This window comes from Mongoliitalea lutea (genome assembly GCF_014652135.1).
Classification (GTDB): Bacteria; Bacteroidota; Bacteroidia; order Cytophagales; family Cyclobacteriaceae; genus Mongoliitalea; species Mongoliitalea lutea.
In genome coordinates this window covers 115,343-173,013 of record NZ_BMYF01000001.1, presented here as the reverse complement: position 1 = coordinate 173,013, position 57,671 = coordinate 115,343, and the positions used below count along the sequence as shown (strand labels likewise).

Below are 57,671 nucleotides of genomic sequence, written 5' to 3'. Positions count from 1 at the left end.
CAACAGCATGAATTGGATTGTATAATTTAAACTTCATAAGTTTTTACTGGTTTTCTTAGTATCATTATCAAAGGCTCTCGATTTCTTTTTCTGCTAATGTTTTTTGCATTTTGGGAAATTGCGCTTAATATGCTGTTTCATTTCAAAATGACTTTATGGGACAATTAATCATTGACTTTAGTAATTGGATTTGGGATACACCGATGTTGCTACTTCTGATGGGAGGGGGCTTGATTTTGTTTGTGTACTCCGGTTTTTTACCCTTTCGCTACTTTGGCCATGCTTTGAAAGTAGTGAGCGGTAAGTACGATGATAAAAATGCTCCTGGTCAGATTTCTTCTCGTCAGGCATTGTCTGCGGCTATTGCTGCTACCGTTGGTTTGGGGAATATTTCAGGGGTAGCTATAGCCATCAATATGGGTGGCCCAGGTGCTATTTTTTGGATGTGGATGTCTGCATTTGTAGGGATGGCGACCAAATACTTTACCTGTTCCTTGGCTATCATGTACCGAGGAGTAGATACCGCAGGGGAAGTACAAGGTGGTCCCATGTATGTGATAGAAGAGGGCATGGGGAAAAAATGGAAACCATTGGCCATCTTATTTTCTGTGGCTGGAGCATTAGGGTTATTGGCAATATTCCAAGCAAATCAATTGACAGCTGTATTCCGCTCAGTAATGTTAGAACCATACAACTTGGATTACGGTCAATCTACCAAATGGATCATTGGAATATCCATGATGATTATTGTTGGTATTGTGATCTTGGGAGGGATAAAGCGAATAGCTTTGGTAGCTTCCCGATTGGTTCCTTTTATGGTGATCTTGTATTTCATTACGGTAATTTTTATTGTATTTAAAAACTTGGGGGCTGTGCCTGCCATGTTATGGTTGATTTTAGAGGATGCCTTCACAGGGAATGCCGTGATGGGTGGAGCTGTTGGAGCAGTCATCATTTTAGGGGCACGTAGAGCGGCCTTCTCCAATGAAGCGGGTATTGGTACGGCACCAATGGTTCATGGAGCATCCAAAAACAACGAACCCGTCCGTGAAGGGTTAATTGCGATGTTGGGACCCTTTATAGATACGGTTGTGGTTTGTACCTTGACAGCTTTGGTGATTTTGCTTACGGGAGTTTGGGAAAGCACAGAAAACGATGGGGTCAGACTAACATTGGCTGCATTTGAAGCGGGTATTCCTGTGGTTGGAAAGTATTTACTGATGGTGGCAGTTTTGGTTTTTGCGCTATCTACCATGTTTACCTATTCCTATTATGGGCATAAGTGCATCAATTACTTATTTGGAGCTGATAAGGCCAACTATTACAATTATTTCTACCTAGTGACCATCGTTGCAGGGGCAGTTGTTTCTTTGGAAGTAGTGGTGAGTTTTATCGATGGCATGTATGCGGTAATGGCAATTCCGACCATGATTTCGACTATTTATTTGGCTCCGAAAGTTAAAGCTGCTACCAAAGACTATTTTAATCGGATGAAATAATTAGATTATGGATACGGCCGCTTCAAAAACTATTCTGATTGCTCCCAATGCATTTAAAGGAACGATTGAAGCAGAGGTGGCGGCGGAAATTCTTGCAAATGCCTGGTCTCAAAAGTATCCTCAAGACACAGTGTTCACCTGTCCTATAGCCGATGGGGGAGATGGCACCTGTTGGCTGTTAGGAAAGGCTTTAGGATTACAGCAAATTCAATGTTGGACAGTTGACCCTATTGGAAGGCCGATTCAGGGCTTTTATTTTTGGGATGAGGCTAATCAAGCGGCCTATTTGGATGTTTCAACGGTTTCCGGGATCAAGCATCTTTCTCAAGAGCAATTAAATCCTTGGATTGCCAGTAGCTATGGGACAGGAGAATTAATTCTACATGCTGCTAAAAAAGGAGCAACAAGCATTTATCTTGGTTTAGGAGGAAGCGCTAGTGTGGACTTAGGCTTAGGAATTTTGGGAGGACTAGGCTTTCAGTTTTTGGATGAAAAGGGTAGGGTCTTGGCTTTTTTTACCGATAGTTTTTTTGAGAAAATTGCCTTTATCCAATCGCCGATTCCATTTCCAACTATTCGATTTGAGTTAATCTGTGATGTGGACAATACCTTTTTCGGTACTAAAGGAGCGCTACCAGTCTTCGGACCTCAGAAGGGGCTTTTAGAAGCTGATAGCCAGCGCTTTGAAACCTGTAGTAAGCGAACCATTGCTTTACTTGAACAAAAGTCAAAAAAGGCATTGGTCGACCGACCAAGTTTTGGGGCAGCGGGAGGAATAGGGTATGGCTTGTCTTTCTTTTTCGATGTTCGGATACACAAAGGAGCGCAGTATTTCTTTCAATTGATCAACTTGGAGGCAAAAGTTGCCAAAGCAGACCTGATCATCACCGGAGAAGGGCGCTATGATTCCCAATCGGCGGGAGGAAAAGGAAGTTACGAACTCCTACAGCTTGCAAAAAAATATCAAAAACCTTGTTGGTTGATCACTTCAGGAGATGAAGGAGAACAAGATGGCTTTGACCGCATCAGTAGACTCCCAAATTTAGATTTCTCAGATAGTGCTTACAAAAAGCTGGCTGAAAAAAATCTTGAGGAGGTCGTTCGAAAGCTTACAGTTTATTGACAAAACTCGGTTTTATATTTTTTTTTATACCTCGTTGACTTACATTTAAATATATTACCACCCTAAAATAACTAAAAAAAAAGGAATCAGTGAGGTTTTTCAAAACGGTGCTCTTGATGTGTTTGTTTTTTTCCAGCGAAGCCGTTTTTGGTCAATGGACTGGTGTAAGGGGTATTGAAAGCAGAATTGATTCTTTAAATAATCTAGCAAGAGACAATTTTAGAATTGATTTTAATGCAAGTACTTTAGCTGCACAAGAGGCTTTGGAATTATCTTTTGAGTATAATTATTCCAAGGGATTAGCCTATGCTTATCGAAACTTAGCAATACTCAGTTATTTCAGTGATAATCTATCCTATTCATTGGACTATATTTTCAAATCTTTGGAGATTTTTGAAAAATTGAATGATCAAAGGGGCATAGCGGATTGCCATATTAGTTTGGGTACTTTTTTCTATCGCCTTGGTGAAAGTGAATCTGCGCTTAAATATCATACCCTTGCTTATGAGTATTTCAAAGGATCGGGTCCCGCAGATAGGTTAGCGATAGCAGCATACAATCTCGCTGAAAGTTACTTCCTAAATGAAAATTTCGGAGAAGCAGAGAAATACATGTACGAAAGTATTTCTGTGAATGATATAGTTAAAAATATCCCTTTACTAGCTTCTGCTTACATGTATCTGGGAAAAATCAGGAACAGACAAGAAGCCTATTCTGAATCCATTAACTACTTAACAATGGCTTTGGAAATCAATGGAAAACTTCAGGAATCAAAGTCTAATAAAGAGGTAATTATAGAATCACACTATTTGTTAGGTTTAAATTACATGGGTTTGAATCAACCTCAAGTTGCCAAGGCTCAGTTTGAGAAATCTTTGGAGTTTTCAGAAAAGTATAATCTTAATGGTACGATTGGTGAAGCACTGTTGGCATTGAGTGAGTTAGCACTAAGTTCAAGGGATATTGATGAGTCAATCAGCATTCTCAATAGATTCCGATCATTTTATATCACAACCAATCAAACCAAAAATCAGAATGCCCGAAATTTGATACAAGATCTACTAGAGTTGAGGAATATTGAAAGGGAGGCTCTTCTGTTGAAAGCAGAAAATCAAGCGAAAGAAGATAGGATTCTTTGGTTGACCATTAGTTCTGCTTTGTTGATCTTAATTGGATTATTACTTTTTGCACTGCTGTTTTTTTACTTCCGACTTTTTAAAAAATCAAAGGAACTACAACAGCTTAAGTCTCGATTTATTGCTATGGCTGTACATGAGTTTAAAAATCCTATCGGTGTCATCTCAACAGCTTCGGACTTATTGAAAATTTATCAAGAACAGCTAGAAAACCCTACGATCAAGCAAAAAATTGAAAATCAGATCAAAAAGATAGACCGTCAAGAAAAACGATTGAATGGTTTGGTGGATGACTTGATGATTTTTGAATCCTTGTTTATGAATACCTATATTGTTTATAATCAGGAGTTTGATATTGTTCCTTTTATCAAAGAAATTATAGAGGATTGTAGGGATTTTGATCCTGATCAACGGTTAGCTGAAATAGATGCATTGCCGACCTCCATTTTAGTAAACAAGGATCAGATTCTTATCAGTCATCTTTTTACAAATATTTTAGGCAATGCATATAAGTATTCTGTAGGCAGGCAAGCTCCTATATGTTCCATCCAGCAAACACCTTCGTTCATTACTGTGACTGTTCAGGATTTTGGAATAGGAATTCCTGAGGCTGAACAAAAATCCATTTTCAAAGAATTTTTTAGGGCAAGTAATGTTGGTGATAAGAAAGGCAGTGGAATTGGACTAGCCATAGTAAATGCAATAGTTCAAAAGCTTAATGGAAGTATTAAGCTAACTTCTGAGTTAAATAAAGGTACCAAAATCGCTGTAAGCTTGCCAACTGATTATTCCGCGTAATTAAATGTTGTAGGGGTTTATATTAAAACCATTCTGTCTGCATAGCGATCGTTGTTATCTTTTCGGATAACAATCGCTTCTCCAGAGCCCCCATCTTGACTAATTCATACTCAAAGAAGTATTCCATGGCCATAAGTTTACCATGATAAAATTCTGAATCTTGTGTGCTTATCTCCAGTTGTGAGGATGCATCCATTCCTTGTTCCAACCACCTCCAAGCAATTACCAAAATGCCCAAAAACTCTAAATACAAGGTTGCATCTGATAGATAAACTTCTGGGTTTTTACCTGCTTTCTGTAACAGATGACCTGTGACTTGCTGGGCTTTTTGCATGTATTTTTCCAAGGTGGAAGCAAAGGAATCAGTTTGTTTGACTGTTTTAGCCCGCGCTATTGATTGAATCATTTCAGCCATCAACAATTGAACTGCTTTACCTTCCTGAATGACGATCTTTCTACCTAGCAAATCCATGCCATGTATGCCGGTTGTCCCTTCATGAATTGGGTGGATTCTTGCTTCTCGATAATATTGCTCCACCGGGAAATCAGTCGTGTAGCCTGCACCACCCAATACCTGTACTGCAGCTGAGGTACTCAAGCATCCCATTTCTGAAGGATAACTTTTTGCAATAGGAGTCAACAGACCCAATAGTAATGCGGCATTTACTTTTGCCTCTCCTTTACCTGCATGAGCCATGTCCCCAAGTTTACTACAATAAAGTAATAGTGATAAAGAGCCCTCTGTGATGGCCTTTTGGAAGAGGAGCATACGCTTCACATCCGCATGCTCAATAATCGAGACTTGAGGTTGTGATGGATCTTTTTCTCCGATTTTTCGACCCTGGGGACGTTCTTTGGCATAGGCAAGGGAACTGTAATAGGCTGCTGTAGCAATAGCCCCGGCATTCATGCCTACACCTACTCTTGCTTCATTCATCATCTGAAACATATAGCTGAGACCTCTGTGTGCTTCTCCTACCAAGTATCCTTCGCATAGGTCTTCTGAACCCATCATCAAATGAGCTATCGGAGCGCCCTTATAGCCCATTTTGTGATATACGCCTTCCGTTCGCACATCATTGGGCAATCCTGTGTCTACATTGATTTTTGGAACTACAAATAGGGAAATTCCTTTCACTCCAGCGGGAGCACCTTCGATGCGGGCTAACATCAAATGAATGATGTTTTCACAGGCATCATGGTCTCCACAAGAAATATAAATCTTTTGTCCTTTGATTTTGAAAACTCCTTCCTTTTCAGTGGGATAGGCGGTCGTACTTAAATCTGATAAGGAACTCCCTGCATCCGGTTCAGTCAGTGCCATGGTGCCCTGCCATTTGCCATTGTACATATTCGGAGTAAACTTGTCAATCAATTCTTGAGAACCAAATGTTCGGATCAAATTAGCTGCACCGGTAGTTAAAAAAGGATAGACTGAACTGGAATAATTGGCTGCTTGAAAAATAAAACCCGCCGCCATGTGCATGGTATTGGGGAGTTGTTGTCCTCCCTCTTCGAAAGAAAACGTAGCATTAATCCAACCATCTTCCCCAAAGGTTTGGATGATTTTTCTCATCCCGGGATGTACCTTGATACCATCGGCAGTAAGTTTGGGTTCCTGCCTATCCATTTCCGTCAGTAATGGCCTCAATTGATGTACTGCAATTTTATCCGCTGCATCCAATACCAACTCAAAGGTTTCCTGACTATGCTCTTGGAAGTAAGGCAACTTGCACAGTTCAGAAACTTTGATATGCTCAAAAAGCTGAAATTTTAAATCTTTGGAGGAGTAAAACATAGATTGGGTTTATTGGGTAAGGATTTTTTTCGCTTGGTCCAGATGCCTATGCTCATGCGATACGATGATATCAAGTGCCTTTGGCAAGGTATACACGATCAATTTATTGGCAGGAGAGTAAATGACAGCTTCTTTTTCAATAAACAATTGAAGTGATTTGATCTGATCTTTCAATTGGGTTTGGTGGGTAATAAATGCTGCTACAATCGACGCTTCGGGATCGAATAGTTTAGGTTCCCATAAGGGAAAGGTTTTAACTTTTTTCTTGCCACCATCCGTAACTGATTTGTAAATGATGTTTCCGAAAAGGTCGGTAAAAAACTTAAATTTTCCCACAAAGGGCCTTTTAATACTGCCATCTTTGAGTTTCTTGAAAATGGGAAAGTAACTGGAATTCAATGTAATCAGATGTTGTAGATTTTCTGCTATACTCCATGATTGAGGATTTGGTCTCTGATGTAGTTTTTCTTGAGGAAGCTTTCCAAAAAGTATCTCCACTTCCTCAGAAATAGCATTGATTTCTTGAATCCATTGTTTCATAGGGATGAAATATTCACTGGTGAAAGTCAAATATAGGAATCAAATGAACAATACCCGAATGGATACCTGAAGGATTCATACGAATTGGGGGATAGTAGCAAAAAGATTTTGAGCTACAAAAGAAACTAATGGAAGCGCATATTGTGTTTTGTCTATCGAAACTATGAAAAAGTCCCAAACTGCAGAAAACAGGGTCACGATGGCCCATGTCTTCAAAACCATCATTTGGCCAAGAAAGAATCAATTATTTTTAGGTCTGTTTTTAATTATCATTTCCCGCTTAGCAGGCTTGGTTCTTCCAGGTGCCAGCAAGATTTTGATAGATGATGTGATTCCTTCCAATGACTTAAACATGCTTCAATGGCTGGTAGTTGGGGTGGTTGTAGCCATTACTATACAATCAGTCACATCCTATGCTCTGACTCAGATTCTATCTGTGGAAGCCCAACATTTGATTGCCAAACTCCGCTCCAAAGTGCAACGTCACATCATTCAGTTACCAATTCGCTTCTTTGATAATACCAAGACGGGAGAATTGGTTTCCCGAATTATGACCGATGTGGAAGGCGTGCGCAATTTGGTAGGAACAGGCTTTGCACAGATGATTGGTGGGATATTGACCGCAGTCATCTCATTAGCCTTGTTGATTTACATCAGTCCTTTGATGACGCTGTATGTGTTGGTACCCGTGATTATTTTCGGAATCATTTCTTTAAAAGCCTTTCGTAAAATTAGACCCATCTTCCGTGAGCGAGGAAAAATCAACGCAGAAGTTACCGGTCGACTAACAGAAACAATGGGTGGCATTCGCGTGATCAAAGGTTTCAATGCTGAGCAACAGGAAATCAAGACCTTTGAGGATGGGGTGGAGCGCTTGTTTTTGAATGTCAAAGCAAGTTTGACGGCCACGAGTTTTGTGACTTCTGCGGCTACCTTTTTACTTGGCTTGGCCTCTGCCGGCATCATGGGTATTGGTGGATACATGATCATGGATGGACAGATGACCTTTGGGGATTTCCTAGCCTTTACCTTATATCTAGGGTTTATGATTGCACCGATTGTTCAGATGAGCAATATAGGTAGTCAGTTTACAGAAGCATTTGCAGGGCTTGATCGTACAGAAGAAATCATGAATATGCCCTTGGAACATACCAGTGGGAATCGTACCAAGTCTTTGCAAACTATTCGGGGAGATATTCGATTTGAGCAGGTTTCCTATGCTTATGAAGAGGGGAAGGAAGTAGTCAAAGGTGTGAGTTTCCACGCACCCGCAGGTTCGATTACGGCTTTGGTGGGAACATCAGGCTCGGGTAAAACGACTATTGCAGGACTAGCAGCTTCTTTTTTGAATCCCGATTCGGGTCATATTTGGGTAGATGGCGTAGATATCCAAGAAATTAAACTCGAAAGCTATCGATCACAGTTGGGGGTAGTTTTACAGGATGATTTTTTGTTTGAGGGGACTATTCGTGAAAACATCCTGTTCCCAAGACCGAATGCTTCTGAGGAATCTTTAATGCAAGCGGTCAAAGCAGCACATGTTCAGGAGTTTACCGATCGATTTGAGTTAGGGCTGGAAACGGTCATCGGGGAACGGGGGGTCAAACTATCTGGTGGTCAGCGGCAGCGGATTGCCATTGCCAGAGCTATTTTAGCTGATCCGAAGATTTTGGTCTTGGATGAAGCTACTTCCAATTTGGATACCGAAAGTGAATCCTTGATACAGGAGTCTTTGAAGGAATTGATGAAAGGTAGAACCACCTTTGTCATCGCCCACCGATTGAGTACTATCCGCCAATCCGATCAGATTTTGGTCATTGAACAAGGTCATATTGTTGAATCTGGTAAGCATGATGAATTGATTGCGAAGCAGGGGAGGTATTATCAGCTATATACATATCAGTCTAGGATTTAGGTATATTGGTTTAGCTAAGCATAGGAAATATTGCACTTTTGAGGAAAGGATTACCCCTTGGAATGGCTGTTGGCCTCACTATGGATAAAAAAGCATCGAAAGAGGGTAGGCAATTGAATTTTGAAGAAAAAATTTAAAAAACGCAAGCCTAGAAAAAAATATCCCACCACCATGTAACATTTTTCTTTTTCTGCATCTAAAGGCAAATAAAACTTTAGAAGCCATGAAAAAAATCGCAGTAATTTTAATCGCTTGCATCGTTCAGTTCTCCACTTATGCTCATTCATTTGGCCAAGCCATACATGTGGAGGTGTCAGGAAATGGACAGCCAATTCTGTTTATTCCAGGATTTACCGTTCCGGGAGAGGTTTGGGAGCCTGTTGTCAAAGCTTTGGAAAGCACCTACGAATGTCATGTCATAACGCTGGCAGGATTTGGTGGTAAGGAGCCTATTGGCTTTCCTTGGCTTCCCCAAGTAAATGAGGCCATCAAGGAATACATACTAGCCAAAAACCTGCAAGGGGTAACCATCATCGGGCATAGTTTGGGTGGAACCGTAGCTACTTGGCTCGCAGTGCAACAAGAATTAAACCTCGGTCAACTCGTGCTGGTGGATGCCTTGCCAGCAGCTGGCGCATTGATGTTTCCTGATTTTAATCCTGATAACTTATTCTATGATAGCCCTTACAATAGGCAACAGTTGGTTATGGAAGATGCCGCGTTTGCACAAATGGCCAGTTTTATGGCTAAAGGGATGAGCGTCAAAGAAGCTGAACAGAACAGGATACAGGAGTGGATTCTAGAATCAGACCGGGAAACCTATGTCTACGGATATACCGATTACCTAAAAATGGACATGAGAGAAGGGTTGAAAAACATATCCATTCCTGTGACCATCATTGCAGCTGCCAATCCCTATGGTGAGGCCATGGTCAGACAAACCAACACAAGCCAATATTCAAATTTAAAAGACTACAGGCTTGTGATCGCGGAAGAAAGTGCGCATTTTATCATGTTGGATAAACCCGATTGGTTTTTGGAGCAAATCCAGTAGATTTTAGCATCAATGAAATGACAGAAAAGGACTTTAACCAGCTTTACCACACCTATGCGCCTAAAGTCCACCGATTATGCTTAGGCTATTCTTCTGGAGATGTAGCGCTTGCCAATGAGTGGCTTCAGGAAACATTCATCAAAGTTTGGAATCATAGCAATTCATTCAGAGGAGAGGCTTCCATGGATACGTGGATTTACAGAATCGCTACCAACGTTTGTTTGGGTGATATCCGGAAGAGTAAAAAGCAGATGAAGGTCAACGATGAGCTATTGACGGAATCCATCACTGAGGAGGCAGTCACTGAGGAGGCAGAAACTATCGAAAAAATGTACGCCTGTATTGACCAATTAAGTGAGCAGAACAAAACACTCATTCTTTTGGAGCTGGAAAATGTACCTCAAGAAACCATCGCTTCAAGTGTGGGACTAGCGCATGGAACTTTGCGCACCCGATTAAGTAGAATTCGAAAATCATTACTCAACTGTATCAAACATGGAATCCGATAAATTACAAGAATTGTGGAATCAGCAAGGTGGGAAAATGCCATCATTTACTCCCCAGGATATCCTGCAAAAAGCTAAAAAGCAGCGAAAAGGACAATACATCAGCATTACAGTATTGGTGCTTACGGTGCTGGTATTGAGCGTATATACTTGGTTATATGCCTTCAACCAGTGGAACAGTTTTAATTTAGGCCTGTTACTGATGATTTCGAGTTTGGTGGTAAGGGTGATCATCGAGTTACTTTCCATCTACAGAAAAGAGAGCCGACTTGTATCCATGGACCACAAATCGTACCATGCCTATCTTAAAAAGTATTATGGCATTCGGCGGATAGTCAACTATTTGGTCACTCCTGTATGTGTGATTACGTATATCATAGGGTACACTTTACTATTGCCTTACTTCAAAGAATATTTCTCGCAAGGATTTTATACTTATATTCAGGTTTCAGGAGCTGTTTCCATAGGAGGGATAATCATATTGATTTTATACAGTATTGTCAAAGAGGAGCGATTGTTGAAGCAGTTACAATCAAAATAGAAAGAAAATAGGCCGATTGGTGGTCTTGAAATGGTTTCACCTAGCGACTGCCACGATAAAACGCAGCGATTGCTACGGTGGGAAATCCATAAGGCAAATTACAGAGTAAGAATTTTAATTCGTATCCAAGCTTGAATATATAAAAATTTAGTTTAACTTTAGTGTGGAAAAAAACTCGATTCTTCAAATAACTTAGGGAGGGGAGATTTTCTAACTGTCAAATTTCCCACATTCTTCCAGCAGCATTTATGCGAAGTACAACGAGTCTTTCAATTGTCTTTAGTATGTTTTTTTCATTGATTTTATTTTCCTGTAACAATGAAAATGATTTTACAGATCAATCACACTTTTCTGAAAAAATCTTAGGAAAATGGGTCCAAATACAATCCTTTGACCTTGTTGATGCGACCACCAATCCAACTGCTTGGTCGTGGAATGATGTCGAGGCTGGATTTACGTTAGAACTTCTGAAAGATAATAGTTTCATTTATTCTGTTTATGGTACCTGTTCAACTGGAAGCTATCGTTTTAATCCAACCCTGCAAAAAATTGATTTTGAGTTTGATTGTCCTATCGAAATTTTTGGAGAAATGAGTCAAACGCTTACGGAGTATTTTGACATGAATTTCATTCAAAATCAACGAATAATTTTAGAACATGCATCTAATTCTCAAACGCAGAAGCAAGCGATGAGCTTAATGGAAAAGGTGAGGTAAGTTTGTTTTTGGATCAAATTGTGGAAGCCCACCGTTATGTGGATACGGGACGGAAAAAAGGGGGTGTATTTGTTGTATTATAAAAATCATAAGTTCTACAAAAACCATTTAAAACTTTTTGTAAACTGATTGTCTGCATTCGATTTAGTAGTTACGCAAATAATTATAAACATTAGCTTTCAAAGCTTCTGTTGCCAGTGGACCGTTGACAGTGGTCGATTATCCGCAATACGCTGTATATTATTTTTACCCCAGTGTAATAGCGGATAATCACATGATATACTATTTAATTTTACTCTCATCTCATTTTCACTTAAACGAAAGCGTAAATACCGTCTGCACGCCTGGATTGGAAACAACCTCCAAACTACCTTTGTGTAAATTCATGATTTGTCTGGATATGGCCAAGCCAATTCCGGAACCTGATTTTTTTGTGGTATAGAAGGGGACAAAAATCCGCTCCAATGCTTCCGGAACAATTCCCTCCCCATGGTCAATGACTTGTATGACTGGCTTTGATTGGTGGTTGATGCCTCCTTTGAGCATGATTCTCTTGTCTTCGGCATGCGCTAGTGCCTCGACGCTATTTTTGATTAGATTGATCAAAATCATTTGGAGTAGGTCCTGATCTCCATGGATTTCCAATGTCGGTGGATTGATGGTGCATGCTAAGGAAATCCCAGTATTGGCCAGTTCATCTTTCCAAAGGACCCGAATATTTTCAAAGAGTGACTGTACTGCAATAGGCTTAATGATAGGTTGCGGAATACTCGTATAGTCTCGGTAGGCATGCACAAAATCAACCAATCCCTTACTTCTGCTAGCGATGGTCTCCAAACCTTCCGATAGGTCGATGAAGCTTTCCTTTTCTATGGATAAAGAACCTTCCTCACTCTCCCGAACATCTTCTTCTAAGATTGTACCCAAGGAACTCGCCAAACTCGCTATTGGCGTCATGGAGTTCATAATTTCATGTCGAAGGATTTTGGTCAGGTTTTGCCAGGCCTCCAACTCATTTTTTTGGAGTTCGGCGCGGATATTTTGAAAGGAAAGCAAGGTCCAACTGTTTCCATCCATTTTAAAGGCGGCAGACTGAACATTCAAGTGGAGGTCTGTATTGATACGAATAGCAAAGGATCCGCCTGGAGACAAGTCTAGAACTTTAGACAAAAGCTCTTTGGACAACTTTCCCAAGTCGTGAATGTCTTTAAATTGCGGTATTTGCAGCAATTGTTTGGCAGCTCCGTTGATGACCCCGATTCTCCCACGATTATCAAATGAGATAATTCCCGTATTGATATGCTGAATCATGATCTGTAAAAAAAGCATTTGCTCTTCTTTTTCAGCACGGGTCTTTTTAAATGCATCAATGACATCATTGAACGATTGGTTGATCTGCCGGAAGGAATTTCCCAAACCCGAATCCTTGGTAAATGAGGTTGAAAAATCCGAATAGCGAATGGATTCCAAAAACTTGCTGATTTTTCGGTTGGTATTGGAAACAAAGCTGATCAGGTTAACTGCCACCAAACCAATCAAACCCAGAAAAAGTAAGGCGATAGGAGCTGCTTGTTGACTTGCATAAACATAGGCGGCGGCAAAGGCCAAAAGGACGATTAAGCCCACTCGGATAATCACCCCAAAAGTAAATGACTTAAAGGCCATAGCGCTCCAATCTTCTGTACAGTGATGAACGTGTGAGTCCCAATTCCTCGGCTGCCCGAGTGATATGTCCATTATGTTTTTGAAGGGCTTTGCGGATCAGGATTTTTTCCACATCTTCAATATTCAAATGCTCTAGAGATACCAACTCCTCCTGTTTTTCAGGAGCAAGATGGTTTTGAGTAAACAGGTCTTCCGGTTGCAGGACATTTCTTGAACTCATGATAACGGCCCGTTCGATGCTGTGCTGTAGCTCACGGATATTGCCAGGCCAATGATATTTTTGCATGCGTTTGATCAAGGCTTCCCCGGCTTTGCGAATGTCTTTTTGGTACTTTTTACTGTACATTTCGATAAAATGGTCAGCCAATAAAGGGATATCTTCCATGCGCTCCCGCAAAGGAGGAAGGACAATTTCAATGGTATTTAATCGATAGAGTAAATCCTGCCGGAATTTATGTTCGTGTACCATTGTATGCAAAGCCATATTGGTGGCAGAGACCAAGCGGATATTGACTGGAATGGGCTTGTTGGTTCCTACCCGGGTGACTTCACGGTTTTGTAGGGTTGCCAATAGTTTGGCTTGTAGGGCCATGGGAATATTGCCGATTTCATCCAAAAACAAAGTTCCTTTATTGGCTTGCTCAAATCTTCCTGCCCGGTCTTCTTTAGCATCAGTAAAGGCTCCCTTTTTATGACCAAACAACTCACTTTCGAAGAGCGATGAAGTAATTGAACCTAAGTCAACGCCTACAAAAGCTTCACGATGCCGTTTGGAGTTGCGGTGGATGGCTCTGGCGATTAGTTCCTTACCGGTCCCATTTTCCCCCAAAATCAATACATTGGCATCTGTTGCCGCAACCCGCTCAATGGTGTCAAATACTTTTTGCATAGAAGCACTATGACCGATGATGTCCTTAAACTTCCTGTCCATGTCCTGCAACAATTGTTGTTGCTGATCTTTCAGTTGATTCACTTCTATTTTGGATTTTCGAAGTTTCAGCGCAGCATGGAGGGTAGCGAGTAGTTTTTCATTTTCCCAAGGTTTCAATACAAAATCAGTAGCCCCCTCTTTGATGGCTTTGACTGCGGTGGTCACATCCCCATAGGCGGTAATCAAAACCACTACTGCGGATGAATCAATCTCCAATATCCGATCCAACCAGTAAAAACCTTCCTGTCCGCTGCTGACATCTTTGGTGAAATTCATATCCAACAAAATCACATCGTACTGCTCATTGACCATTAAAATGGGAAGTAGACCAGGGTTGGTTTCGGTGTCTACCTGTTCGAAATGTCTTTTTAAAAATATTTTAGCGGCTTTTAAGAGGTCCTCATTATCGTCAATAATGAGTAGTTTTCCTGATCTATTTTCCTTCATGTCCAAGCAAAGCTAATGAGTGATTGGTTAGTTATATGGTTAACTAAGTAACCAAAAGCTATACCGATTTTTGGCTTTCAAGTATAGATGACAAAATACGCTTTTATATTCAAATGAAGGCCATTTTTCATTGTTCGTTCAATGGTAAAGGCGGGGGAAGTCCTGTTCTCTTTTGGAGCTTTTGTGCGCTGACGGACAAAAATGTTCGGGATTAAGAGCTGTGTTGGTTTGTAAAGCTTGATTTTGGAAGCTAAGAGCCTTTTTTGGGCTGGCATGTGATTGGCAACCCAGCAATCAAGCACGAATATAAATGAATCATGGATAGAAAGCTTGAAAAGAAATTTTGGACTACCGGCAGGATAGTGTTAGTAATTTCTTCAGTACTAGTTGTAGGATTGATAGGTTGGCAACTGTGGGGTGTGGATCATAGGTCTTCTATGAATGTATCCATGGAGCGGGTCACCTTGGCTACGGTGAAGGAAGGAGAGTTTACAGACTACATTCCTGTAAGTGGGACGATTGAGCCTGGAGAAGTATTCTTTCTAGATGCTTTGGAGGGAGGAAATATCCAACAGATTATCCGTGAATCTGGTGCTTTTGTCAACCAAGGAGATACCATTTTGATACTCTCTAATTCCAAATTGCAGTTGGAGGTGATGGAGCGTGAATCAGGCTTGTACTTTCAGCTCAACAACCTCCGACAAGTCAGGCTGCAACTGGATCAAAATGACCTCAGTCAGCAGGCTCAGCTCGCAGAAATAGATTACCAAATCAGTTTATTCAAACCTCAATTCGAGCGTTTTAAGGAGTTGCACAGCAAAAGACTGGTATCTGAGCGGGAATTTGAGGAGGTTCGGGAGCAATACGAGTACAATGTTAAGAGAAGAAGGCTAACCTATGAGGCTTATCGCAATGACTCTATATCCCGTGTTGTGCAAAAAAAGCAATTGCAGGATTCCGAGCGTAGAATGAATCAGTCCCTGAATGGGGTAGGGCATATTCTGGATAATTTGGCCCTTCGCGCACCCATTAGTGGGCAGTTGTCTACCGAACCCATTCAGGTAGGACAATCCATCAGTCCCGGCCAACGCTTTGGACAGATTGATATCTTGGATAAATTCAAGGTGAGGGTTCCCATTGATGAGCTGTACCTGTCACGGGTGTATATGGGCTTGAAGGGTACCTTTACTTTTTCTGGAGAAACACACGAGCTTGAGATAGCAAAAGTCTATCCGACTGTCACTGGAGGACGATTTGAAGTAGATATGATTTTCACTGGAGAGATTCCCACAGGGATTCGCCGAGGTCAGACTGTCCGTATCAGACTGGAATTGGGTGAAAGTGAGCAAGCATTGCTAGTGTCATCGGGTGGCTTTTATAAGGATACTGGAGGAAATTGGGTATTTGTATTCAATCCATCTACCGGTAAAGCAGAGAAAAGAACCATCCGATTGGGACGCAAAAATCCTGAATTCTATGAAGTCATCGAAGGACTACAGGCTGGAGAAAAGGTGATAGTCAGTGGATATGAAGGCTTTGGGAAGAATGAAGTGTTGTATTTGAAGTGAGAAGCGAGATGCGAGATGCGAGACTCGAGAAGCGAGAGACGAGACGCGAGAAACAAGATAATGAGGGATTAGGAATGAGGTAGGAAAGAGGGAAAGAAAAAAATCTGAGCTAATCTGCGAAATCTGTGGACAGCCAATAAATGTCGAATGATGAACGCTGAATTTCGAATGTTGAACGATGGATTATCGCTTGCTGTGGGGCTATAGCCATTTAATTGTAAAGAAAAGACTAGAAAACAAAAGACGCTATGATTAGGAATTATTTGAAAATATTTGTGCGGAATCTGAGGAAGAATCCATTGTATGTTTTGATCAATATCATTGGGCTGTCTGTGGGGATGGGGGCGAGTTTGTTGATCTTTTTGTTTGTGCAACATGAACTGAGTTATGATACCTATCATGAGAAATCCGAGCGTATCTATAGAATATCCCGATCATTTTTCAATCAAAGTGGTGAAGTAAACCTGCATTTGGGACACTTGGCACCTCCATTTGGACCTTTACTGAAAGAAGATTTTCCTCAGGAAATAGAAGATGCTGTTCGGGTAATGAATACGACCTTGGTCATCAAAGAAGAAGATAAAATCTTTGGAGAGGAGCGGTTTTACTTTGCTGATCCCGAAATTTTCAAGGTCTTTTCCTGGAAGGTGTTGGATGGGAATCCGGAAGAAGCATTAACCTTTCCTGATGGAATAATCATTTCCCAAAGCATGGCCCAAAAATACTTCGGCGATAAAGACCCTATGGGACGAATGGTGGAGGTAAAAGCTGGGCCACTTGCTGTCATGATGCAGGTCAGAGCGGTTATGGAAGACATTCCTGAAAACTCTCATTTCATTGCAGATTTCTTTGGTTCTATGGAGATGGTCATGGCCTACTATGGAGGCTATGAGGAGCTGATGAAAAACTTCGGTTCCAATAATTTTGGTACCTATGCACTCTTAAGGGAAGGGGTTGATATTGCTGGTTTGGAAGCTCAGATTCCGGGATTTCTCAACAAACACTTGCAGGTTGGCTCCGACGGCATGACTCCTTCCACCTGGAACAACCTTCATTTCTGGCCCATAGAATCCTTACATCTGTATTCCAATCTTGATTCCGAACTGGAACCTAACAGTTCTATTGAATACATTTATACCTATTCAGCCATTGCGATATTTATCCTACTGATTGCCTGTGTGAATTTCATGAACTTAGCTACTGCCAGATCGTCGAAGCGGGCATTGGAAGTGGGGTTACGAAAGGTGTTAGGTGCAGAAAAACAACTCCTTGTTGGTCAGTTTATGACTGAAACGATCGTCATGACGCTATTTGCGGCTTTGTTGGCTTTGCTCATGGTATGGGTGGCCTTACCTGCTTTTGGTGGATTTACCGGGAAGAATCTTACGATAAATTTGTTGGAGCAACCTAGCTACCTATTGGTATTCGTTGGCTTAGTGGTTCTTGTTGGGGTTATCTCGGGGAGCTATCCTTCCTTATTCCTTTCGGGATTTCAGCCAGTCAAGGTTTTGAAAGGAACGTACAAAATAGGCTCTATGCATGAAAAATTCCGCTCTGCTTTAGTTGTGGGTCAATTTACCATTGCAATCGTGCTGATTGTGGCAGTTTTGGTAGTTACCAATCAATTATCCTACATGAAAAATAAGGAGCTGGGATTTCAACAAGAGCAAGTTGTGGTCCTACCTGCCTATGATGAACTCATTGGGAATTATGAGCGTCTCAGCCAACGGTTCTTACAACATCCTGCTATAGAATCCATGGCCTTGGGTTCGAGGGTACCTTCCGGGAGATTATTGGATGCAATGGAGACTCGTGCAGAGGTAGGTGGGAACTTAACTGCGATGGATATTCGGTTGGCCGATATTCATGTCAGTCATGGATTTATGGAAACTTTTGGGATTGAAGTTATTGCCGGGAGAGACTTTGAATTTCTGCAATCCTCTGACAGTACACAGGCATTTTTAATCAATGAATCAGCTGTTCGTGCCATAGGCTGGTCTTCTGCTGAAGAGGCGGTTGGTAAGGCATTACACTACGGGCCAAGGAGAGGCTATGTGGTAGGGGTATTGAAAGATTTTCATTTTGAGTCTTTGCATCAACCCATCAGTCCTATGGTGTTTATGATTCCTGATACCCGCTTTCATTTAGTTGCCTTCCGGATAAAGCAAGGGGAGGAGCAAGAAGCTTTAGCTTACCTTAGGGAAGAGTGGACAGCCATGAAACCTGATTTTCCTTTTAACTATTTCTCTGTTGAAGATCGCATGAATCAGCAGTATGAAGCGGAAGAAAAGGTAGGGGCCGTATTTGGATACTTTGCAGGATTAGCCATTTTAATATCTGTTTTGGGATTGTTTGGTCTTTCTGCATACGCCACCGAACAGCGGACCAAGGAGATCGGCATTAGAAAAGTGATGGGAGCAAGTGTAGGTGCCATTGTCCTACTTCTTGGAAAAGACTTCTTGAAATTAGTATTGCTAGGTTTTCTGATTGCAATACCCATTGCTTGGTACGGCATGAATTCTTGGCTAGGCAATTTTGCCTACAGTGTATCGATATCCTGGGGCATCTTTGTTCTCGCAGGTATGATTGCTGCGATCATTGCAGCCTTGACCGTCAGTGGCCAATCCATGCGCGCCGCCCTCATCAATCCCGTAGACGCCTTCAATGTAAATTAGTGAATAACAAAAATAAATTATAGCCTTTGAGGCCAATAAATAAAAGCATTTAAAACCAGTAGTCATCACAACCAAAACGAATTTTTATGTTTACAAATTATGTGAAAATAGCTTGGAGAAATCTTTGGAGGAATAAGGAATTCTCCCTTATCAATATCTCTGGTCTTTCATTTGGGATAGGAGGGGCTGTGTTGATATTGCTTTGGATCCAATATGAGCGGAGTTTTGATCAGTTTCATGAGAAAAAAGATCAGCTCTTCGAAGTTTGGAATCAGGCAAATTTCAATGGAGAGATCTCTAGCTGGGGTTATACACCCAAGCCCTTAGGTCCTGTGTTAGAAGCTGAGCTTGATGAAGTAGTGGCTTATACCCGTTATCAGATACCTTATGAAATGTTGTTGAAGTACCAAACAAAAGGTATCAACCAACAAACCGTGGTCATAGATCCTGATTTTTTTACCATGTTTGATTTCCCTCTAATGATGGGTGATAAAGAGCATGTGTTCACCAAGCCTGAATCATTAGTCCTTACTCAAAGTGCTGTGAAAAGACTATTTGGTGATGAGGACCCAATCGGTAAAGAGGTGGTTTTGGAGAATCAAGTCACTTTGTTCGTCACAGGCGTATTAGCAGACTTCCCATGGAATACAGAATTTCAGTTTGATGCGGCCATTCCATGGGCATTGTATAAGCAGATGGGTTTCGAGGATGATTTTTGGGGCAATAACAGTGTGATTACCTACATCGAGCTTCATCCTGAAACGACTTTAGAGACGGCTGCGGCAAATGTTAAAGGAATTACGAGGAAGTTTTCTACCGAAAAGGTTGATCTGATCTTGCATCCACTGACTATCGCACATTTGTATGATCACTATGACAACGGTGTTTTGGCGGAAGGTAAAATCAAAATGATCAAACTCTTTTTCTGGGTTGCTATCCTGATTATTTTGATTGCCTGTATCAATTTTATGAACTTAAGTACAGCCCGAAGTGAAAAGCGAGCAAAGGAAATCGGCATCAGGAAGATTTCAGGAGCAGGTAGGGGAAGGTTGATTCTTCAATTTATTGGGGAGTCTATGGTCATGACATTTATTGCTTCATTGCTAGGACTTTTGATTGTAAGTCTACTGATTCCACATTTCAATAATTTGATGGGGACGTCTATTTACTTGCCTTTCGGAGAGCCTTTTTTCTGGTTAACATATGTCGTTTTCATCTTACTCATTGGGATTATTGCAGGATCTTATCCAGCTTTGTTTTTGTCTTCCTTAGTACCGGCAAGAGTGCTCAAGGGAAAGTTGAGTTCACCAAAATCTGCTTTTGGGCTTCGCAAAATATTGGTAGTAACCCAGTTTACTTTTGCAGCCGTACTTATTGCAGCTACCTTGGTTGTAAAGTTTCAGATTGACCATGCCCAAAACAGGAATGCTGGATATGATAGAGATCAATTGATTTACCTAATGATATCTGATCAACTTCAAGAAAAGTATGAACCTTTCAGGGCAGAACTCTTAGCATCAGGAGCCGCCTCATCAATTACGCGTACCATGTCACCTATCTCAGAGACCTGGAGCAATACTTGGGGAATGTCTTGGGAAGGCAAAGACCCAGAGGTAACGAGTACAGTCGATCGCTTTAGTACAGATGCTGAGCTTGTCAAAACTATTGGGTTAACTATCGTAGAAGGCCGGGATATTGACATTTTTCAGTATGCTACAGATTCCAACGCGGTGTTGTTAAATCAAGCAGCACAGCGGTTGATGAACTTTGAAAATCCAATAGGCCAGCTCATAAAAGATAATGACAAAGATTGGAAAGTGGTAGGTGTAGTTGAGGACTTTGTCGTGAACTCTCCATTTCATCAGGTGAAGCCCTTGGTTATTTTTGGGCCAGATCTATGGTTTAATGTCTTTCATGTCAAATTAAGTCCCGCCAATACCGTCGCAGAAAATTTAGCAAGTATTGAGCAGATATTTGAAAAATATAGTCCTGATTTTCCTTTCGACTACACTTTTGTGGACCAAGATTATGCCAATAAATTTCAAAGCGAGCAACAAGTTTCAGCGCTTACTTTATGGTTTTCAGGATTAGCCATTGTTATTTCTTGTCTTGGTTTATTTGGGTTAGCAGCATTTATGGCAGAACAACGCTTAAAAGAGATCAGCATTCGCAAAGTCCTGGGAGCTTCTTCTGCCAATCTTGTAATCTTACTAACCTCTGATTTTATCAAGTTAGTATTGGTATCCCTCATCATTGGAATACCGATAGCCTGGTATGCCATGAGTAGTTGGCTAAAAAATTACAATTACAGAATTGAGCTAGGTCTCGGAATATTCGTGACCGTAGCACTTATTACCTTGCTAATTGCACTTCTCACCGTCAGTTCTCAAGCCCTCAAAGCAGCATGGTCCAACCCAATCAACGCCCTTAAAGGAGATTAAATCAAATTCAAAAATCTTATCTCGATAGCTCAAGACTAAAATCTAAACTCTAAAATCTAAACTCTAAAATCTCCCAACTATGGAACATATCATCAAAACAACCAACTTAAAAAAGCTCTACACCACGGAAGAAGTAGAAACCACTGCCTTGGACGATATTACTATCGAAATCAAAAAAGGTGAATTTGTCGCCATCATGGGGCCTTCAGGATGCGGGAAATCTACTTTGCTTAACATCATTGGACTCTTGGATAATCCGGATGCAGGACAGTATCATTTTATCAACCAAGAGGTAGCCAACTTCTCCGAAAGGCAACGCTCACAACTTCGTAAGGGAAACATTGGATTTGTCTTCCAAAGTTTTAACCTGATCGATGAACTGACGGTATTCGAAAATGTGGAGTTGCCACTGCTATACTTAAAAACCCCAGCCGACGAGCGCAAAAGAAGGGTAGAAGAGGTGCTTACCCGCATGAATATCATGCACAGGAAGGATCACTTTCCTCAGCAGCTTTCGGGTGGGCAGCAACAAAGAGTAGCCATTGCCAGGGCCATCGTAGCCAAACCAGCAGTTATCCTTGCCGATGAACCCACGGGAAACCTAGACTCTGCCAATGGTGAAGAAGTAATGCGGTTGTTGGAAGAACTGAACAATGAAGGGACTACCATTGTGATGGTAACACACTCCCCACACGATGCTAACTATGCCCACCGGATTATCAATCTGTTTGATGGAAAGGTTGTGACGGAGAATATCAGAGAACAGTTTCGAGTGTAGAATCTCGCAGAATACACGGAAAACTATGTAGAAGCGAGAAGCGAAACATAGTACCAAGTACAAAGTACAAAGAACCAAGTAGGGGTTCGGGTGAGAGAAGCGAGAGTTTAGACTCAAGAACCAAGAATCAAGAACCAAGAGCCAAGAGGTAAACTCAAATAACCAAATCTAAAATCTACCCTCTAAAATCTAAAATAAGGTTAATAGTTGATAAAAGGGACCCGAACTATTGGGTCTTTTTTTTTGCCCGTATGCGGTCAAAAGTGTACGTTTTGTTTTTGTTTTCGGAGACAAATGCCTCAAATTTCTTCATTTTGGCTGTTTTTAGCTTGGCACGAGGATGGCTTTATCACCAGCGAATTCCATTTGCCCTGATGCAAACTAATACCCTGATCAGTGTGTTTTTTTGTTTGTTGATGGGGCGATTTCAGAGTAGGATAGGAAAAATATGAAAATCTTTTTACGCTAAATGCTCCATTACAACTAAATTCATTATTTTTAGAATTGTTGGAAAAGCGTTGAATGAAGGAAAGGGTAGGGCTTTTTTTTATAGCTTGTCCTGTTAGATGAAGGGCTTACTTCAAGGCTCGGAGAACTAAGCAATCGTACATCAAGCGAATGAGCTTTTTGCTAATGTTGACTGCGTAAATGAATTTTGAAATACACAAAGACAGAATACAGTATCAATGGCCAAAAGACAGAAAAAAGAAAAATCGATTGAAGATACTTGTTAATGAAGTAGCCAAAAAGACTGAACGAACAAGTAAAAAGAAACAGTATAAGATTTCCTGCGCATTTCAGATTTCATTTATCGGATACCAAGAAAAATGAACTGGTCGCAAATTGCGACCGGTTTTAAAATTTTATTAGTTTATGGGTACAGAACTAGTTAGATATGAATTAATCAAAGTTGAGGATTTAATATTTATCATTCGTGGTGTTCAGGTGATGTTTGACCGGGATTTGGCAGAAATGTATCAAGTTGAAACGCGAATATTAAATCAAGCGGTAAAAAGAAATATTAATCGGTTTCCGGAAAAATTTAGATTTCAGTTAACCGAAAATGAGATTGAAGACTTGAGGTCACAATTTGTGACTTCTAATTCAAAATCACAATTTGTGACCTTGAAAATTTCAGGAACTCAACAAGGAAAAAACTTAAAATATTTGCCCTATGCTTTTACAGAGCAAGGTGTTGCCATGCTCTCAGCTGTATTGAGAAGTGAAAAAGCCATAATGGTCAGCATACAAATTATGAATGCCTTTGTAGAAATGAGAAAAGTATTGGCTCATCATACAGGGTTATTGCAACGTGTAGAAAGCATAGAAACCAAACTGCAACTGAACGACCAACATTTTGAGAAAATCTTTACTGCTTTGGAACAAGGGAAGCCTGCCATTAAACAAGATATCTTTTTTAAAGGACAAATATTTGATGCTTATAGTTTTGTGATTGACCTGATTAAAAAAGCACAATCCTCACTTATTATTATAGATAATTACATAGACATAAGCATTTTGGAAATGTTATCCGAAAAATCAAATAACGTTGGTGTTACCATTATAACCCCAAAAAGCACACCCATCAAAGCTTTGGATATAGAAAAGTTCAATGCCCAATATGGGAAATTAGAAATAAAACACAGCCAAGACTTTCACGACCGATTTTTAATCATAGACCATAAGGAGCTGTATCGTATTGGAGCTTCATTAAAAGATTTGGGCAAGAAATGCTTCGCCTTTTCGGTGATTGAGGATAAAACGTTACTTAAAAACTTAATCAGCAAGATATGAGCCAGAACTATAAACCACTTGGGAATTACACTCAACCAGTCTCAGGACGAAACAGTGATTTGGAGGACTTGCCTTTGGTGGGTTTAAGTATTCAGAAGAAATTTGTCCCTTCTATTGCCCATACCATTGGAACGGATATGTCCACTTACAGGATAATCGAGAGAAATCAGTTTGCTTATGGTCCTGTAACTTCAAGAAATGGAGAAAAAATCACGTTAGCACTTCAAACAAGAAAATGAAAGAAAAATATACAAATTGTAAAATACCTTTCGACAATAACCAAATAAAAACTAACCGGTGCAGCAAAAGTATTAGCTAACACCTTAAAATGGAACATTGTATGACTAGCGATATCCTCATATACCAGAACCAGGACGGTAACATCAAAATAGATGTTCGCTTGCAAGAAGAAACCGTTTGGCTTACGCAGGCGCAAATGGGGCAATTATTTGGCAAGGACAAGCGCACCATCAGCGAGCATATCAGCAATATCTACAGTGAGGGTGAATTGGAGAAAATTTCAACTGTCCGGAAATTCCGGACAGTTCAAACCGAAGGCACTCGAAAGGTGGAGCGAGAACTTGACCACTTTAATTTAGACGTTATCATTTCAGTTGGCTACAGAGTCAAATCACAACAAGGTACACAATTCCGCATTTGGGCTACCCAACGACTCAAGGAATACATCATCAAAGGCTTTACGCTCAATGACGACCGTTTTAAGAGTGGCAGTTCAATGAATTATTTCAACGAATTGCAGGAACGCATTCGGGAAATACGACTATCGGAGCGTTTTTTCTATCAAAAAATCAAAGACATCTACACCACAAGCATTGACTACGATCCAACGGATGAGAAGACCATTGAATTTTTCAAAATTGTACAAAATAAACTCCTTTGGGCCATCAGTCAGCAAACAGCAGCCGAACTGGTCTATCGTAGAGTTGATGCTAATCTTCCCCTGTTGGGTATGCAATCTTACGACAAGAAAGGCACAACTTCTATCAAAAAATCAGAGGTAAGCATTGCCAAAAATTACTTAAATGAAGATGAAATGAAGCTTTTAGGCTTGTTGGTGGAACAATATTTGGCTTTTGCTGAAACCATGGCCCAGCAGCAAACGCCCATGTATATGAAAGATTGGATTCAACGGTTGGATAGTATATTGCAGTTGAATGGCAGGGAGTTATTAACACATGCGGGAAAAATCAGCCATGAGATGGCTTTAAAAAAATCAACGGATGAATTTGAAAAATATAAGATTTCCCAAAAAGCGATTGAGAAAGAACAAAGTTTAAAAGAGATAGAGGAAGATATTAAAAAGTTGAAGAAGTCTTGAACTATGATTTTCAAATGATGGAATGAAAACTATGATTGACGAAAAATATAAGCACTCTGAGTTAACAGGTAAAATAATTGGCTGTGCTATGGAAGTACACAAATATTTGGGAAATGGATTTTTGTCAAAAGCTATATGCAAGGGGTGAGTTGAAATTGCTAATTTTTTAAAGCTTGATATATGACCTTAAGCGTCTTCGTCCGACAGCGGTCAAAAGTGTTCGCTAGATTTCCTCAGGGAATTCAAAAAGCCTTCAATAGGGCCATAGAAGCCGTTTTTTAATTGGTACGAACTTGGCAATTCAGCTGATACTGTGTAATTTTCATTTCTTAGCTGCCATGATCAAAAACTACATTACCATCGCTTTTCGGACCATCCTTCGCAATAAGGTGCGAACATTGATTCATGTCTTGGGATTATCCCTCGGAATTGGGATTTGTTTGCTGATTTTTCAGGTAGTGCTTCATGCCTATAGTTTTGATACCTTTCATCCAAATGGCGATCGGATATATCGAATACACTCAGTTTCTGAGTGGCAACCAGGCGAAAAGTTTGAATCCGCGGGTTCTTCAGGTCCATTGGGAGAGGTTATTGACGAGGAACTCTCTAGTATCGAAGCCAAAGCCAGACTGTATGCGCTGTACGAAACCACCGTCATTGTACCGGAGCAGCAGCGCTTTATTGGAAAATCCAATCGGGTGGCTTTTGCGGATCCAGGTTTTTTTGAAGTCTTCCCTAGGGAATGGTTGGCTGGTAATCCCGCCACTGCCTTAACCACCCCCAATCAATGTGTGATCACAGCATCTAGCATGGCTAGCTATTTTCCGGGCTACCAAGCCATCGATGTGCTGGGCAAGGAAATGCTATGGATAGATGCTGGAGACTCCATTGTCGCCTACGTTACAGGAGTGGTGAAGGATTTCGAAAAGCCCACGGATTTTATTTTTACTGATTTTATCTCTTTCAGCAGCATAGCGCATGCAGATAAAAATGAATGGTACGGCCTCCACAGCTGGACTAACCTCAATTCCTCCAACCAACTCTTTGTCAAAGTGAGAGAAGGGGTTTCAAAGGATGAATTAAATGAAGGATTGAAGTTGTTGGCTGGCAAATATGTAGACACAGAAAATGATGATTCTCGCTATGAAGCTAGGGCTTTAAAGGAAATGCATTTTACCGAGAATTATGATGATACGGTAGTTTCAAAGGATTTGCTGAATGGATTGGTGTACATTGGGCTGATTATTTTGCTACTTGCCTGCCTCAATTTTATCAATTTGGAGACTGCTCTTGCCATTCGTCGATCCAAGGAAGTAGGCATTCGTAAATCCCTGGGTTCAGATAGAAAGCAACTGATTTTCCAGTTTTTGAGCGAAACCTTCCTGCTTGTATTACTTTCCTCCTTGGTAGGCTTGCTCTTCTCTAACTTGACCTATCAGTTCTTTTCATCCTATTTACCAGAAACCTTCACTTTTGATCCTTACCAATGGAGCTCAATTGGCTTTTTGTTGGGGATTGTGGTAGTGATCACCCTTTTGTCAGGCTTGTATCCATCTTTTGTTTTGTCAACCTATCAACCCCAGCGGGCGCTCAAAGGGGAAGTCCAGGCGTCCTCTAACAGAGGCTTTGGACCCTTTTTACGTAAAAATTTGACCGTGATTCAATTTACAGCTTCGATTGCATTCATATGCATGGTGTTGGTATTGCGCTCGCAAATGCAATACATCAGTTCCCAGCCTTTAGGCTTTGAAAAAGATGCCGTAATGTATACCCAGTTGCCATTTATGGGTTCTCCCGAAACCAAGCAGCAATTGGCCTACCGTATGCAGCAAGAAAGCTATGTGGCTTCGGCCAGTCTGAGCAATGCGCTGGTTTCCTCCAATAGTCTCTGGACTTCCGATGCCTATTTTAAGACAGATACTGTTGAGCAAACCCTGTATGTTCACATGATGAATGTGGATTCGGCATTCGTTGAGGCCAATGGACTAAGGTTACTTGCCGGAAGAAAAGCGAGTAACCAAAAAGATGAGATTTTGGTCAATGAAAGATTTTTGCAAAAAGTTGGTATTTCTGATCCTTCGGAGGCCATAGGAAGACAGCTCCGAACTGGAGCAGAGCCAAGGAAGATCGTAGGGGTATTGAATAACTTCAATGCCAGAAATCTTCGGGAAGAGATTCTTCCCATGGTCGTGATTTATCAGCCGGATTATTATTACCTGTTAACTGTAAAAATTCAACCGAATCAAAACCTAGCCATAGCCAAGCAGCAACTTCAGGCCCTAGTCAAAGAAGTGTATCCTTACGAAACAGGGGAGTTTGAATTTATCGACGAGGTGGTCAAAGGCTTCTATCAAGCAGACGAGCAGATTCAGGGCATTTTAACCTTTGCTTCCGGTATTGCAATTTTGATTTCAATTCTTGGCTTATTTGGGCTTTCCTCCTTCACCATTGAGCAGCGAACCAAAGAGGTAAGCATTCGGAAAGTGTTGGGGGCAAGTATAGGCAGTATCCTAATGCTGATCAGTAAACAGTATATTGCCTTGATCGCTACAGCGACCTGTCTAGCCATCGTCCCAGCATACTACTTCAGTAATCAATGGCTACAGGATTTTGCCTACCGAATCTCCATGCCATATCATATTTTTTTAATTGTTGGGATAGCCGTCTTGGTTTTGGCATTGGGAGTTGTCTTGATCCACTCCATGGGAATTGCTAAAACTAATCCAGCGAAGGTGTTGAAGAGTGAGTGATAGGGAAGGATGAAGGATGAGGGATGAATGACAGAAGAAAGAAAGCGCGCAGAATGCACAGAAAGCGCGGAAAAATATGCAGATACATGTCTCGTTACGACGGTCAATCGATTAATCATGTTTTTAAACCCATGGTGAAATTAGACTCTATAATTTCAGACCTCGAAGAGGTCACATGTTTATAGTAATTTGTGTTCCTAGTTGCCATACGACACCCTACGGGGTCGCACATCTCCGAAGACGGATGGATTCTATAAACATATGATCCCTTTGGGATCTGGTTTGGGAATTTAGAATTAGAGATGAAGATCTGAGATTTTCAAATATTATTTCACATAACTTTTTTTTGTCCGTAGGCGGACGAAGTTGTTCGAATCAAATTACCAAAAATCAATCAAAAAGGCCTCAAATTCGATATTTTGGAGCCTTTTTTATGGCATAGGAATGGAAGGTAGGAGTGGAGACAATTTAAAATAGAATGATACAGCTAAGTAACATAGACAAATTTATAGAAGGAAGATTTCAACGGTCTTTCATTTTGAAAGGCATCAACCTTACCATTTCTTCTGGTGATTTTGTCACGCTTATGGGACCTTCAGGGGCTGGGAAATCTAGTCTGCTGAATATTATTGGACTCTTAGATGAAGACTTTGAAGGGGAATATCTTTTTGAAAATCAACTTATCCAAACGATGAAGAGCAAGCAGAAGTCGGCACTTCACAAGTCGGAGTTTGGCCACATTTTTCAAGCGTATCATCTGATCGATGAGCTGACTGTTTTTGAAAATATTGAAACACCGCTTCTCTACAGAAATGTGGGAACTGCCGAGCGCAAAAGCATCATTGCGGAATTATTGGATCGCTTTCAGATGGTGGCTAAAAAAGACTTATTTCCAGAGCAGCTATCTGGAGGACAGCAACAGATGGTAGGAATAGCACGGGCCATAGCAGGTAAACCACGCGTACTGCTAGCGGATGAACCTACGGGGAATCTCCATTCTACCCAAGCCAAAGAAATTATGGAGGTTTTCCGTGAATTGAACAACGAAGGTACCACCATCATTCAAGCGACCCATGCGAGGGAAAATGCAGATTATGGCAACCGATTGGTGGAAATGGTCGATGGACGAATTGAAAAGCAACTAGCCTTATGAGACGATATATATTGATTTTAATCTTGTTTTTCGGATGGTGTTCAGTTGCAATTGCTCAGCAAGAGGTTTCGTTGACATTTGAGGAGGCTGTAGCCATCGCGCTAACCAAACAAATAGATTTTCAAAAACTCCAAAATCAACAAGATGTCCTCCGGATGGAACGATTGAATGCCCAATTGGGCTATCTTCCAAGATTGACAGCCAATAGTGCAGCGTTTAGACAAGTTGGTCAACAATTTCAACAGGTAGAAGGGGAACTCATTGTCACCAATGAAATTAACTCTATTGTCACGGGAGGGCTCAATGCCTCGGCTCCTGTCTTTAACGGATTTCGTCAGCATCAATTAAGCAAAGCCACCAGGAATTTTGAAGAGGCAGGATTACTGGGATTGGAAAGGGGTAGACAAGAGGTATTCAATTCCGTTGCTCAACAGTATTTGCAAACATTACTCAGTGAGGAATTAGTGAAAATCTCTAAAGAAAATTTGGCCATTCAGCAAGCACAGTTGGAGCAGATACAAGGTTTTTTGGATGCAGGCTTGCGGACGATAGCAGATCTCTACAACCAGCAATCAGAGGTTGCCAGACTTCAAGCAGTACTCGTAGATGCCGAATTGCAGTGGGAACGCGATAGATGGCTAATGGCTGAAATCCTTCAATTGGACAAGGAGGTTATTCCAGTATTAGCACCAATCAATTTGGAGGTTTATGAACAGCAATGGCTAAGTCTTCCTTTGGAGGACTTGTATCAAGAGGCTAGGCTTGGCAGGAGAGATTTACAGCAACAACATAAGTTAGTAGAAGCTCAGCAACGCATGCTGGCAGTTTCCAGAGCTGAATTTTATCCTCAACTCAATGCCTTTTTCAATTACAGTACCTTCTTTACAAGTTTGGATGAGCGCACCTTCAGTAATCAGTTTTTCACTATTTTTCCTCAGCGCTCGTTTGGGTTGAATTTGTCTATACCCATATTCACAAATTTTGACAACCGCTTACATGTGACACGCTCAAAGGTGAATTTGAAGAATCAGCAACTTGATCTACATGCCATCGAGCGGGTGATTTCGCAGGAAGTCAAATTGGCCTATCAAGGCTTAAAAGCTGCTGTCAAGCGCATGGAAGCCACCACCATCCAATTAGAAGCTGCTAAAGAAGCTCATTTGGCAATCACAGAGCGTTTTCGATTGGGGCTAAGTAATTTTGTTGACCTAGCCCAGGCTAACCAACAATTGGTAACTGCACAATCTGACCATGCTCAAGCTAGATACACCCTATACTTTCAGGAGTTGCAGGTAAAGTTTGCTATAGGAGAGGAGCTGGATTAAAAAACTTAAATGATCTTCTATCCCTTATATGGTTCCCTAATTTTAACCATATAAGAAAGATAAGGAAAGGATCAAAAAACTAACATTACACTAATGAATAATCTATCTTTTACTTTTAATGAATGACTTTAACAAAAGATTACGTTGTTAAAAATGGAGAAGGAACGCGATTTTTTTGTATTTTCATCAAAAAAAAACTGAACCCTAATGAAAAGGTGAAATCTTAAGTTAATTGGAATCGTATAGATAAGCTATTATGCTGACAGTAATTGTGTTTTGTTTATTTTTTGTTTGTGATGGCTTTCAATACGGAAATTCAACTGAAAAAAGTGACTCCCTGTCAGAAGTTAAAGGCTATTATCCAAATGATTCTCTGATGCGCTCTTTACCCAAATACAGAAAAGACTTTTCTGTATTAATGGAACGAGGGCCGCTGATTCATGCCAATACTGATTGGGGTAGAGAAGTTCGCAGTACATTTGATTATAAGGCGGTTGATATACGATTAGGGTTCAAGCGAACAGAACCAACGTTATATAATCATCTCTACCGAAATCCAACTTTTGGAATAGGTTTGTATAGTGCTACTTTTCAAAGTGAGTTTTTGGGCCAGCCTCATGCTATTTATGCATTTGCAGATATACCATTTAAGCGTAAAATTCTCAAGGATCAAATGAGTTTTCGATATTTTGCATCAGTAGGTGTAGGATTTAATTTTACACCTTTTGATGAGGAGGATAATCCTTTGAATCAATTTATAGGCTCCTATGAAAATATCTATACCCATTTTGGTCTTACAAGTGCTTATAGGATAAATTCAGGTCTTTTTATAGATGCATCTATTGGGTTGAAACATTTTTCAAATGGCTCTCTTCGCAAACCAAATACAGGACTAAATATCATTCCTTTTACCATTGGACTTAGGAGTATATTGAACGAAAGGTATCATACGGCGACCTATACGCAAGCTATTCCAAACTTTCAGTTACAGCCCCAATGGAATTTTATGATTAGTGCAGGAGGGAAAAATTATACTACGGGAGAAGGGCAATATCCCAAGCTTGCCATAGGTATACAGCGAGTGTGGCAATGGGATTATAAGTTCAGGATGGGTATCGGTGCTGACATGTTTTACTCAGGCGCTGCAGAACGTCGATTGGACCGAACACAAGTGTCTTTTGAAGACAGAGCTTCATTTGGTATTGTGGGGATATGGGAATGGGTATTGACTCCTCACCTGTATGTGCCAATTGGAATAGGTGCCTATATGCACAGAAATATCCATAACGAGGAAATAACTTGGTATTATTCCCGCTTGGGTTTAAGGTATCGATTGACCAATGGAATTTCGGCAGGCTTATCCATTAAAGCGCATCGATTAAAAGCTGATTTTTTCGAATGGACACTCGCTTATACTTTATTTAATTAGATCAACAAAAATCATGGATTATCTTTTTTGATTTACTATTCGCTTTTTTAATTTAAGGATTTTCAAATCTCCAAATTTCGACCCATTTATCCTGTGATAGGAGCGTTGATCTGTAATTTCTTTGCTGTAATGCATGTTGAAGTCCATCCCAATCCTCTTGCTCCAAAGGATAGGCATGCTTATAAAAATTATAGATAAATATGTCCATACTCTTAGGTGGGTGTTGCATTAGCGCTTCCCAGTTTTTTAACGAATGGACGTTACCAGCACTTGAATTAGTTAACAATACCTCGTTACTAAATACCAAAAAGTCATTTGCCAGTTTTAAATCGGCTGATGATGATTCAGCAAATATGCGGTATGCTTCTTTCAAATGAGGATAGTTTTTGTTTTGATAGTGATACAGGCTGCTAGCCATTCCAGGTAAAAAAAGCCATAGGAGAATACCCCATTTTGCTTTTGGTAAGTACAAAATTAGGAGCATAAAGATGGCCAAAGAACTGTAAAAAGAAAGGAGCATAAAAGAATTCCATGATAAAATAGCAGCAAAAACAAAGCTAAATGCAAAGAAAATCAAATTAGATCTCTGAAGTAAAACACAAGGTATAGAGTATGCGATCAGCCAAGCCAACAAGGGAATTAGGATAATTAAATGTCTTGGATTAAGGTATAATGGATTGTAAAATTCAAGGGTTGAACTCATGAACCAAAATCCAGTAAATAAACAAACGACTGCCCAAGAGATGATTTTTTGGGTGTCATCTGTTCCTTTGATCCCATGCAAAAGTGCTGGAAAGGCACCAATCATGTATGGCCAAAAAGAGCGCTCGATAAAGGTTAGAATGGGGACGTAAGTCAATCGCTGGAGTATTGCTTTCCACCCTTTGTCATGATAAGTATACTCAGAAATGTAATGTCCTTCATTGACTGATGAAAATCGAAATAACCAATTGCCATTATAAATGTGATAATAACCAAAATAACCTAGCAAAAGAATGATGGAGCAGGCGAAAAAGACCTGGTAAAAGCACTTTGAATTATTCGTTTTCCAATCTTTGGCTAGCAAAAATAGCGGCATGGGGAGCAAGAAAACTATGGTTTCTTTTGTTGAAAAACCTATCAAAAAAGATGCAGCCATAAGAATTCCTGCTAATTTAGGTCGCTCATGCCTCCGAATAGCTGACCACAAAATAACTGTAATAAACAAAAGAAGTACACTGTCAGGATAAACCTTATGGATGAAATACATAAAATATACTTGGCCAACATATAGTAAACTAAATCCTAATCGCTGCTGACTCTTGTTCAATAATGAGAATAAAATACTGTATGTGAGGATATAACTGGTCAAAGATGCAGTTGCAGCTATTCGTTCGTTGAATCCAAAAGTATGGGTTAATAATCCAGAAAAAATATATGTACCCCATCGGTCAGCGAAGTGTGTGGGATAGGGGAAGGCCTTTCCTTCCCAAAATAATTTTCCAAATTCCATGTAGACCACATCATCCGAAAAAGTGATTCCATCAAATGAAAAATACCAGTATCCGATTAGATACAAGATAGTACAGCCATAGATGAATTGATTCTTGGACTTTTCTGAATGCATACGGATTTATCGATTCCCACTTTAAATATTCAAAAGTCTATTTGTTTTTTTACCACCCTCCATCTAGATTAAGGAGGGTGGTAATACTTTAAAATGAAAGATACTAATCTATTTGATCATTAGTATTTTAACTCAACGATTGATTTTCCTTGTTCGCCAATTCCAAGATTTTATCATATTCCTCTGGCGTAAGGTCTTTGAAGAAGTAGTTGACAGGATTTACATAGCGGCCATCTTTGATTACTTCATAATGCACATGTGGGGCAGTGGATGAACCTGTATTTCCGACAGTTCCAATTTGATCTCCTCTTTTGATTTTTTGACCTTTGCGAACAGCAAAATCATTCATATGGGCATACCGACTGACAAAACCAAATCCATGATCGATTTCTATGTATTTCCCATAGCCTCCAAACTCTGTTTTGACTTCTTTTACCACTCCGTCTCCAGTTGCATAAATCGGGGTTCCGATAGGGGCGGTAAAGTCAACACCTGTATGCATTTTCATCACTTTCAAAATCGGGTGTAATCGCATACCAAAACCAGAAGCTAATTTCCCCAATTCTTCATTGAGAATAGGTTGAATAGCTGGGATAGATGCCCAGTACTCTTCTTTTTTCAATGCTAAATCCGTGACCTCCTCAAAGCTGTACGACTGCACATATAATTTTCTCTTGAGTAAATCTATTTTCTCCATCAAACGTACCAGTAATTTTTCTTGGTCAAGTCCTTTATTTCTGATATCCCGATAGCGATCTGTACCTCCAATTCCCGCATTTCTTACTTCTGTCGGAATTGGTTCTGATTCAAAAATTACCCGGTACAGATTATCATCCCGCTCTTGAAGATCTGCCAACATTTCGTTCATGTTTTTTAGATCATCTTCCATTAATTGAAAATATCGCTTGAGTTCTTGGTTCTCTCGTTTTAACAGGAGTTCTTTTGGGCTATCAAAATAATAGGTAAATACCAGCAAAATAAATGCAGATAAAAGAGACGCTAAAGCCAAAAAACCGAGGGAGTTTAGGAAAATATCCCATTTGCTGCGCGTATAGCGTTCATATTTGCAGGTTTTAGGGTCGTAGTAATATTTTATTCTACTCATTACAATTTGCGGGGTAAATATTCTAATTTTGTAGCCCTTAAGGCTTTTGAGGGTGAATCATCAACAAGGGCCGTAAATATACAAAGTAAATCTTATAATCCGAACATAGTCAAAAGCTTACATGGAAGCCAAAAAAATTAGAAGCACCTTCATTGAATTTTTTCAATCAAAACAGCATCAATTTGTTCCTTCTTCACCGATAGTTGTCAAGAACGATCCGACTCTGATGTTTACCAATGCAGGGATGAATCAGTTCAAAGATTATTTCTTGGGTAATGATACACCCAAAGCAACACGTGTAGCCAACAGTCAGAAATGTTTGCGTGTATCCGGTAAGCACAATGACCTAGAGGAAGTAGGCGTGGATACCTACCATCATACCATGTTTGAGATGTTGGGCAACTGGTCTTTTGGAGATTACTTTAAAAAAGATGCCATCGAATGGGCTTGGGAATTGCTAACAGAGGTTTACCAATTGCCCAAAGATAGACTATACGTTTCCGTATTTGGAGGAGATGCTGGTGACCAATTGGAGAAGGACACCGAAGCATTCGATTTTTGGAAAGCGATCGTTCCTGAGAATAGAATCATCTTCGGAAGTAAAAAGGATAACTTCTGGGAGATGGGGGATACAGGTCCTTGTGGTCCTTGTTCGGAGATTCACATTGACTTGCGTACGGATGAGGAACGTGCCTTAGTAGATGGCTACGCTTTGGTTAACAATGACCATCCACAGGTGATTGAAATCTGGAACTTGGTATTTATGCAATTCAATAGGCTTTCTGATGGAAGCTTGAAAGAATTACCAGCCAAGCATGTGGATACGGGTATGGGTTTTGAGCGATTGGTGAGAGCTATCCAAGGAAAATCCTCCAATTATGATACGGATGTATTTGTACCTTTTATAAGCTACTTGGAGGAAAAGTCAGGCAAAAGCTATGGTAAAGATGAGAAAATAGACATTGCCATGCGCGTAATTGTGGATCACATTCGGGCTATTTCTTTCACCATTGCTGATGGACAATTGCCATCTAATAATAAAGCTGGTTACGTAATCCGAAGAATTTTAAGAAGAGCAGTACGCTATGGCTACACCTTCTTAGGTTTCCAAACACCTTTTTTACATGAGCTCTTACCTTTGTTGGCAGCTAATTTTGGGGATATTTTCCCTGAAGTTGCCCAACAGCAGGAATTTATTGCCCGTGTGATCAAAGAAGAAGAAGCTTCATTCCTACGTACCTTGGATAATGGTCTGAAAATGTTGGATCAGATTAAGGTGGACTTGCAAGCAAAAGGAGATGCAGTTATTCCTGGAAAAACAGCCTTTGAATTATACGATACTTATGGTTTTCCCTTGGACTTGACCTCCCTAATTGCCCGTGAAAATGGGCTGTCTGTAGATCAGGCTGGATTCACACAAGAGATGGAAGTTCAGAAAACCCGTTCAAGAGCAGCGGCTGAACAGGAGACAGGGGATTGGGTACTTGTTGGAGAAGAAGAGGGAGTGGAGTTTGTTGGGTATGACTATACAGAAGCAAGTTCAACTATCGTAAAGTATAGAAAGATTACCGATAAAAAGGGTGATCGATACCAAGTTGTCTTAGACAAAACACCTTTCTATGCAGAAAGTGGAGGTCAGGTTGGGGATCAAGGTACTTTGACTTATGGTCAAGAGGTCATTAAGGTATTGGACACGAAGAAAGAGAATGACTTGATTGTTCATTTTGTGGATAAAATCCCTTCCAATCCATCCGCTACTTTTGATGCCAAAGTTGATGTGCAAAGAAGAGGGTTGATCATGAATAACCACTCGGCTACGCACTTACTCCATGCAGCATTGAAGCAGGTACTTGGCGATCACGTGCAGCAAAAAGGCTCATTGGTCAATGATGAAATCTTGCGTTTTGACTTTTCTCATTTTGCAAAATTGACGGATGAGGAGCTTGCGCAAGTGGAGCAGATTGTCAACGAGAAAATCCGTGCTAACATCGTCTTGAATGAGCAAAGAAATGTACCTATTGAGGAAGCTAGGAATCAAGGTGCTACTGCATTGTTTGGAGAAAAATATGGAGACTTTGTGCGCGTAATCACTTTTGATCCAAATTTCTCTGTAGAGCTTTGTGGAGGGATACATGTGAAAAGTACAGGCTTGATTGGTTTGTGCAAGATTGTATCTGAAGGCTCGATTTCAGCGGGTGTCCGAAGAATAGAAGCGATCACCTCTCAAGCTGCAGAAGCCTATTACCGTGAGCATGTTGCTATGGTAAAGGAATTGCAGGAGCTTATGAAAAATCCGCGTGATTTGAAAAAATCCATTGAGGCTCTATTGGCCGAGCGTAATGAGCTGAAAAAGGAGTTGGAGCAATTACATGCTGAAAAAGCTGGTAATGTTAAAGCGGAGCTTTTAGCCAATGTACTGAAAGCTGGAGATATTCAGGTGGTTTTAGGGCAAGTAAAGTTACCTCATGCTGATGCTTTGAAGAAACTTGCTTTTGAGTTGAAAAATGAGTTGGAACAGCCATTTATTGTACTGGCAGCAGATATTGACGGGAAACCTCAAGTGGCTGTAGCCCTACATGAAGCATTGATTGAAAGTAAAGGATTGAATGCAGGCGCTATTGTGAGAGAATTGGCGAAAGAGATCCAAGGTGGTGGAGGAGGGCAGCCTTTCTTTGCTACTGCTGGTGGGAAAGATATGAGCGGTCTTTCGAAGGTATTGGAAAAGGCGAAAGGCTATTTTGCCAACCTTTCAGCTTAATAATTTGGTTTTACTTAATTTTGGACTCATTTTTGAGTTCCATGCACAAAATTTATAAGAATGATTTCACAGGAAATTAAAGATAAATACACCTTAGTAGTTGGGTTAGAAGTTCACGCACAGTTACTGACCAAAAGTAAAATGTACGCATCTGATAGTACGGAATTCGGGAATTTACCCAATACCCAGATTTCTCCTATCACGTTGGGGCATCCGGGCACTTTACCAAAGGTGAATATGAAAGCGGTAGAATTTGCGATTAAAATGGGCTTGGCCTGTAACTCGGAAATCACCAAATACAATATTTTTTCACGTAAAAACTATTTCTATCCGGATCTTCCAAAGGGGTACCAGATCACTCAAGACAAAGGGCCTATATGTGTAGGAGGGTTTGTTCCAGTGGTTTTATCCAATGGGGAAGAAAAAAGTATTCGTTTGAACAGAATCCACATGGAAGAAGATGCTGGTAAGTCCATGCACTTAGCTGAGGAAGTAGATACCTTGGTGGATTTTAACCGCGCAGGCGTTCCTTTAATTGAGATCGTTTCTGAGCCGGATATTAGAAGTTCCGATGAGGCCTACAACTATCTAGTGGAGATCAAGAAGTTGGTAAAATACTTGGATATCTGTGATGGTAACATGGAAGAGGGTTCTTTACGTTGTGATGCCAATATTTCTGTGATGCTCAAAGGTGCGACAGAGTATGGGAAAAAGGTAGAAGTGAAAAACATGAACTCTTTCCGAAATGTGGCAAGAGCGATTGAACATGAATTTGAGCGTCAGATTCAGCAAGTAGAGGCAGGGGAGACCATTATCTCTGAAACCAGAACCTTCGATGCTACTACAGGTACCACTGCAAGTATGCGTACGAAGGAGGACTTGAATGACTACCGTTATTTTCCAGAGCCTGATTTGAGCCCTGTGATCATTTCTGAAGAGTGGTTAAACTCCGTGAAAGTAGCCATGCCATCTTTACCACGGGAGCTATTTAGAAAATTTACACAGGAATTTGGTCTTCCGGATTATGATGCAGGAGTATTAACCGATTCCAAAGAAATTGCCTTGTATTTTGAGGAGTTATGTGGATTGACAGGGAATTACAAAGCTGCGTCCAATTGGATGATGGGACCTGTGAAGTCTTATCTGAATGAATTGACCTTGCATATTGAGCAATTTCCAATTAAGCCAGTAGCCCTTGCAACCTTGATTCAGATTATCGATGAAGGAAAGGTTAACTTCTCAGTTGCTTCACAAAAGATTTATCCTGTATTATTGGCCAATCCGGAGAAGTCTCCGTTAGAGATAGCACAGGAATTGAATTTGATCCAAGAATCGGATGAAGGTTCTCTGAAGCCAATCGTAGAAAGTGTGTTGGCCGAAAACGAAGCCAAGGTAGCTGAATACAAATCTGGAAAGAAAGGGTTAATGGGAATGTTTATGGGCCAAGTGATGAAAAAGTCACAGGGCAAAGCAGATCCCAAAGTTGCTACCAAAATTCTAATGGAATTACTAGACAATTGATATATGAAACATCTCAGTAAAACATTCTTTGCGCTGCTTTTTTTGTCCATTGTAGCTTGTGGTTCTGCAAATGACCGTGAGTTTGACGGAGAAGTAGTAGTTAAGGCAGTATTGAAAAATGCAGATGCCGGTCAAGTGAAGATTTCCAAGTTTGTGGATGATAGTTCCGAGTTGGTGACTGCCTTGGAAGTCGGTAGTGATGGAAAGTTTTCATATACACTTGCATTAACAGAGCCAGGTTTTTACGAAGTGGATTTGATGGGCCGTAAGTCTGTACGATTGGCTTTGTATGATCAGGATGTGAAAATCATCTACGACTTTAATGATGAAAGCTCCCTGGAACTTGAAGGTTCGGAAGATTCCAAGCACATGTTGGATATTGAGCGATTGACGGAAGATTATCAAGATCAGATCAATCAATTGAATAATGCGTACATGGAGGCCATGAATAATCGTGATACCGACAGAATTAAAGAGATTCAAGATTTTGCCATGTCCATGGAGTCTAATCATGGTCAAAAAGTTAAAGAATTGATTGCATCCATGGATAATAGTTTTGCAGCTATGGCAGCTTTGGGGATGATCAATATCAGAAATGAATTCTTATTTGTGGATGAGTTGATCCAATCATTGGATAAAAAATATCCAAATACCCGAATGATCCAGACTGTCTTGGCCCAATTGGATGATATGCGAGCCTTGGCAATCGGTCAGATGGCTCCTGAAATTGAACTTCCCAACCCGGATGGAGAATTAGTAAAGTTATCTGATTTGAGGGGAAAGTATGTGTTGATCGATTTTTGGGCGGCTTGGTGCAGACCTTGTAGAGAAGAAAATCCAAATGTGGTTCGCATGTATAATGAGTATAATGCGAAAGGATTTGAAGTGTTTGGTGTGTCTTTAGATAGGACAAAAGATGCTTGGGTGAAGGCAATTGAGGACGATAAACTGACTTGGACGCATGTTTCTGATTTAAAATATTTTAATTCTGTTGCTGCTGCTACTTATCAGATTAATGCGATTCCTGCTACTTACTTGATTGGTCCTGATGGAACGATTGTAGCTAAAGATCTGAGAGGGAATAGTTTAGAAAATAAATTAAAGGAAATTTTCGGCTAAATTTCATAGTTAAACCAAAGAAGGCCGCTCTTGTTTTGGGCGGCTTTTTTTATGAAAAAAAATATTCTTATTTAGCTGAGAAACCGCTTGTAAAAAATCCAGAAAATTTCATTTAGATTTGCACGTTAATATCAAAATACATCCTTTAATAAAACCTTAAATTGTCTTAATAATAAGTTTGAAAAGGCTGTATGGAATGATATTTGAGAAGAAAAAAATAATTAATCCAAACCTACTAATGAAAAAAAGAACCATTCTGTCACCCGTAAGTAAGATTGCATTTCTTGCTTTATTCGTGTTGCTCTCCATGGGAGCATGTAAGAGTAAAAAGAAAGTAGTAGCTCCTGCACCTGCACCTGCTACTGAGCAAGCTCCGCCACCACCTCCCGCACCTGCCCCAGCCCAGCCATCCGCGGAAGAAGTTGCTGTAGGTAAGTTGGAAAACTATTTCAGCAGCATCGCTAACGCATCCAATGTAGATGCGGCTAACAGAACAATCAATGAGGCTTTGAACATGTTCACCAACAAAGAAACTCCTGTTTTGATTGTGATCCACGAGGAAAGCGGTATCAAAGATTACGATGAGCCAACTACCATCGAAAAGTATCTTCACTACTTGAAGGACACTAAAAAGAACTTAAACTTCGTAAGTGATATCCGTTTGGATAACTCTGGGAGAGTTTCTGAGCTTGAACTACGTCGTAGAAAATAATCTCCACCAAAGAAAAACTATTAAACAATGAAAAAATACATATCACTATTTTTGTTGGTATTTCTAGCTGCGGCATCTGTTTCTGTAGCTCAGTCTGACAACATCAGCCCTGCAAGAAAGCAGGCAATCGATTCACTTGCCCTTGAAAAGGTAAAAGATTTAAGTAAGTACATCAGCATCATCGGTAGTAAAGAAACACAATTCTCAGAAGCTAACCGTGTAATGGACAGAGCTGAAGAGCTTTTTGCTCCAGGTGCAGAAATGGGTGTTTCTTCTATCAACAGAAAAGAAATCGCTTACTACAAAGTAAGAAGATACTTTGAGCGTTTGATGGCCTTGAACTATGATCGCGTAAACATTACATGGTATGATATCCAATACATTTCTGATTTGGAAAGACAGCCTGATGGAAGATTTGTAGGTGTGATCACTATCTATCAAAGATTCGAAGGTACTTCTATTGAAAGTGGTATGAACTACAGAGATACTACAAAGAAAGATATTACCATCTACGTGGAGAAAAAACAAACTCAGATTGCAGGTAGAACCATTGAGTTCTGGGATGTAATGTTGGGTGATATTCGAGTGACTGAAACCTCCGCATGAGAAAATTAGTAATAGTAGTTTTAGTAATACTATCATCTATTGAATTGGTATCAGGACAAGGCCTAGGCAGTCCTGGTACCATCAAGGATGATGGGAGGTTTGCAGCCTCCACCAAACAAGTCAATCAATTTTTTAGAAGGTTTAATGCCGAAGAAAGTGTAGATGGTAATCAGCGGTATTATCCAGAAGATGAGTTTTACAGAAACAGAGAATTGAGGGGGAAATTTATTTCTATCCTTTTCGACAATGAAACCTCTGGTATCTCTTCAGACCTGAAAACAACCTTTATGAGAGAAGTGCTTTCCGAAACACTTCCTCAGTATATCAATTTTCACCGAGAAGGATGGTTTTCAGAGGTGGAAGCAACATTTAATTATCGTGGCAAAATTGAAAAAGCTACCTTGTTTTTAAAATTGCAACCTGAAGGATTGGGTTACGAATGGGTCATTGACAAAGTAGTCTTTCCACCATTTAAAGACATTTTCAAAAAGCCCGAAGGAAGCAACAAAAGTTTTTTGCACCCTTTGAGTCATGAATTAGGTTTTATGAATTTGAGGAAAGCATTTCAAGAGACAAACTTGCCAGAGTCATTCACAACCACTGATTTTCAACCGGATTACTTAACTCTTTTTTTATATGAAATGAAAAGAGGAAACTTGAAGTTCGATAATATTCGTGATGTTAAGTTCCATTTCTTTCAAATAAATAACTGGTATTTTGAATTAAATCAATTCAATAGGCCTGGTTTTAATACGGGGTGGTTGATTAGCAATCTAGTGAAATTAAAACCTGGTGACAAAGAGTCAATATTACGCTACATTTATGATCAAAAATAAGTTTCACATAACGTATTTACTGATTTTACTTCTATCTTCTCAATATTCTTTTGCTCAAGACATTAAGGGATACAGCAAACAGGAAATTAAGGAGTTAAGTAGCCAAGTTGAGGATCAAATCCGCTTCTTGGAGTACTTTTTAAATACAGTAGGCAGTCAAGACACCCCAGCACGAGACAAAGATGTCATTATACGTGAAAGTTATACCAAGATTTTCCGTGATGGTAAAGTTCAGGTAGAAGATGATTTGTTAATTGACAGAAAAGTTATTACCAATAAAGATATTACCGCCTATTTAAAGGATATTGAGTTCTTCTTTAAAGATGCTAATTTCAAGTTTAAGGTCAGAGAAATCAAACCTTTTTTGAGAGATAATGATGAATTATCATTTTTGGTTTCTATGGATAGAACACTCACTGCAACAGGGCTTAATAAAGAGAAAATCAGCAATACAAAGCCTCGCTTTTTGGAGGTAAACGTAGATAAAAAATCAAATGAACTGAAAATTGCCAGTATCTACACAACGAAACTTAGTAGAGACCAAGAATTAAAGACTTGGTGGTCTAATCTTTCTTACACATGGGAAAATTATTTCCGCACTAAAATTGGACTATCAGATACAGATTCTGTAACTCTCGAACACCTCTATAAAATTTCAGCGATAGATTCAATTAATTTATCTGGAAACACATTCTTAGTTGATTTAAGTCCAATTGAGGCGTTGAGAGACCTAAAATATATCGATATTAGTTCCACCCAAATCAGGGAACTGAATCCAATTAGTAATGTAACTTTTCTAACATATCTCAATATTGCTAATACACCTACGCGGGATATTCAATTTATAAAATATTCAGATAGATTGAGCTATTTGAATATTTCCAATACGCAAATCTCCGATATCAGTGAATTGGGAAATTTGAAAAAAATCCATACGCTTGAAGCAGTAAATACGCCCATTAATAGTTTTGATGTGTTAAACTCATTCGATGAATTAAAGGTGTTGAATTTACGTGAGAGTGGTTTCAATAACATGGAGAATATAGCGGAACTATCTTCCCTCACGCATTTAGATATCAGTAAAAATTTTATTATCAATTTCGACTTACTTGAAAATTTGATAAGTTTAATTGAGTTAAATGTTTCGGAAACCAATATTTCAAGCCTGCAGCCTTTAGCTGGCATGAAAAGTTTGGTTATGGTCAATTTTAATCAAACAGAGGTTGCTGAATTGACTCCGCTTCAAAATAAAACGAGCCTTAGAAGAGTATATGCAGATCTTACTCGGGTTTCAGAGGAAAGTGCAGACGAATTTGCCCGTCAAAATAGAAGAGTGCTCTTGGTGCATCACGTTGAAAACCTACAAACTTGGTATGATGGATTATCTGAGGCGTGGAAAGAGGTGCTTGTACACAATAACCCAAGCCTAAAAAAGCCTATCCCAAGCATTGAAGACTTGACTGCAACAGTTGGAATTGATAGTCTACAGTTAGCAGGTAGTGCAATTACCAATCTTGCTCCAGTACTAAAATTCAGGAAATTAAATTATTTAGATTTCAGCAATACGGCTGTGGCGGATGTTACGCCTCTTTCAGAAATGCGGATGCTGCAGGCAGTTATAGGTAAAGAAACAAGCGTTCGCTCCCTACGCCCATTAGCTAATTTGAATGGATTGAAGCGTATTGATTTTGCCCTTGCACCAGTTCAAGAAATTAGTTCTTTAAACTCTATGACGCAGCTCGAATATTTGAATATTGATGGTGCGGAGTTTGACAGAGATCAGGTTTCAGAGTTTTTAGCTAAGAATGGGTCCATTACCATCATTTACCGTACAGAGTGGTTGGAAGCTTGGTGGGATTATTTGGATAGTGAATGGAAAAGTGTCATACAAAAATATTTTGGGGATAACTCATTTAGGCCTGATTCAGAGCAATTACATGTCTGGACATCTTCAGCGGAATTTGCGATTGAGAGAGTGTCTATTGAAAATTTGGAGCCTTTATTAGCTTTTAATAATCTTCGAAAAGTTTCCATATTTGATGTTTATCTTAAGGATATAGAAGCAGTTGGTAAATTAAATTTGTTGCTTGAGTTGAAGATTTCACAGGCACCGATTACCGACTTGACGGTTTTGGGTTCTTTGGTAGACTTAAAGAGTTTGGATCTTTCAAATACTGGAGTACAAGACCTAAGACCTCTTGCACGCTTGCAAAACTTAATTTATTTAGACCTTTCAGGTACAAACATTAAAGTTCTCAAAGGACTGGAAACACTCCAACAACTGGAAGAATTAAATATAGCAAGTACCAATGTTAGGTCGCTAAAGCCCATATTTGGGTTGCGGAACTTAAAGCGTTTATCTGCTTTCAATACCCGGTTAAGTCAACGTGCAGTAGATGGTTTTCAAAAAGTTAATCCTGAGTGTCAGGTGAAATTTTATTAAGGACTATTGGCCCAAGTATTACAATTTATCGATGTAGTACTTGGGCCAAACTTTCCCTGACGATTTGCCCCATGTTTTTACAAGTCAAAAAATTTGGATTAGCGTAGTGCTTTGCTAGTTCTTTTTTTAGATTTTCTATGTTTTCAGGAATGGAGACTATGTCATTTTCCATAGTACTTAACACATCCTCAATTTCTTGTGTGGCACTTTTTAGTCGAGTAGCAATTAGTGCTCGTTCTTCCCGCTGATATTGACGCATGGATTCAGGTGTAATATGCTTGATGCCTAATTGGATTAAAGCGTTATTCTCCTTAAAATATTGAGGTAAATAAATGGATTTTTTGCCTTCATAAGATTGCTGATCAAAATCAATCGCTCGGATCCTATAATGTGTTTCTTCAAAGTCCGGAGTCACATCAATTACGAAATTGGATGAATGCATATCACCGAGAAGTCTGACAAAACAACGTTCATTGAATTTGACAAATTCTTTGGCCAATCGAATAGGATTCAGGTTTGGATCGTTGATATGCTGACGCATAAATTGTTCCCCGGGGATACCAGCAATATGTTCTTCTATCAAGGTGTTTTGGTGTACTAAATAACTGATGCGATTGGGTGATAAAAGATGCTCTAATTCCAAGCCGTACACCCGTGATGCATCAGCATTTTTGATGTAGAAATAGTCAAAGTTATCATTGATGCGGTTGACAATTCTAACTCGAAAGGGTTGGGTATTGCCATACACGCATAAATCTATCCGGTCAATATAGAGGTGGTCCATCACACTCATATCTCCCTCAGCCTTGAGAATTGCATAGATCTTTTTTACACTTTGATGAATTTCTTCTCGATCAGATTCAGCAAAAAAGACAGTTTCCCACAGTGTATCATTTCCCTTGAAATCATACAAAGGAATCGAACCACTATACCGAAGCAGATCGCTGTAGTGGATAGGGAAATCTACTTCCCGTCCGTATTTCACTAAAAAAGCTCTTAATCCAGGACTGATGGGGTAGATAAGTTTCTTTTTGCTGATCAGTGCCATGGGTTCAAGTTTAGTTGATTAAATGTGATATCAATTTTCAGGAATTATTTAGGATGTATTTGTCAAAGACAAAGGGCCCAAAGGGTAGGATAGAAGCTACCAAAGCCAAAAATGTCTTTTTGAAATCCCAACTTGCTTTGTAAGCAGTAGGGAAGACTACATAAATATAGATCACAAATAAAATCCCATGAGCCCAACCTACATAGGTTACTGCCAAAGGATAGTCAAATACATATTTTAAGGGCATGGCGATAAATAGTAGAATCAAGAAAGACAAGCCTTCGATGATGCTGATCCATCTGAATCGCTTAAGCCATACAGCTGCTGAATTGCTCATAGGTTATTTTTGTATGCCAAAAAGGATTTGTAATTGGTTCCATAGGGATTTTTTAAGCGCTACGGTAGTATAGATAGCATTCAGATCGTCTGCAAATAGAAATTCCATACCGTCTTCTGCATGAATTTTGTATAATTCATCTCTGTAATGCATGATGTCATGGGCAACTTTCCCAAAAAGGATGATTTTTGAAGGATTGAGTTGTTGAATAGACTCCATGCTAGTACCCTCCAAAGCATTGCTCTTGACCAGAGCAATGTCTTTAAGACCGCAGCCTACCGCGCCTAGGATTTTGAATAAGAGTTCCTGCAATTCTGCCTTTATCTCTGCTTCATCCACGATCACCATTACACCCTTTTCAAATTTCCCATCGTAGCTGAGAGCTGGAATACTTTCAATGGCTTCTATGGTTTCTTCCACAGTAGCACTAGCTGTCTCTGTTGTTTGAGGGATTGGTAGGGATCCTTGTGCCACGGGTTTAATGTCATCACCTGGGATGACATATACTTCTTCGGTGATAAACAAACTTAAGTGATGTAAACTCAAATTTTCCATGGGCCTAAATTCCGTAAAAAAAGGGGGCTTTCCAAAGAAGAAAAAAGAAAACCCGACTCAAAAAGCCGGGTTGGAACTAATTTATTTAGGTTCGTTCAAATCGAAGATTGCCTTTAACTCGGAGGCATCATTCGGGTCCATTTTTTTGGAAAGAATCAAACGAAGCTGTCGTCTGCGCAAAGCACCTTCGTACAATTCTACCTCTTCAGGAGTAGCAGGCTCTACTTCAGGCACTTCAATTGGTCGACCATTTTGGTCTACCGCTACAAAGGTGAAGAATGCGCGGTGAGTAGTGATTTTTTTGTTTGCAGGAATATCCTCTGCAAATACTTCGATATACACTTCCATGGAAGAGTTGAATGCTCTTGTGACGAAGGCTTTTAATGTTACCACATTACCCAGAGCAATCGGATGCTTAAAGGAAATACTGTCGGCAGAAGCAGTGACTACGATCCTGTTGGAGTGTTTTTGTGCGGCAATAGCTGCTACAATGTCCATCCAATGCATCAATTTTCCACCCATCAGGTTGTTTAAGGTATTGGTGTCATTAGGGAGAACCATCTCCGTCATAATCACTTGAGATAAGGAAGCTGCTTTTTTCTTTGCCATAAAAGTTAATTTTTCTCAAATATACAAAATTTTAACTCAATGAAAGTCTTTTTGGTTTTCAAAAACCATATAAAATTTTGTTACACCCAGCCTTCCTTCCCTAGCAGAGGAACAAATGCAAAATTATTAAACTCCTCTTTGATGATTTTAGTAGCACTTTGTTTGGTCAGCTTAAGCATTTTCTGTGTTTTTCGATCGCCTACTGGGATGACCAAAATTCCACCTATTTTCAGCTGATTCAATAAAGAGGTTGGAACAATAGGTGCTCCTGCCGTAACAATTATTTTATCAAAAGGAGCTTGTTGGGGGATTCCCTGACTACCATCTCCAAAATAGAATTTTAAAGGAATACCCAATTTCCCCAAAAACTTCTTGGTACGCTCGAATAGCTTTGCTTGGTATTCGATAGAGTGTACTTCCGCACCCAATAAATGTAAAATACTGCCTTGATAGCCCGAACCTGTACCGATTTCCAAAACTTTATCACCCGGTTTGACATTTAAAAGCTCAGTTTGAAAAGCCACTGTGTAAGGTTGGGAGATAGTCTGACCTTCACCGATTGGGAAGGCTTTATCTTCGTATGCATGGGATGCAAGTGCTGAATCGAAAAAGAAATGCCTTGGGAGTGTATTGATGGCTTCCAGCACAGCTTCCGATTGTATGCCTTTTTCTCGGAGTAGTTTGACTAGAGCTTTGCGTTGACCTTTGTGCTTGTAGGTATCTTCCAGTTTAATCATTGGGGGGATTAATTCTTCAAAACATGATTCGACTTTGCGAAGTTAAGGTAATTATTCACTTATTTTGAAGAGAAAATCATCAAAAGAGGGCTCTCTTTTGAAATCCAAAAGCTTACATTCTACAAATGTTTACAGGAATCATCGAAACACTCGGGACAGTCAAAGCAAAAACGGTTGAAGGCACCAATATTCATTTTGACATCAGTTCACCTATTACACATGAATTGAAAATTGATCAGTCAGTCGCTCATAATGGGGTTTGCTTGACCGTAGTCGCTATAGAAGGGGATACCTATCGCGTAACTGCGATTGATGAAACCCTTCAAAAAACCAATTTGAAATCTTGGGAAGCTGGTAAAAAAGTGAATATTGAGCGATGCATGCCAGCAAATGGACGTTTTGATGGGCACATTGTCCAAGGACATGTGGACCAAATAGGAAAAGTGGTTACTATTGAGGAAAGAGATGGGTCTTGGTTATTTGATTTTTCATTTGACCCTGCTACGGGAAATGTTACCGTAGAAAAAGGCTCCATCACTATCAATGGGACCAGTCTTACTTGCTTCAATTCCAAAAATGGAGGATTTACTGTAGCCATCATCCCTTATACCTATGAGTTTACCAATTTCCATCAGCTACAAGTAGGGGATGAGGTGAACTTGGAATTTGATATTGTCGGAAAGTATATCCAACGGATAATCAGGGGATATCAACACTAAAAGTAAGTCATATCACTTATGGTTAAAAAAATAAACCTACCAGGATTTTTATTGAAATCATTTTCCTTGATTGCTTATTATCCTGATAGGTTTTGCTTTTTACTCAATGGTGGATTTATTCGAAGATGTCCAACGATAGATTTGATGGCTGATCAAGTAAGCTAAGTAGCCGCAGCAAGCTCCCACGATTCCACCTACAATGATATCACCTGGGTAATGAACACCAAGGTATACACGGGTATAGGAGAAGAAAACCGCCCAAGCAAATAGCCATTTGACAGCAGGGTATTTTTTGCCTATCAACTGCCACAATAAAGTAGCCACAGCAAAGCTATTGGCAGCATGGGAAGAAGCAAATCCAAACTTTCCTCCGCATGTCCGGTAAGTGTGCAGGACTTCTGCTAAATCAGGATTTTGACAAGGTCTCAGTCTTCCAAAAAAAGGCTTCATAAAGGAAGAGGTAAACTGATCTGCAAATAATACTGCCAGGAAAATACCAATCAAGGTCCACCATCCCTGCATCCCATGAGTCTTCCAAATCAAATACAATAAAAACGCATACATGGGTACCCAAGGCCAGGTCTGGGTAGCCGTGTACATGATTGGGTCCATAAAAGGATGATGCAATCCATTGAAGAAAAGCAATAAAGACTCATCCAGTGATTTGATTGATTCGATCATTACTTAGTAACTCAGCCAGTCAATATCCTTTTTTAAATGTTCTAAGGTGAATGCTTCCTTACTTCCTGCTTCTGGTTGATGCATGTATTCCCAATTGGCTATAGGAGGCATACTCATGAGAATACTTTCCGTCCGTCCATTGGTATCAAGTCCAAATTTGGTACCGGCATCCCACACCAAATTGAATTCCACATAGCGACCTCTGCGAAGTGCCTGCCATTTCTGTTCTTGCTCTCCGTAAGGCAGTTGGGAATTTTTAGCCATGAAGTGTCTGTAAATTTTGGGGAATAGATAACCCACAGATTTAACGAAGTCAAAAATCTGTTTCATCTCATCCTCATCCTCACTTACCAATCTATCAAAAAAGATTCCCCCGATTCCTCGGGTTTCCTGACGGTGTTTGAGATAAAAATAATCATCCGCCCATTTTTTAAATTTTGGGTAATAGGAAGTGTTGTATTGGTCACAGGTATCCTTCACTTGTTGATGAAAGAATTTAGCATCTTCGATATCAATATAATGGGGAGTTAAGTCTATCCCACCACCAAACCAACGAACGCCAGAACTCATCTCAAAGTACCGGATATTCATATGGATGATGGGTATCATAGGACTTTCAGGATGGATGACAATAGAAACTCCTGTGGCAAAGAAATCTGCCTGCTCTAATTGTAATTTTTGTAAAATTTTATCCGGAGTAGGGCCTTCTACAGCAGAAAAAGCTACTCCACCTTTTTCAATGATTTTCCCATTGTCGAAAATTCGGGTACGACCTCCGCCACCTTCCGGTCTTGTCCACTTGTCTTCCTTGAATTTTCCCTGACCATCACCCAAATCCAACTCTTGACAGATATGGTCTTGTATCTGCATAAAGTCATGGGCAATTATTTGCTTGTCCAATCTCATGTTTGGTTAGATTAATCTTCTACTTCCAATAATTCCAAAATCTCAGCCAGCTCATCAAAGTCTTTCAAACCGGGGCTGATTTCCGTTCCTCCCTTAAGAGAAATTCCATATACGCCAGTTTGGTCTAAAGTGGTTTCCAGTGTACTAGCATCCAATCCAAAACCAAGCAACACTTGGGTTTGCTCAGAAAGGTCTGCAATCAGGGAAATCATTTCTTCAGAAAGCTTTTCAATACTGGAATCAAGTAGTACTGTCACTTGATTTTCCTTGAATCCAGGCGCTTTTGCAATCAATTCACGGATGTCTTCTGCAGATTGTATACTTACTTTAAAAATCAAGGCTTTACCAGTGTTCAATAACATGGGGATATGCACTTCTTGGGAAACTTCGATAGCATCGATTCCTTCGTAGGCTTGGAGGGTTTTAAGGATATTTTCAGGGTGAGAATGTTCAAATTCAGCTACGTAAGAAACACCTGAAAGCCAATCAGTGATTTCTTTATATTTCTCAGGTGAAAGGTAGTTTGCATTGTTTTCTTCCAAGCTAAAACCCATCCAATTGACATACATGCCAGCACAGTATCGTGCATCGGTTAGATTATTGACTTGAGAGATTTTTACAAAGGTTTTCAGTGCCATTTTTCTTGTATGTTTGAATTTATCGGTACGAAGGTACATGATTTCATCCGAAAAATGTATTTTTAAGCCACAGTAACGGAATAGGCTATATGCGTCACAGATTCTTGCTCATTTTCCTTAGTGTTTTTCTTCTTGCTTGCGAGACAGAAAATCCCATTGTTGATATGGGCAAAGACTATCAGCCTTTGCAAGTGGGTAGATTCTGGATTTACGAAGTGGATGAAGTGATAGTTTTTGGGGAAAACGATCAGGAAGAACGATCCTATTTTATCCGAGATGTGGTGGACTACACATATATCAATGCCCAAAATGAATTGGTCTATGTCTTACGACGAGAAGAGTCATCGAACCGCACTAATTGGGTGACTACAACCAATTATGCTCAATTTGTCAGACGAAATGCGTTAATTCGATTAATTGAAAACAGAAATATCATTCCATTAGTTTTTCCTCCGAGAGAGGAGGTGACCTGGGATGGAAATGTATTTAATTCCTTGGATAGAGATGATTTTACAATTGTTCGAGCAGGTGTTGTGGAATCAGGGGGAGTGATGTATCCTCGGGCAGTTTTGGTCGTTCAAGAAGAAGATGATGATTTGATCACTTTTAGAGATAATCGTTATGAAGTCTTTGCCCGAGGTATAGGAATGGTAGAACACTATTATGAGGTGTTTACTTATTGTTCGAGAAATGATTGTCTAGGTCAGCAGTTAATCAATAGAGGAAGAAAAACGCACATGAGGTTATTTGATTATGGCAATTTATAGGTTAGTATGGATAGTCATTGTATTGATGCTGGGAGAATCAGTGCAGGCGCAAAACAGATACGCTATACATTATAAGTTCAAGCCTCAAACTGATTTTTCATTAAACACACCACAGGAATTTTTAACAGATGCCTCACTTGAGCGAAGGTCTCGACAGCAAGTCAATCTTGATAGTTTGGATTTACCGGTATCTGCCAAGTATATAGAAGCTATTACTCCATTGGTTAGCAGTTTTTTGTATCACTCCAACTGGTTAAATGCTTCAGTTGCCATAGTAAATACAGATGCTGTTTTTGCTTTAGAAGCACTGGATTTTGTAGAAAAAGTGGTTTTTGTTGCTCCCGGATTCTTAGCACAAGGAAGAATTCAGCCTTCCCATTCTCATAAAAAATTTGAAGCGCTTGCATCGGAGACATCAATCAATGCCCGAGTAGAAAATCCATCAGAATTTGCATTTCAAAATGGTTTGTTGGGTATTCCGTTCATGCATGAGGAAGGTTTTAAAGGTCAAGGGATAAGGATTGCTGTTTTTGATGCAGGATTCCCTGGTGTCAATACCATCCCTGCGCTTAATCATTTGATTGCCAATAATAAAATCATCGGAGCTAAGGATTTTGTAGAGCCTTGGAGCAGCGATGTTTTCCGCAAAAACCAACATGGTTCCAATGTACTCTCCCTGATTGCTGCCAATGATGCCAATGTTTTGCTGGCAGGTGCACCTGAAGCCTACTACATTTTATGTATCACAGAGGATGTTCCAACTGAATATCGCATCGAAGAATATAATTGGGTCAAAGCAGCAGAATATGCCGATAGCCTGGGAGTGGACATCATTAACAGTTCTTTGGGCTATTGGGATTTTGATGATCCTACGATGGATTACACCTTCAGCGATTTGAATGGAGAAACGTCTATAATTACCAAAGGCGCTACAATAGCAGGAGATAAAGGTATTTTAGTGGTGACATCTGCTGGCAATTACGGCGGAAGAGGTCCTAGTTCCATCACAATGCCCGCCGATGCCAAAGGTATTTTGGCCATTGGTTCTGTGGTTCAGGATTTAAGTAGGTCTTCCTTCAGTTCCCAAGGTCCTACAGCAGATGGGAGAATCAAGCCTGATCTCACTACTTTGGGTAGCCAAGTTTGGTTGTTGCGATCAAATGGAACTGCGGGTAGATCAAATGGCACTTCTTTTTCTTCGCCTCAGATAGCTGCCTTGGCAGCAGGAATATGGCAAGCCAAACCGGAACTCACCAAGGATGAATTGATTGATTTAATGCTCCAAAGTGCCACGCAAGCTGACAATCCAGATAACCAATTTGGTTTTGGAATACCTGACTTTCGAAAAGCTTATTTGGGAGAGGTACTGAATAGTAATACTGAACGAAAGCAGCGGAAACTTTTCCCCAATCCGTTGTTGGGAGATATTTTCTTTTTAGACTTTGATCAACACCTTGATCTACAAATTCAGCTAGTAGATATACAAGGTAGACTTGTATATGAAGGATTCCTTAGCAGAAGGGATAGCTTTGAACCATTTGCTGTAGCTGTTCCTCAGTTAAATACGGGGTTGTATATTGTGCGAGCCTTGGCAGGGGGGAAGGTTTATAGCACAAAACTCATTAAAAAATAGGCCTCTTGACCGAATTTTATTTCTTTTGCAAGAAAAATCCCAAACATGCCTGTTCAAATTTCCCCTTCTGTATTAGCCTCAGATTTTGCCAATCTCCAATCTGAGATCGAAATGTTGAATGCCTCTGCCTGTGATTATATCCACGTGGATATCATGGATGGTGTTTTCGTTCCTAATATTTCTTTTGGAATTCCTGTGACTGAGGCCATGCATAAGCATGCACAAAAGCCTTTAGACGTACACTTGATGATTGTCAATCCGGATAACTATCTGGAAGCATTTGCCAAAGCAGGGGCCTCGATTATATCAGTACACGTGGAAGCTTGCAATCATTTACACCGTAGCCTTCAAGCAATCAAAGCCTTAGGTTGCAAAGCTGGAATTGCCGTTAATCCTCATACGCCTATAAGTTCTTTTGAGGAGGTTATCCAAGATATTGATCTCGTGTGCATTATGTCAGTTAACCCTGGGTTTGGTGGACAGAAGTTTATAGAAAATACGTATGATAAAGTTAGACGATTGAAGGATTTGATTCTTCGTAAAAATGCCCAAACCTTGATCGAAATTGACGGGGGGGTGAATTTGGTTAATGCCCCTTTGCTAATGGAAGCTGGTGCGGATGTATTGGTAGCTGGTAGTTTTGTATTCAATTCATCCAATCCAATAAAGACTATACAAGAATTGAAGAGCTTATAAGTGACTGATAAACATGTTTCTGTAAGTAATTTTTTAAACTCATAATATTAAATTGACCTTAGTTTTTTTATCATTTTATCACTTGTGAAATTGGGAAATATTCCATCTGATTTTGCTTGTAGGCTTGCCTTAATGAGTTGAGTCTATAGGCGAAATCATTATCCTTTGGTCCAAAATATTCACCATTTAACATTTTTTAAGTGCTATATTTTTCCAGATTTTTTGGAAAAAAGTACTTTTTGAATTTTATTGAGCAAAAGTTTGAATTACACATTAAACCAATTATTGTATGAAGAAGTTATTTGCTTTCGCTTTCTTATTAGCTGGATTCATGAGTTTCCAAGTGGTTGCTCAAGACGATTCTGAAGAAGTGACAGAGGATGAAATGAAGAAGTATGCCACAATGGAGGTCATGGTAGCAGCTTTCACTCAAGAAAAACAAGAGAAGCTTGTAGAAATGATCCGCGAGAATGAAGTGTTGGGTGGTGGTGCTCGTTACAATGAAATTAAAGGTGCTTGGGGAAAAGATGATAAAATGGCTGAAATCAATGTGACTGAGGAAGAAAAAGAAGCTTATTCAGAGATTCAGTCTTACATCGATTCTATTGGAGAGGAAGTGAAAGAGTACATGATTGAGTTAATCAAGGATCCTGAGGTTTTGGGTGCAGCCACTTACAACAAAGTGAAAAGAGCCATGGCAGATCCTGCTGTAAAATCTCAAATTGATTCTATGATTGCTGATTTGAAGACCCAAGGGTCTTCTGATGCAGACACAGAGCGATAAAATTTTAATTTGGTTTGTTTGATAAAAGGTCTTCAGGTAACTGTAGGCCTTTTTATTTTAGGAGGTCATTGAACTTGTTCGCATTTCTTGAGTATCTCCTATTGAAGTATTTTGAAGGAAATTAGGTGTTCTCATTTAGGATTTAGGTAAAAAATTGAGCGTTTTTTCTACCATTGAATGGTACAATTGGTTACTTTCGTACGTTATGGATCGGATGAAAAAGTTTATAGTGTTGCTTGGAGCAATTGTTTTGATGATTGTAAGTGCCGTTTCTGCCCAAGAAGACATTTTTGGTTTGGATACCCGTGCAAGAGAAAAAGGTAGAAAGAGTGAAAGTAATATAGGTAATGTTACAAGGTCAGTTATTTCATTGGTTTCAGTTGAGCTTGCCGCAGGTGGTGCTCATCAGCATAATAGGATGACATTTTTATCTGATAATCCTTCTCAATATCCGATTTTTCAAACCAGTCAAATTGATCTTCCGAGATCTATTTCTTCTGACGATACTTTGAATTTCCGTAGTTTGGGTCAAACAGCCATTCCTCTTCATATAGCCGGTCGGGTTAATCTATTCAATACAATTACTTTAGGAGGTGGCTATGGAAGAGAGTTTGGCAGTATGGGGGCTTTCCAAGCCTCTCCATATGAGTTTGTGTTTGAAAATACGTCCTATACTTTTGATAAAGTCTTTGGGACATTAGGGATTGTTCTTTATGATGCAGGAAAACGAGCGAAATTTTTGAGATGGCGATATCGCAAGTATTCATCTCAAAATTTTTATATGCAGTCTCAAAAGAATCAAAGAATTCGACAAAATTATCCGTGGAGATTTATGGTAGAAGGTCAGTTTGGGAATATTTCAATTAGGGAAAATATAGATCCTTCTGTGGGAATAGGAACTGATCCATTTTTTAATGTTTCGTTTAGAATAGAACGTGATTTTTCAGAGTATTCACGACTTTTTTTAAAAGCGGGTTACGAAACAAGGAATTTTCTTTTTCAAGCTGAAAACCCCTTAGAAGTTCAAAGCTTTCGACAAATTCTTTACCCCATTCAAGTTGGATTATCTGTAAGCCTTCCAGGAACCAAAAGATGTAAAAAACCTGGATGCGGCGTGGTAATGAAGCACTTACATGATGGTGTGGAGTATAGAGGCAGTTCTATATTCCAATTACAAAACAGAAAGGTAGGTCAATGGTATTAAACCATGTCCGTTTTCACTATTCCTTTGCCAAATATTCTTTTTAAAGCATCAGGTTTTTTATTAACTTGCAAGCTTATTGAGATAACATAAATTTATGGCTCGAGGAGAGAATGAGAATATAATCCCAATCAACATTGAAGACGAAATGCGTGGAGCCTACATTGATTATTCAATGTCGGTTATTGTTTCCAGAGCACTTCCAGATGTAAGGGATGGTCTTAAACCCGTTCATAGGAGAATTTTGTTTGGTATGCAGGAACTTGGAGTCTTGCACAACAAACCATACAAGAAATCAGCTAGAATTGTAGGGGAGGTACTTGGTAAGTATCACCCACACGGAGATTCAGCGGTATATGAAACTATGGTTCGTATGGCCCAGCCTTGGTCCTTGCGCTATCCTCTAGTGGATGGTCAAGGTAACTTTGGTTCCATTGATGGTGATAATCCTGCTGCGATGCGTTACACCGAAGCGAGGCTAAAAAGAATTGCCGAAGAGTTGTTGGTGGATATCAACAAAAATACGGTTGATTTTCAGCTAAACTTTGATGACTCCTTAAAGGAGCCTATTGTACTACCTGCTAAAATTCCCGCATTATTGTTGAATGGTGCTTCTGGTATTGCCGTAGGTATGGCTACCAATATGGCACCTCACAATTTAGGGGAAGTAGTAGATGGAATCATTGCTTACATAGATAATAATGAAATCACCATTAGTGAATTGATGGAGCATATCATTGCTCCGGACTTCCCAACAGGTGCCATCATCTATGGATACAATGGAGTAAAAGCAGCTTTCGAAACCGGTAGAGGAAGAATCATAATCCGTGGAAAAGCGGATATCGAGACTAAAGATAATGGTAGAGAATCCATCATCATCTCTGAAATCCCATACCAGGTCAATAAGGCTAGTATGATCGAAAAGACCGCTCAACTTATCAATGAGAAAAAGATTGATGGGATTTCGGCTATACGTGATGAGTCCGATAGGCAAGGGATGCGTGTTGTCTATGAATTGAAGCGGGATGCCGTTGCCAATGTTGTATTGAATAATCTTTACAAGCAAACACAGTTACAAACCTCTTTCTCAGTCAATAACGTTGCTTTAGTCAAAGGCCGTCCACAGACACTGAACTTAAAAGATATGATTGTACATTACGTCAATCATAGACATGAAGTAGTGATTCGAAGGACTGAGTATGAGTTGCAAGAAGCGCAGAAACGTGCACACATCTTAGAAGGATATTTGATTGCGTTGGATAATCTGGATGAGGTAATTTCTTTGATCAGAAGTTCAAGAGATCCTGAGACCGCAAGAAATGGTTTGATGGAGCGTTTTGGCTTAAGTGAGATACAAGCACGTGCTATCTTGGATATGCGTTTGCAGCGCTTGACAGGAATGGAGCGTGACAAAATCCAAGAGGAGTACAAAGAAATCATGGCCTTGATTGAAGAGCTGAAGTTTATCTTGGGTAGTGAAGAGAAGCGGATGGAAATCATCAAGGAAGAGTTGACCGAGATGAAGACGCGCTACAATGATCCAAGAAGAACGATCATTGAACATAATGCAGAAGATTTCAGCTATGAGGATATGATTCCTAATGAGGAAGTGATTATTACAGTTTCTCATCAGGGCTATATCAAGCGAACACTATTGAATGAGTACAGGTCTCAGGGGAGAGGAGGCGTAGGCAGTAGAGGTGCTACTACCAAAGAAGATGATTGGACGGAAT

At 39.9% G+C, this 57,671-nt stretch carries 48 protein-coding genes (1 of these 48 cut by a window edge); 34 read left to right on the top strand and 14 right to left on the bottom strand.

The window, feature by feature from the left end; all coding sequences use genetic code 11:
* Positions 1-155: 155 nt before the first annotated feature.
* The 3 genes from IE080_RS00700 to IE080_RS00690 all read left to right on the top strand — a co-directional run bounded on the left by IE080_RS00700 (position 156) and on the right by IE080_RS00690 (position 4,556).
* Positions 156-1,499 (top strand): alanine/glycine:cation symporter family protein, encoded by a 1,344-nt coding sequence (locus IE080_RS00700; RefSeq protein WP_189578415.1) that lies wholly within the window; start codon positions 156-158, stop codon positions 1,497-1,499.
* A 7-nt stretch (positions 1,500-1,506) separates the two neighbouring features.
* Positions 1,507-2,622, top strand: coding sequence for a glycerate kinase (locus IE080_RS00695; RefSeq protein ID WP_189578413.1), 1,116 nt, complete (start codon positions 1,507-1,509; stop codon positions 2,620-2,622).
* Positions 2,623-2,738: 116 nt separating this feature from the next.
* Entirely contained in the window at positions 2,739-4,556 is a 1,818-nt protein-coding gene (locus tag IE080_RS00690) for an ATP-binding protein (protein ID WP_189578411.1), read from the top strand.
* 22 nt (positions 4,557-4,578) lie between these two features.
* On the opposite strand, the gene IE080_RS00685 is transcribed toward IE080_RS00690, so the two are convergent.
* Both IE080_RS00685 and IE080_RS00680 read right to left on the bottom strand, forming a co-directional pair.
* The gene (locus tag IE080_RS00685; RefSeq protein ID WP_189578409.1) at positions 4,579-6,354 is read right to left on the bottom strand and encodes an acyl-CoA dehydrogenase family protein; all 1,776 of its coding nucleotides are present in this window, start codon (positions 6,352-6,354) and stop codon (positions 4,579-4,581) included.
* 9 nt (positions 6,355-6,363) lie between these two features.
* Positions 6,364-6,894 carry a DinB family protein gene (locus tag IE080_RS00680; protein ID WP_189578408.1) on the bottom strand — a complete coding sequence of 177 codons (531 nt, stop codon included), beginning with the start codon at positions 6,892-6,894 and terminating at the stop codon, positions 6,364-6,366.
* A gap of 163 nt (positions 6,895-7,057) precedes the next feature.
* Between IE080_RS00680 and IE080_RS00675 the strand changes: the two genes are divergently transcribed.
* The 5 genes from IE080_RS00675 to IE080_RS00655 all read left to right on the top strand — a co-directional run bounded on the left by IE080_RS00675 (position 7,058) and on the right by IE080_RS00655 (position 11,626).
* Positions 7,058-8,809 carry an ABC transporter ATP-binding protein gene (locus IE080_RS00675; RefSeq protein WP_189578406.1) on the top strand — a complete coding sequence of 584 codons (1,752 nt, stop codon included), beginning with the start codon at positions 7,058-7,060 and terminating at the stop codon, positions 8,807-8,809.
* A 223-nt stretch (positions 8,810-9,032) separates the two neighbouring features.
* Complete coding sequence (locus tag IE080_RS00670; protein WP_189578404.1) at positions 9,033-9,863, top strand: alpha/beta fold hydrolase; 831 nt, start codon at positions 9,033-9,035, stop codon at positions 9,861-9,863.
* Positions 9,839-10,372 (top strand): RNA polymerase sigma factor, encoded by a 534-nt coding sequence (locus tag IE080_RS00665; protein WP_189578402.1) that lies wholly within the window; start codon positions 9,839-9,841, stop codon positions 10,370-10,372. Before IE080_RS00670 ends, IE080_RS00665 begins: the two co-directional genes overlap by 25 nt.
* The gene (locus tag IE080_RS00660) at positions 10,359-10,910 is read left to right on the top strand and encodes an NrfD/PsrC family molybdoenzyme membrane anchor subunit (protein ID WP_189578400.1); all 552 of its coding nucleotides are present in this window, start codon (positions 10,359-10,361) and stop codon (positions 10,908-10,910) included. Before IE080_RS00665 ends, IE080_RS00660 begins: the two co-directional genes overlap by 14 nt.
* Before the next feature lie 284 nt (positions 10,911-11,194).
* Positions 11,195-11,626 (top strand): hypothetical protein, encoded by a 432-nt coding sequence (locus tag IE080_RS00655; RefSeq protein WP_189578398.1) that lies wholly within the window; start codon positions 11,195-11,197, stop codon positions 11,624-11,626.
* Between the two features lie 309 nt (positions 11,627-11,935).
* Here the strand turns inward: IE080_RS00655 and IE080_RS00650 are convergent, their stop codons facing one another.
* Both IE080_RS00650 and IE080_RS00645 read right to left on the bottom strand, forming a co-directional pair.
* Positions 11,936-13,363: a sensor histidine kinase gene (locus tag IE080_RS00650; RefSeq protein ID WP_229800438.1), complete on the bottom strand. Its 1,428-nt coding sequence runs from the start codon at positions 13,361-13,363 to the stop codon at positions 11,936-11,938.
* Positions 13,281-14,669, bottom strand: a complete 1,389-nt coding sequence (locus IE080_RS00645) for a sigma-54-dependent transcriptional regulator (RefSeq protein ID WP_189578396.1) — start codon at positions 14,667-14,669, stop codon at positions 13,281-13,283. Before IE080_RS00645 ends, IE080_RS00650 begins: the two co-directional genes overlap by 83 nt.
* 317 nt (positions 14,670-14,986) lie before the next feature.
* Between IE080_RS00645 and IE080_RS00640 the strand changes: the two genes are divergently transcribed.
* The 12 genes from IE080_RS00640 to IE080_RS00590 all read left to right on the top strand — a co-directional run bounded on the left by IE080_RS00640 (position 14,987) and on the right by IE080_RS00590 (position 31,921).
* The gene (locus tag IE080_RS00640) at positions 14,987-16,237 is read left to right on the top strand and encodes an efflux RND transporter periplasmic adaptor subunit (protein WP_189578394.1); all 1,251 of its coding nucleotides are present in this window, start codon (positions 14,987-14,989) and stop codon (positions 16,235-16,237) included.
* A gap of 248 nt (positions 16,238-16,485) precedes the next feature.
* Positions 16,486-18,912, top strand: a complete 2,427-nt coding sequence (locus tag IE080_RS00635) for an ABC transporter permease (protein ID WP_189578392.1) — start codon at positions 16,486-16,488, stop codon at positions 18,910-18,912.
* 86 nt (positions 18,913-18,998) lie between these two features.
* The gene (locus IE080_RS00630; RefSeq protein WP_189578390.1) at positions 18,999-21,353 is read left to right on the top strand and encodes an ABC transporter permease; all 2,355 of its coding nucleotides are present in this window, start codon (positions 18,999-19,001) and stop codon (positions 21,351-21,353) included.
* A 79-nt stretch (positions 21,354-21,432) separates the two neighbouring features.
* Entirely contained in the window at positions 21,433-22,131 is a 699-nt protein-coding gene (locus tag IE080_RS00625) for an ABC transporter ATP-binding protein (protein ID WP_189578388.1), read from the top strand.
* Between the two features lie 751 nt (positions 22,132-22,882).
* Positions 22,883-22,990, top strand: coding sequence for an ORF6N domain-containing protein (locus IE080_RS19705; RefSeq protein WP_373295116.1), 108 nt, complete (start codon positions 22,883-22,885; stop codon positions 22,988-22,990).
* A gap of 14 nt (positions 22,991-23,004) precedes the next feature.
* Positions 23,005-23,925, top strand: coding sequence for an ORF6N domain-containing protein (locus tag IE080_RS00620; RefSeq protein WP_189578386.1), 921 nt, complete (start codon positions 23,005-23,007; stop codon positions 23,923-23,925).
* Complete coding sequence (locus tag IE080_RS00615) at positions 23,922-24,164, top strand: hypothetical protein (protein ID WP_189578384.1); 243 nt, start codon at positions 23,922-23,924, stop codon at positions 24,162-24,164. Before IE080_RS00620 ends, IE080_RS00615 begins: the two co-directional genes overlap by 4 nt.
* 101 nt (positions 24,165-24,265) lie before the next feature.
* A complete protein-coding gene (locus IE080_RS00610) occupies positions 24,266-25,264 on the top strand; it encodes a virulence RhuM family protein (RefSeq protein ID WP_189578383.1) in 999 nt (332 codons plus the stop codon).
* Between the two features lie 293 nt (positions 25,265-25,557).
* Positions 25,558-28,014 carry an FtsX-like permease family protein gene (locus IE080_RS00605; RefSeq protein WP_229800437.1) on the top strand — a complete coding sequence of 819 codons (2,457 nt, stop codon included), beginning with the start codon at positions 25,558-25,560 and terminating at the stop codon, positions 28,012-28,014.
* 478 nt (positions 28,015-28,492) lie between these two features.
* Entirely contained in the window at positions 28,493-29,167 is a 675-nt protein-coding gene (locus tag IE080_RS00600) for an ABC transporter ATP-binding protein (protein ID WP_189578379.1), read from the top strand.
* Positions 29,164-30,492 carry a TolC family protein gene (locus IE080_RS00595; protein ID WP_189578377.1) on the top strand — a complete coding sequence of 443 codons (1,329 nt, stop codon included), beginning with the start codon at positions 29,164-29,166 and terminating at the stop codon, positions 30,490-30,492. Before IE080_RS00600 ends, IE080_RS00595 begins: the two co-directional genes overlap by 4 nt.
* 256 nt (positions 30,493-30,748) lie before the next feature.
* The gene (locus tag IE080_RS00590; RefSeq protein WP_189578375.1) at positions 30,749-31,921 is read left to right on the top strand and encodes an acyloxyacyl hydrolase; all 1,173 of its coding nucleotides are present in this window, start codon (positions 30,749-30,751) and stop codon (positions 31,919-31,921) included.
* Between the two features lie 52 nt (positions 31,922-31,973).
* Here IE080_RS00590 and IE080_RS00585 read toward each other — a convergent pair whose 3' ends face one another.
* The gene (locus IE080_RS00585; protein ID WP_189578373.1) at positions 31,974-33,527 is read right to left on the bottom strand and encodes an ArnT family glycosyltransferase; all 1,554 of its coding nucleotides are present in this window, start codon (positions 33,525-33,527) and stop codon (positions 31,974-31,976) included.
* Between the two features lie 127 nt (positions 33,528-33,654).
* Entirely contained in the window at positions 33,655-34,632 is a 978-nt protein-coding gene (locus IE080_RS00580) for a M23 family metallopeptidase (RefSeq protein WP_189578371.1), read from the bottom strand.
* A 121-nt stretch (positions 34,633-34,753) separates the two neighbouring features.
* Between IE080_RS00580 and alaS the strand changes: the two genes are divergently transcribed.
* The 7 genes from alaS (at position 34,754) to IE080_RS00545 (ending at position 44,627) form a co-directional block, all read left to right on the top strand.
* Positions 34,754-37,390 (top strand): alanine--tRNA ligase, encoded by a 2,637-nt coding sequence (gene alaS, locus IE080_RS00575; protein WP_189578370.1) that lies wholly within the window; start codon positions 34,754-34,756, stop codon positions 37,388-37,390.
* A 60-nt stretch (positions 37,391-37,450) separates the two neighbouring features.
* Positions 37,451-38,911 carry an Asp-tRNA(Asn)/Glu-tRNA(Gln) amidotransferase subunit GatB gene (gene gatB, locus IE080_RS00570; RefSeq protein ID WP_189578368.1) on the top strand — a complete coding sequence of 487 codons (1,461 nt, stop codon included), beginning with the start codon at positions 37,451-37,453 and terminating at the stop codon, positions 38,909-38,911.
* A 3-nt stretch (positions 38,912-38,914) separates the two neighbouring features.
* On the top strand, positions 38,915-40,030 hold the full coding sequence (locus tag IE080_RS00565) for a peroxiredoxin family protein (RefSeq protein WP_189578366.1): 1,116 nt from the start codon (positions 38,915-38,917) through the stop codon (positions 40,028-40,030).
* Positions 40,031-40,268: 238 nt separating this feature from the next.
* Complete coding sequence (locus tag IE080_RS00560; protein ID WP_189578364.1) at positions 40,269-40,742, top strand: nucleoid-structuring protein H-NS; 474 nt, start codon at positions 40,269-40,271, stop codon at positions 40,740-40,742.
* Positions 40,743-40,769: 27 nt separating this feature from the next.
* Positions 40,770-41,348: a hypothetical protein gene (locus IE080_RS00555; RefSeq protein ID WP_189578362.1), complete on the top strand. Its 579-nt coding sequence runs from the start codon at positions 40,770-40,772 to the stop codon at positions 41,346-41,348.
* Positions 41,345-42,184 (top strand): hypothetical protein, encoded by an 840-nt coding sequence (locus tag IE080_RS00550; RefSeq protein WP_189578360.1) that lies wholly within the window; start codon positions 41,345-41,347, stop codon positions 42,182-42,184. Before IE080_RS00555 ends, IE080_RS00550 begins: the two co-directional genes overlap by 4 nt.
* Positions 42,141-44,627 carry a leucine-rich repeat domain-containing protein gene (locus IE080_RS00545; RefSeq protein WP_308428130.1) on the top strand — a complete coding sequence of 829 codons (2,487 nt, stop codon included), beginning with the start codon at positions 42,141-42,143 and terminating at the stop codon, positions 44,625-44,627. Before IE080_RS00550 ends, IE080_RS00545 begins: the two co-directional genes overlap by 44 nt.
* Before the next feature lie 25 nt (positions 44,628-44,652).
* Here the strand turns inward: IE080_RS00545 and IE080_RS00540 are convergent, their stop codons facing one another.
* The 5 genes from IE080_RS00540 to IE080_RS00520 all read right to left on the bottom strand — a co-directional run bounded on the left by IE080_RS00540 (position 44,653) and on the right by IE080_RS00520 (position 47,913).
* Positions 44,653-45,675: a hypothetical protein gene (locus IE080_RS00540; RefSeq protein ID WP_189578358.1), complete on the bottom strand. Its 1,023-nt coding sequence runs from the start codon at positions 45,673-45,675 to the stop codon at positions 44,653-44,655.
* 37 nt (positions 45,676-45,712) lie between these two features.
* Positions 45,713-46,012 carry a DUF3817 domain-containing protein gene (locus IE080_RS00535; RefSeq protein ID WP_189578356.1) on the bottom strand — a complete coding sequence of 100 codons (300 nt, stop codon included), beginning with the start codon at positions 46,010-46,012 and terminating at the stop codon, positions 45,713-45,715.
* Positions 46,013-46,015: 3 nt separating this feature from the next.
* On the bottom strand, positions 46,016-46,567 hold the full coding sequence (locus IE080_RS00530) for a hypothetical protein (RefSeq protein WP_189578354.1): 552 nt from the start codon (positions 46,565-46,567) through the stop codon (positions 46,016-46,018).
* Positions 46,568-46,648: 81 nt separating this feature from the next.
* On the bottom strand, positions 46,649-47,176 hold the full coding sequence (locus tag IE080_RS00525) for an acyl-CoA thioesterase (protein WP_189578352.1): 528 nt from the start codon (positions 47,174-47,176) through the stop codon (positions 46,649-46,651).
* A gap of 80 nt (positions 47,177-47,256) precedes the next feature.
* Positions 47,257-47,913, bottom strand: coding sequence for a protein-L-isoaspartate(D-aspartate) O-methyltransferase (locus IE080_RS00520; RefSeq protein ID WP_189578351.1), 657 nt, complete (start codon positions 47,911-47,913; stop codon positions 47,257-47,259).
* A gap of 125 nt (positions 47,914-48,038) precedes the next feature.
* Between IE080_RS00520 and IE080_RS00515 the strand changes: the two genes are divergently transcribed.
* Positions 48,039-48,632 (top strand): riboflavin synthase, encoded by a 594-nt coding sequence (locus IE080_RS00515; protein ID WP_189578349.1) that lies wholly within the window; start codon positions 48,039-48,041, stop codon positions 48,630-48,632.
* A gap of 99 nt (positions 48,633-48,731) precedes the next feature.
* Here the strand turns inward: IE080_RS00515 and IE080_RS00510 are convergent, their stop codons facing one another.
* The 3 genes from IE080_RS00510 to trpF are packed head-to-tail and all read right to left on the bottom strand — an operon-like array spanning position 48,732 to position 50,896.
* Positions 48,732-49,313, bottom strand: coding sequence for a phosphatase PAP2 family protein (locus tag IE080_RS00510; protein WP_189578347.1), 582 nt, complete (start codon positions 49,311-49,313; stop codon positions 48,732-48,734).
* Between the two features lie 3 nt (positions 49,314-49,316).
* The gene (gene hemF / locus IE080_RS00505) at positions 49,317-50,219 is read right to left on the bottom strand and encodes an oxygen-dependent coproporphyrinogen oxidase (protein ID WP_189578345.1); all 903 of its coding nucleotides are present in this window, start codon (positions 50,217-50,219) and stop codon (positions 49,317-49,319) included.
* Between the two features lie 11 nt (positions 50,220-50,230).
* Positions 50,231-50,896: a phosphoribosylanthranilate isomerase gene (gene trpF / locus IE080_RS00500; protein WP_229800436.1), complete on the bottom strand. Its 666-nt coding sequence runs from the start codon at positions 50,894-50,896 to the stop codon at positions 50,231-50,233.
* Between the two features lie 50 nt (positions 50,897-50,946).
* On the opposite strand from trpF, the gene IE080_RS00495 reads away from it, so the two are divergent.
* From IE080_RS00495 to gyrA, 6 genes are all read left to right on the top strand, one after another.
* Positions 50,947-51,624 carry a hypothetical protein gene (locus IE080_RS00495; protein WP_189578343.1) on the top strand — a complete coding sequence of 226 codons (678 nt, stop codon included), beginning with the start codon at positions 50,947-50,949 and terminating at the stop codon, positions 51,622-51,624.
* Positions 51,611-53,257 (top strand): S8 family serine peptidase, encoded by a 1,647-nt coding sequence (locus tag IE080_RS00490; protein WP_189578341.1) that lies wholly within the window; start codon positions 51,611-51,613, stop codon positions 53,255-53,257. Before IE080_RS00495 ends, IE080_RS00490 begins: the two co-directional genes overlap by 14 nt.
* Before the next feature lie 45 nt (positions 53,258-53,302).
* Positions 53,303-53,953, top strand: a complete 651-nt coding sequence (rpe, locus tag IE080_RS00485; protein WP_189578339.1) for a ribulose-phosphate 3-epimerase — start codon at positions 53,303-53,305, stop codon at positions 53,951-53,953.
* Between the two features lie 289 nt (positions 53,954-54,242).
* A complete protein-coding gene (locus IE080_RS00480) occupies positions 54,243-54,737 on the top strand; it encodes a hypothetical protein (RefSeq protein ID WP_189578337.1) in 495 nt (164 codons plus the stop codon).
* A gap of 295 nt (positions 54,738-55,032) precedes the next feature.
* Entirely contained in the window at positions 55,033-55,941 is a 909-nt protein-coding gene (locus IE080_RS00475; protein ID WP_229800435.1) for a hypothetical protein, read from the top strand.
* A 94-nt stretch (positions 55,942-56,035) separates the two neighbouring features.
* Positions 56,036-57,671, top strand: partial view of a DNA gyrase subunit A gene (gyrA, locus tag IE080_RS00470; protein ID WP_189578333.1) — the 5' portion only. Its footprint extends 872 nt past the window's final position; 1,636 of the gene's 2,508 nt are visible here — the first part of the coding sequence; its start codon is at positions 56,036-56,038; its stop codon lies off the right edge, out of view.

Excerpts from the sequence above, each read along its gene's own strand:
- gatB (WP_189578368.1), top strand. The coding sequence starts at position 37,451 with ATGATTTCACAGGAAATTAAAGATAAATACACCTTAGTAGTTGGGTTA.
- trpF (WP_229800436.1), bottom strand. The coding sequence starts at position 50,896 with ATGTACCTTCGTACCGATAAATTCAAACATACAAGAAAAATGGCACTG.
- IE080_RS00645 (WP_189578396.1), bottom strand. The coding sequence starts at position 14,669 with ATGAAGGAAAATAGATCAGGAAAACTACTCATTATTGACGATAATGAG.
- hemF (WP_189578345.1), bottom strand. The coding sequence starts at position 50,219 with ATGAGATTGGACAAGCAAATAATTGCCCATGACTTTATGCAGATACAA.
- IE080_RS00670 (WP_189578404.1), top strand. The coding sequence starts at position 9,033 with ATGAAAAAAATCGCAGTAATTTTAATCGCTTGCATCGTTCAGTTCTCC.
- IE080_RS00580 (WP_189578371.1), bottom strand. The coding sequence starts at position 34,632 with ATGAGTAGAATAAAATATTACTACGACCCTAAAACCTGCAAATATGAA.
- IE080_RS00675 (WP_189578406.1), top strand. The coding sequence starts at position 7,058 with ATGAAAAAGTCCCAAACTGCAGAAAACAGGGTCACGATGGCCCATGTC.
- IE080_RS00660 (WP_189578400.1), top strand. The coding sequence starts at position 10,359 with ATGGAATCCGATAAATTACAAGAATTGTGGAATCAGCAAGGTGGGAAA.
- IE080_RS00680 (WP_189578408.1), bottom strand. The coding sequence starts at position 6,894 with ATGAAACAATGGATTCAAGAAATCAATGCTATTTCTGAGGAAGTGGAG.
- IE080_RS00615 (WP_189578384.1), top strand. The coding sequence starts at position 23,922 with ATGAGCCAGAACTATAAACCACTTGGGAATTACACTCAACCAGTCTCA.
- IE080_RS00550 (WP_189578360.1), top strand. The coding sequence starts at position 41,345 with ATGAGAAAATTAGTAATAGTAGTTTTAGTAATACTATCATCTATTGAA.
- IE080_RS00610 (WP_189578383.1), top strand. The coding sequence starts at position 24,266 with ATGACTAGCGATATCCTCATATACCAGAACCAGGACGGTAACATCAAA.
- rpe (WP_189578339.1), top strand. The coding sequence starts at position 53,303 with ATGCCTGTTCAAATTTCCCCTTCTGTATTAGCCTCAGATTTTGCCAAT.
- alaS (WP_189578370.1), top strand. The coding sequence starts at position 34,754 with ATGGAAGCCAAAAAAATTAGAAGCACCTTCATTGAATTTTTTCAATCA.
- IE080_RS00525 (WP_189578352.1), bottom strand. The coding sequence starts at position 47,176 with ATGGCAAAGAAAAAAGCAGCTTCCTTATCTCAAGTGATTATGACGGAG.
- IE080_RS00650 (WP_229800438.1), bottom strand. The coding sequence starts at position 13,363 with ATGGACATATCACTCGGGCAGCCGAGGAATTGGGACTCACACGTTCAT.
- IE080_RS00590 (WP_189578375.1), top strand. The coding sequence starts at position 30,749 with ATGCTGACAGTAATTGTGTTTTGTTTATTTTTTGTTTGTGATGGCTTT.
- IE080_RS00620 (WP_189578386.1), top strand. The coding sequence starts at position 23,005 with ATGGGTACAGAACTAGTTAGATATGAATTAATCAAAGTTGAGGATTTA.
- IE080_RS00690 (WP_189578411.1), top strand. The coding sequence starts at position 2,739 with ATGTGTTTGTTTTTTTCCAGCGAAGCCGTTTTTGGTCAATGGACTGGT.
- IE080_RS00595 (WP_189578377.1), top strand. The coding sequence starts at position 29,164 with ATGAGACGATATATATTGATTTTAATCTTGTTTTTCGGATGGTGTTCA.
- IE080_RS00555 (WP_189578362.1), top strand. The coding sequence starts at position 40,770 with ATGAAAAAATACATATCACTATTTTTGTTGGTATTTCTAGCTGCGGCA.
- IE080_RS00585 (WP_189578373.1), bottom strand. The coding sequence starts at position 33,527 with ATGCATTCAGAAAAGTCCAAGAATCAATTCATCTATGGCTGTACTATC.
- IE080_RS00635 (WP_189578392.1), top strand. The coding sequence starts at position 16,486 with ATGATTAGGAATTATTTGAAAATATTTGTGCGGAATCTGAGGAAGAAT.
- IE080_RS00655 (WP_189578398.1), top strand. The coding sequence starts at position 11,195 with ATGTTTTTTTCATTGATTTTATTTTCCTGTAACAATGAAAATGATTTT.
- IE080_RS00700 (WP_189578415.1), top strand. The coding sequence starts at position 156 with ATGGGACAATTAATCATTGACTTTAGTAATTGGATTTGGGATACACCG.
- IE080_RS00520 (WP_189578351.1), bottom strand. The coding sequence starts at position 47,913 with ATGATTAAACTGGAAGATACCTACAAGCACAAAGGTCAACGCAAAGCT.
- IE080_RS00530 (WP_189578354.1), bottom strand. The coding sequence starts at position 46,567 with ATGGAAAATTTGAGTTTACATCACTTAAGTTTGTTTATCACCGAAGAA.
- IE080_RS00630 (WP_189578390.1), top strand. The coding sequence starts at position 18,999 with ATGTTTACAAATTATGTGAAAATAGCTTGGAGAAATCTTTGGAGGAAT.
- IE080_RS00685 (WP_189578409.1), bottom strand. The coding sequence starts at position 6,354 with ATGTTTTACTCCTCCAAAGATTTAAAATTTCAGCTTTTTGAGCATATC.
- IE080_RS00565 (WP_189578366.1), top strand. The coding sequence starts at position 38,915 with ATGAAACATCTCAGTAAAACATTCTTTGCGCTGCTTTTTTTGTCCATT.
- IE080_RS00560 (WP_189578364.1), top strand. The coding sequence starts at position 40,269 with ATGAAAAAAAGAACCATTCTGTCACCCGTAAGTAAGATTGCATTTCTT.
- IE080_RS00510 (WP_189578347.1), bottom strand. The coding sequence starts at position 49,313 with ATGATCGAATCAATCAAATCACTGGATGAGTCTTTATTGCTTTTCTTC.
- IE080_RS00515 (WP_189578349.1), top strand. The coding sequence starts at position 48,039 with ATGTTTACAGGAATCATCGAAACACTCGGGACAGTCAAAGCAAAAACG.
- IE080_RS00480 (WP_189578337.1), top strand. The coding sequence starts at position 54,243 with ATGAAGAAGTTATTTGCTTTCGCTTTCTTATTAGCTGGATTCATGAGT.
- IE080_RS00490 (WP_189578341.1), top strand. The coding sequence starts at position 51,611 with ATGGCAATTTATAGGTTAGTATGGATAGTCATTGTATTGATGCTGGGA.
- IE080_RS00535 (WP_189578356.1), bottom strand. The coding sequence starts at position 46,012 with ATGAGCAATTCAGCAGCTGTATGGCTTAAGCGATTCAGATGGATCAGC.
- IE080_RS00540 (WP_189578358.1), bottom strand. The coding sequence starts at position 45,675 with ATGGCACTGATCAGCAAAAAGAAACTTATCTACCCCATCAGTCCTGGA.
- IE080_RS00600 (WP_189578379.1), top strand. The coding sequence starts at position 28,493 with ATGATACAGCTAAGTAACATAGACAAATTTATAGAAGGAAGATTTCAA.
- IE080_RS00640 (WP_189578394.1), top strand. The coding sequence starts at position 14,987 with ATGGATAGAAAGCTTGAAAAGAAATTTTGGACTACCGGCAGGATAGTG.
- IE080_RS00495 (WP_189578343.1), top strand. The coding sequence starts at position 50,947 with ATGCGTCACAGATTCTTGCTCATTTTCCTTAGTGTTTTTCTTCTTGCT.
- IE080_RS00695 (WP_189578413.1), top strand. The coding sequence starts at position 1,507 with ATGGATACGGCCGCTTCAAAAACTATTCTGATTGCTCCCAATGCATTT.
- IE080_RS00625 (WP_189578388.1), top strand. The coding sequence starts at position 21,433 with ATGGAACATATCATCAAAACAACCAACTTAAAAAAGCTCTACACCACG.